Annotated in this window: 48 protein-coding genes and 1 rRNA gene (1 of these 49 running past the window's edge); 30 read left to right on the forward strand and 19 right to left on the reverse strand. The window is 50.4% G+C overall.

Features of this window, described 5'->3' with window-relative positions; genetic code table 11:
* Positions 1–743 carry the 5' portion of an aminotransferase class V-fold PLP-dependent enzyme gene (locus WN56_RS06040; protein ID WP_046074157.1) on the reverse strand. Its footprint begins 469 nt before the window's first position, so 743 of the gene's 1,212 nt are visible here — the first part of the coding sequence; the start codon lies at positions 741–743; its stop codon lies beyond the left edge, outside the window.
* A gap of 356 nt (positions 744–1,099) precedes the next feature.
* Here WN56_RS06040 and WN56_RS06045 point away from each other — a divergent pair, with 356 nt between their 5' ends.
* From WN56_RS06045 to rlmM, 4 genes are all read left to right on the forward strand, one after another.
* The gene (locus WN56_RS06045; RefSeq protein WP_046074158.1) at positions 1,100–2,005 is read left to right on the forward strand and encodes a transcriptional regulator GcvA; all 906 of its coding nucleotides are present in this window, start codon (positions 1,100–1,102) and stop codon (positions 2,003–2,005) included.
* Entirely contained in the window at positions 2,002–2,640 is a 639-nt protein-coding gene (locus WN56_RS06050) for an alpha/beta family hydrolase (protein WP_046074159.1), read from the forward strand. Before WN56_RS06045 ends, WN56_RS06050 begins: the two co-directional genes overlap by 4 nt.
* Positions 2,637–3,017 carry a DUF423 domain-containing protein gene (locus WN56_RS06055; RefSeq protein WP_046074160.1) on the forward strand — a complete coding sequence of 127 codons (381 nt, stop codon included), beginning with the start codon at positions 2,637–2,639 and terminating at the stop codon, positions 3,015–3,017. The genes WN56_RS06050 and WN56_RS06055 overlap by 4 nt, the downstream gene beginning before the upstream one ends.
* Positions 3,018–3,136: 119 nt before the next feature.
* Positions 3,137–4,213, forward strand: coding sequence for a 23S rRNA (cytidine(2498)-2'-O)-methyltransferase RlmM (gene rlmM / locus WN56_RS06060; RefSeq protein ID WP_046074221.1), 1,077 nt, complete (start codon positions 3,137–3,139; stop codon positions 4,211–4,213).
* Positions 4,214–4,298: 85 nt separating this feature from the next.
* Here the strand turns inward: rlmM and xni are convergent, their stop codons facing one another.
* The 5 genes from xni to queF all read right to left on the reverse strand — a co-directional run bounded on the left by xni (position 4,299) and on the right by queF (position 11,567).
* Entirely contained in the window at positions 4,299–5,090 is a 792-nt protein-coding gene (xni, locus tag WN56_RS06065) for a flap endonuclease Xni (protein WP_152797192.1), read from the reverse strand.
* A 116-nt stretch (positions 5,091–5,206) separates the two neighbouring features.
* Complete coding sequence (gene ppnN, locus WN56_RS06070; protein ID WP_046074162.1) at positions 5,207–6,562, reverse strand: nucleotide 5'-monophosphate nucleosidase PpnN; 1,356 nt, start codon at positions 6,560–6,562, stop codon at positions 5,207–5,209.
* Positions 6,563–6,681: 119 nt separating this feature from the next.
* Positions 6,682–8,238, reverse strand: a complete 1,557-nt coding sequence (locus WN56_RS06075) for a diguanylate cyclase (protein ID WP_052708027.1) — start codon at positions 8,236–8,238, stop codon at positions 6,682–6,684.
* 77 nt (positions 8,239–8,315) lie between these two features.
* Complete coding sequence (locus tag WN56_RS06080; protein ID WP_046074163.1) at positions 8,316–10,661, reverse strand: hypothetical protein; 2,346 nt, start codon at positions 10,659–10,661, stop codon at positions 8,316–8,318.
* Between the two features lie 57 nt (positions 10,662–10,718).
* Positions 10,719–11,567, reverse strand: a complete 849-nt coding sequence (gene queF / locus WN56_RS06085; protein WP_046074164.1) for an NADPH-dependent 7-cyano-7-deazaguanine reductase QueF — start codon at positions 11,565–11,567, stop codon at positions 10,719–10,721.
* 63 nt (positions 11,568–11,630) lie between these two features.
* Here queF and syd point away from each other — a divergent pair, with 63 nt between their 5' ends.
* Positions 11,631–12,179, forward strand: coding sequence for a SecY-interacting protein (syd, locus tag WN56_RS06090; protein ID WP_046074165.1), 549 nt, complete (start codon positions 11,631–11,633; stop codon positions 12,177–12,179).
* The gene (locus WN56_RS06095) at positions 12,176–12,955 is read left to right on the forward strand and encodes a Zn-ribbon-containing protein (protein WP_046074166.1); all 780 of its coding nucleotides are present in this window, start codon (positions 12,176–12,178) and stop codon (positions 12,953–12,955) included. Before syd ends, WN56_RS06095 begins: the two co-directional genes overlap by 4 nt.
* Here the strand turns inward: WN56_RS06095 and WN56_RS06100 are convergent.
* The 4 genes from WN56_RS06100 to WN56_RS06115 form a co-directional block, all read right to left on the reverse strand.
* Entirely contained in the window at positions 12,952–13,230 is a 279-nt protein-coding gene (locus tag WN56_RS06100) for a hypothetical protein (protein WP_046074167.1), read from the reverse strand. The genes WN56_RS06095 and WN56_RS06100 overlap by 4 nt on opposite strands.
* A 36-nt stretch (positions 13,231–13,266) precedes the next feature.
* Entirely contained in the window at positions 13,267–13,500 is a 234-nt protein-coding gene (locus WN56_RS06105; protein ID WP_046074168.1) for a DUF2789 domain-containing protein, read from the reverse strand.
* Between the two features lie 875 nt (positions 13,501–14,375).
* On the reverse strand, positions 14,376–14,699 hold the full coding sequence (locus tag WN56_RS06110; protein WP_046074169.1) for a DUF3301 domain-containing protein: 324 nt from the start codon (positions 14,697–14,699) through the stop codon (positions 14,376–14,378).
* Complete coding sequence (locus tag WN56_RS06115; protein ID WP_046074170.1) at positions 14,689–15,741, reverse strand: DUF3549 family protein; 1,053 nt, start codon at positions 15,739–15,741, stop codon at positions 14,689–14,691. Before WN56_RS06115 ends, WN56_RS06110 begins: the two co-directional genes overlap by 11 nt.
* Before the next feature lie 139 nt (positions 15,742–15,880).
* Between WN56_RS06115 and WN56_RS06120 the strand changes: the two genes are divergently transcribed.
* Complete coding sequence (locus WN56_RS06120; RefSeq protein ID WP_046074171.1) at positions 15,881–16,198, forward strand: YqcC family protein; 318 nt, start codon at positions 15,881–15,883, stop codon at positions 16,196–16,198.
* Positions 16,195–16,947, forward strand: coding sequence for a tRNA pseudouridine(65) synthase TruC (gene truC, locus WN56_RS06125; RefSeq protein WP_227986324.1), 753 nt, complete (start codon positions 16,195–16,197; stop codon positions 16,945–16,947). The genes WN56_RS06120 and truC overlap by 4 nt, the downstream gene beginning before the upstream one ends.
* A 60-nt stretch (positions 16,948–17,007) precedes the next feature.
* Here truC and WN56_RS06130 read toward each other — a convergent pair whose 3' ends face one another.
* The 3 genes from WN56_RS06130 to map form a co-directional block, all read right to left on the reverse strand.
* Entirely contained in the window at positions 17,008–17,385 is a 378-nt protein-coding gene (locus tag WN56_RS06130; RefSeq protein ID WP_046074172.1) for a DUF3461 family protein, read from the reverse strand.
* Positions 17,386–17,463: 78 nt separating this feature from the next.
* Entirely contained in the window at positions 17,464–20,082 is a 2,619-nt protein-coding gene (gene glnD, locus WN56_RS06135; RefSeq protein ID WP_046074173.1) for a bifunctional uridylyltransferase/uridylyl-removing protein GlnD, read from the reverse strand.
* A gap of 54 nt (positions 20,083–20,136) precedes the next feature.
* Complete coding sequence (gene map, locus WN56_RS06140) at positions 20,137–20,931, reverse strand: type I methionyl aminopeptidase (protein WP_046074174.1); 795 nt, start codon at positions 20,929–20,931, stop codon at positions 20,137–20,139.
* Between the two features lie 446 nt (positions 20,932–21,377).
* Between map and rpsB the strand changes: the two genes are divergently transcribed.
* The 19 genes from rpsB (at position 21,378) to WN56_RS06235 (ending at position 43,379) form a co-directional block, all read left to right on the forward strand.
* Positions 21,378–22,106, forward strand: a complete 729-nt coding sequence (gene rpsB / locus WN56_RS06145) for a 30S ribosomal protein S2 (protein ID WP_046074175.1) — start codon at positions 21,378–21,380, stop codon at positions 22,104–22,106.
* 132 nt (positions 22,107–22,238) lie between these two features.
* Positions 22,239–23,081, forward strand: a complete 843-nt coding sequence (gene tsf / locus WN56_RS06150; protein WP_046074176.1) for a translation elongation factor Ts — start codon at positions 22,239–22,241, stop codon at positions 23,079–23,081.
* Positions 23,082–23,163: 82 nt separating this feature from the next.
* Complete coding sequence (gene pyrH / locus WN56_RS06155; protein WP_046074177.1) at positions 23,164–23,892, forward strand: UMP kinase; 729 nt, start codon at positions 23,164–23,166, stop codon at positions 23,890–23,892.
* Positions 23,893–23,945: 53 nt separating this feature from the next.
* Positions 23,946–24,503 (forward strand): ribosome recycling factor, encoded by a 558-nt coding sequence (gene frr, locus WN56_RS06160; protein ID WP_046074178.1) that lies wholly within the window; start codon positions 23,946–23,948, stop codon positions 24,501–24,503.
* 75 nt (positions 24,504–24,578) lie between these two features.
* Positions 24,579–25,349, forward strand: coding sequence for an isoprenyl transferase (locus WN56_RS06165; RefSeq protein WP_046074179.1), 771 nt, complete (start codon positions 24,579–24,581; stop codon positions 25,347–25,349).
* A 15-nt stretch (positions 25,350–25,364) separates the two neighbouring features.
* Complete coding sequence (locus tag WN56_RS06170) at positions 25,365–26,216, forward strand: phosphatidate cytidylyltransferase (RefSeq protein WP_046074180.1); 852 nt, start codon at positions 25,365–25,367, stop codon at positions 26,214–26,216.
* A gap of 18 nt (positions 26,217–26,234) precedes the next feature.
* Positions 26,235–27,431, forward strand: coding sequence for a 1-deoxy-D-xylulose-5-phosphate reductoisomerase (ispC, locus tag WN56_RS06175; protein WP_046074181.1), 1,197 nt, complete (start codon positions 26,235–26,237; stop codon positions 27,429–27,431).
* On the forward strand, positions 27,428–28,783 hold the full coding sequence (rseP, locus tag WN56_RS06180; RefSeq protein ID WP_046074182.1) for a sigma E protease regulator RseP: 1,356 nt from the start codon (positions 27,428–27,430) through the stop codon (positions 28,781–28,783). Before ispC ends, rseP begins: the two co-directional genes overlap by 4 nt.
* 33 nt (positions 28,784–28,816) lie before the next feature.
* Positions 28,817–31,249: an outer membrane protein assembly factor BamA gene (bamA, locus tag WN56_RS06185; protein ID WP_046074183.1), complete on the forward strand. Its 2,433-nt coding sequence runs from the start codon at positions 28,817–28,819 to the stop codon at positions 31,247–31,249.
* A gap of 20 nt (positions 31,250–31,269) precedes the next feature.
* Positions 31,270–31,779: an OmpH family outer membrane protein gene (locus WN56_RS06190; protein WP_046074184.1), complete on the forward strand. Its 510-nt coding sequence runs from the start codon at positions 31,270–31,272 to the stop codon at positions 31,777–31,779.
* Between the two features lie 14 nt (positions 31,780–31,793).
* On the forward strand, positions 31,794–32,819 hold the full coding sequence (gene lpxD, locus WN56_RS06195) for a UDP-3-O-(3-hydroxymyristoyl)glucosamine N-acyltransferase (RefSeq protein WP_046074185.1): 1,026 nt from the start codon (positions 31,794–31,796) through the stop codon (positions 32,817–32,819).
* A gap of 83 nt (positions 32,820–32,902) precedes the next feature.
* Complete coding sequence (gene fabZ, locus WN56_RS06200; RefSeq protein ID WP_046074224.1) at positions 32,903–33,355, forward strand: 3-hydroxyacyl-ACP dehydratase FabZ; 453 nt, start codon at positions 32,903–32,905, stop codon at positions 33,353–33,355.
* 2 nt (positions 33,356–33,357) lie between these two features.
* The gene (lpxA, locus tag WN56_RS06205) at positions 33,358–34,146 is read left to right on the forward strand and encodes an acyl-ACP--UDP-N-acetylglucosamine O-acyltransferase (protein WP_046074186.1); all 789 of its coding nucleotides are present in this window, start codon (positions 33,358–33,360) and stop codon (positions 34,144–34,146) included.
* Positions 34,146–35,300 (forward strand): lipid-A-disaccharide synthase, encoded by a 1,155-nt coding sequence (lpxB, locus tag WN56_RS06210; RefSeq protein ID WP_046074187.1) that lies wholly within the window; start codon positions 34,146–34,148, stop codon positions 35,298–35,300. The genes lpxA and lpxB overlap by 1 nt, the downstream gene beginning before the upstream one ends.
* Complete coding sequence (gene rnhB / locus WN56_RS06215; RefSeq protein WP_046074188.1) at positions 35,293–35,892, forward strand: ribonuclease HII; 600 nt, start codon at positions 35,293–35,295, stop codon at positions 35,890–35,892. The genes lpxB and rnhB overlap by 8 nt, the downstream gene beginning before the upstream one ends.
* Before the next feature lie 46 nt (positions 35,893–35,938).
* Entirely contained in the window at positions 35,939–39,418 is a 3,480-nt protein-coding gene (gene dnaE, locus WN56_RS06220) for a DNA polymerase III subunit alpha (protein WP_046074189.1), read from the forward strand.
* Positions 39,419–39,473: 55 nt separating this feature from the next.
* Positions 39,474–40,433, forward strand: a complete 960-nt coding sequence (gene accA / locus WN56_RS06225) for an acetyl-CoA carboxylase carboxyl transferase subunit alpha (RefSeq protein WP_046074190.1) — start codon at positions 39,474–39,476, stop codon at positions 40,431–40,433.
* Positions 40,434–40,528: 95 nt separating this feature from the next.
* Positions 40,529–41,839, forward strand: a complete 1,311-nt coding sequence (tilS, locus tag WN56_RS06230) for a tRNA lysidine(34) synthetase TilS (RefSeq protein WP_046074191.1) — start codon at positions 40,529–40,531, stop codon at positions 41,837–41,839.
* A gap of 190 nt (positions 41,840–42,029) precedes the next feature.
* Positions 42,030–43,379, forward strand: coding sequence for a sodium-dependent transporter (locus tag WN56_RS06235; protein WP_046074192.1), 1,350 nt, complete (start codon positions 42,030–42,032; stop codon positions 43,377–43,379).
* Between the two features lie 69 nt (positions 43,380–43,448).
* Here WN56_RS06235 and WN56_RS06240 read toward each other — a convergent pair whose 3' ends face one another.
* The 4 genes from WN56_RS06240 to WN56_RS06255 all read right to left on the reverse strand — a co-directional run bounded on the left by WN56_RS06240 (position 43,449) and on the right by WN56_RS06255 (position 46,010).
* Positions 43,449–43,637 carry a DUF4250 domain-containing protein gene (locus WN56_RS06240; RefSeq protein ID WP_046074193.1) on the reverse strand — a complete coding sequence of 63 codons (189 nt, stop codon included), beginning with the start codon at positions 43,635–43,637 and terminating at the stop codon, positions 43,449–43,451.
* Between the two features lies 1 nt (position 43,638).
* Positions 43,639–43,842, reverse strand: coding sequence for a YaeP family protein (locus WN56_RS06245; RefSeq protein ID WP_046074194.1), 204 nt, complete (start codon positions 43,840–43,842; stop codon positions 43,639–43,641).
* A gap of 62 nt (positions 43,843–43,904) precedes the next feature.
* Positions 43,905–44,759 (reverse strand): GGDEF domain-containing protein, encoded by an 855-nt coding sequence (locus WN56_RS06250; protein WP_046074195.1) that lies wholly within the window; start codon positions 44,757–44,759, stop codon positions 43,905–43,907.
* 120 nt (positions 44,760–44,879) lie between these two features.
* A complete protein-coding gene (locus WN56_RS06255; RefSeq protein WP_046074196.1) occupies positions 44,880–46,010 on the reverse strand; it encodes a patatin-like phospholipase family protein in 1,131 nt (376 codons plus the stop codon).
* A 165-nt stretch (positions 46,011–46,175) separates the two neighbouring features.
* Between WN56_RS06255 and WN56_RS06260 the strand changes: the two genes are divergently transcribed.
* Positions 46,176–46,796 (forward strand): superoxide dismutase, encoded by a 621-nt coding sequence (locus WN56_RS06260; RefSeq protein WP_046074197.1) that lies wholly within the window; start codon positions 46,176–46,178, stop codon positions 46,794–46,796.
* Positions 46,797–46,847: 51 nt separating this feature from the next.
* Here the strand turns inward: WN56_RS06260 and WN56_RS06265 are convergent, their stop codons facing one another.
* A complete protein-coding gene (locus tag WN56_RS06265) occupies positions 46,848–48,563 on the reverse strand; it encodes a proline--tRNA ligase (RefSeq protein ID WP_046074198.1) in 1,716 nt (571 codons plus the stop codon).
* A 44-nt stretch (positions 48,564–48,607) separates the two neighbouring features.
* Entirely contained in the window at positions 48,608–49,333 is a 726-nt protein-coding gene (gene tsaA / locus WN56_RS06270) for a tRNA (N6-threonylcarbamoyladenosine(37)-N6)-methyltransferase TrmO (RefSeq protein ID WP_046074199.1), read from the reverse strand.
* A gap of 121 nt (positions 49,334–49,454) precedes the next feature.
* Between tsaA and gmhB the strand changes: the two genes are divergently transcribed.
* Both gmhB and WN56_RS06280 read left to right on the forward strand, forming a co-directional pair.
* Positions 49,455–50,009, forward strand: a complete 555-nt coding sequence (gmhB, locus tag WN56_RS06275; RefSeq protein ID WP_046074200.1) for a D-glycero-beta-D-manno-heptose 1,7-bisphosphate 7-phosphatase — start codon at positions 49,455–49,457, stop codon at positions 50,007–50,009.
* A 401-nt stretch (positions 50,010–50,410) separates the two neighbouring features.
* Positions 50,411–50,809: ribosomal RNA gene (locus tag WN56_RS06280) — 16S ribosomal RNA — on the forward strand; the annotation flags it as partial.

Below are 50,809 nucleotides of genomic sequence, written 5' to 3' on the forward strand. Positions count from 1 at the left end.
CCGTGGAAAGGCGAGAGCGCGCTCAGCGCTTCTGATTTTCCATACAAGACGCCAATTCCTGTGGGACCATAAAGTTTATGGCCAGAAAAAACATAATAGTCAGTGTCCAGTGTTTGCATACTGACAGGCTCATGGACGATACCTTGTGCGCCATCAATGATCACGGTTGCACCAACTTTGTGCGCCAGCTGGGTCATTTCCTCGATAGGATGGCGGGTGCCGGTGACATTGCTGACATGACTGATCGCAACAATGCGTGTCCGTACGGTTAAGTGTTGCTGATATACCTTCATATCTAAGTGCCCCGTGCGAGGGCAGCAGGGGATTTTTACCAATTGAGCGCCCGTGCGTTGTGCCATCAATTGCCAAGGGATCAGGTTGGCATGGTGCTCCATTTCGCTGACCAGGATCTCGTCTTGTGGGGTAAGCGAGTGGCTTAGGCCATAGGCGATCAGATTAATGGCTTCTGTCGCGCCACGGGTCCAGACGATATTGTGTGGGTTGGCACCGATAAAATGTGCTACATCTCGTCGCGCTTGTTCAAACTGTTCGGTTGCGGAGAGGGACGCTTGGTGCTGGCCTCGATGGACGTTTGCAACCGGCATCATATAGCTGCGACTGATCGCATCAATCACTGACTGCGGCTTTTGGGCAGTAGCAGCACTGTCTAGATATACCCAGCCTGGCGCATTAAAAGCGGGAAACTGGGCGCGTAGAAAATGGGGATCAAAACCGTCGGTCATAGTTATCGTCCGAAATAAAATCCCGTCTATGATCGCTATCTCGTGGATGTAACTCAAGTCTGTTGTTGGTTCGCGCCTTATTACAGACAAAAAAAAGCACTGAGCGACGCTCAGTGCCAACAAATATGTAATGACAGACAATGTCAAAATACAGGAAGTTAAAAGTGGTAGATACGACTACCTGTCTAACCAGTGTTAGACAAATGCAAACACAACATCGCAACCACGGAAACAGTCTAAATAGAGAGACGTCACAAGTGGATGCGGGGAGCACTATAGGAGTTTGCTGGTATATCAGCAATCGACAATTTATAATGCCAACGATTAGAAAAATTAATGCATAGAGGTGTCAGCATATGGCGAGGCGTCTTCCCCCACTCAACGCGCTGCGTGTGTTTGAAGCAGCCGCACGACATTTGAGCTTTACGCGAGCGGCAGAAGAGCTGTTTGTGACTCAAGCGGCAGTCAGTCATCAAATCAAGGCATTAGAGGAGTTTCTTGGTTTGAAGCTTTTCCGCCGGCGTAACCGTTCGTTACTATTGACCGAAGAAGGACAAGGGTACTTTCTTGATATAAAAGATATTTTCTCTGAGCTTTCCTATGCGACGGATAAAGTGCTGGAACGCAGTGCTAAAGGGGCGCTGACGATTAGTTTGCCGCCCAGTTTTGCGATTCAATGGCTAGTACCTCGATTAGCTGATTTTAATACAGCGCATCCTGATATTGATGTTCGGATAAAGGCGGTTGATTTGGAAGAGGGGTCTCTGACCGATGATGTCGATGTTGCCATTTACTATGGCCGGGGACACTGGACGGGATTGCGCTGCGATCTTTTGTATCAAGAATGCTTGCTGCCTGTGTGTTCGCCACTGCTACTGGAGTCAGGGCAGCCTCTACAAACCCCAGATGATTTGGTTCATCATGTTTTATTGCATGACCGCTCGCGTAAAGAATGGAAAGCATTTGCGAAAGCCCATCAACTTAGTGAGGTGAATGTTGAGCATGGGCCGATTTTTAGTCACTCATCCATGGTGTTGCAGGCGGCGGCACATGGGCAAGGTGTCGCGCTAGGAAACAATGTGCTTTCTCAACCAGAGTTAGCATCTGGGCGCTTGGTTCAGCCTTTCGAGCAAGTACTAAAGAGCGATAATGGCTTCTACTTGGTCAGCCAGCAACGCGATGCTGATACCGGACGTATTACCGCATTCCGAGAATGGATGTTGGCGACGGCAGCGAAAGAACAAGAGAAAATGAATTTATGACAGGTTTAGAGGTTGACGGGCCGGAAACGGCAACAGACTGGGTGATTTTTGCCCATGGTGCGGGCGCTGGAAAGGATCACGAGTTCATGGCTGATATGGCCGCGCGGATAGGGAAACACTGCAAAGTGGTGCGATTTAACTTTCCCTATATGGAAAAGCGCGAGCAAGAGGGAAAAAAGCGCCCGCCCGATCGCGCTCCAAAATTGCTTGCCCATTTTGAGTCTGTGATTGAGCACGTGGATGGTTTGCGCCCTGCTGGGAGCCGATTATGGTTAGCCGGTAAGTCGATGGGTGGGCGTATGGCGAGTCATTTGACTGATCATGCCTCTGTCAGTGGGGGGATTTGTTTGGGCTTTCCATTCCATCCCCCAGGGAAGCCGGAAAAGTATAAAGGGGCGCATCTGGCGACCGTTGAGCGTCCACTGCTGATTATACAAGGTGCACGCGATACGTTCGGCCGTGAAGACGAAGTGATGCATTATCCGCTGTCTCCCTCGGTTCAAGTGATTGTTGTCCCGGATGGCGATCATAGCTTTAAGCCTCGTAAAGCCTCAGGGTATACAGAGTCAGGCAATCGCCAGTGGGCGGTGGATAGCCTACATCGGTTTATTGAACAACAAGGTCAGCAAGGATGAAATTACATCATTGGGTGTGTGTAGCGGCGATCGGCGCAGGGTTAGCCGTGGGGCTAGGCGCTTTTGCCGCGCATGGATTAAAAGCGGTGCTGTCAGATTATCAGTTAGCCATTTTTAAAACGGGCGTAGACTACCAAATGTGGCACAGTCTCGCCTTATTGGGGATTTGCGGTGTCGCCTCCCAGGTTTCTTCTCGCTGTTTTGCCATTGTGGCTTGGGCTTGGCTTATCGGTGTTGTGGCGTTTAGTGGTAGTTTATACCTCCTGGCGCTGACATCTTGGCATTGGCTTGGGCCCATTACACCCATGGGCGGTGTGAGCTTTCTGATCGGTTGGGTGGGGCTAGCCATAGGAGCCTGGCGTTCTTATCAGCGCTGAGTCCGCTGACATGAATAAAAGCCTCGCGGGCATTTCTTTCTGGTCTGGATGGCAGATATAATGCGCAGCTTATTTTTACCGCCACACAGCGTGGTGATATGTTCGAGCCAGAGGGTGTTATGAATCAGGTTCTGCTTTATTGTCGTGCGGGGTTTGAGAAAGACTGTGCCGCAGAGATCCAACAAAAAACCACCGACATGGGGGTATATGGGTTCCCGCGCGTGGTCAATAACAGTGCGTATGTCCTGTTTGAGTGTTACCAAGAGGGCGATGCCGAGCGTGTTGTTCGTGATCTCCCGCTAGACTCACTGATTTTTGCCCGGCAAATGATCGCTATCACCGCGTCTCTTTCTGAGCTTGACCCTGACGATCGTATTTCACCGATTTTGGCAGTGGGCGAGCGCTTACCCAAAGGCGGCGACTTACGGGTGGAAACCCCAGATAATGATGAAGCGAAAGCCCTGTTGAAATTCTGTCGTAAGTTCACCGTGCCATTGCGTCAGGCGCTACGTAAGCAAGGCGTGATGCTGGCAAAGGATAACCCAAAAAAACCGGTGATCCACGTGTGCTTTACCGCCCCAGGCACCTGTTTGATCGGCTATTCACTGACAACCAATAACTCCCCGCATTATATGGGGTTACCACGCATGAAGTTTCCGGCTGATGCGCCGAGTCGCTCCACCTTAAAATTGGAAGAGGCATTTCATCACTTTATTCCCAAGCAAGAATGGGAGACGCGTTTAGCGCCCGGCATGTGGGCGGTCGATTTAGGTGCGTGTCCGGGAGGTTGGACCTATCAATTGGTCAAGCGCTCGATGTTTGTCCACGCGGTGGATAACGGGGCGATGGATGAACAGCTCATGGATACAGGGCAAGTGTTTCATCACGCCGAAGATGGATTTAAATTTGAGCCTACGCGAAAAAATGTCACTTGGCTGGTGTGCGATATGATTGAAAAGCCTTCTCGTGTGGCCCAATTGATGGGTGAGTGGCTGATTGAAGGGTGGGCAAAAGAGGCAATATTTAATTTGAAATTGCCCATGAGCCGCCGCTATGAGCAGGTGACGGAGAACCTCGACACCTTAGGTGCATTTCTTGATGACTACAAGGTGGCGTATGAAATGCGCGCGAAGCATCTGTACCATGATCGCGAGGAAATCACGGTGCACTTACGGCGGGTAAAACGTCAGCGCTAGGTGCAGCAGTGTGGGCCTATCTTAGCACTACATACCGGCTTTATACTTATTCATCACCACTGAACTTCATCACCACTGAATACGGTTACGAGGGTTGGCCCTCAGCGGCAGGTTCAAAACGGATATCTTGTAGGTTAAAGCCGAGTGGGATATCCGTTTTTAGTTGCGCGACCTTTTTGCAACGTTGAGCTAGCTCATAATGACCGTTGAGTTTTTTTTGCCACTTAGGTGCCAGATCCTCAGCAGCGAACACTGCATCGATAGTGGCATAGTCGCTCAGCAAGCTGGCGGCCGTTTTGGGACCGATCCCTGGCACGCCACTGATCTCACTACTGCTGATCCCTGCGAGCCCCCAAAAATCGCAAAGCTGCTCTGGGCGAACGCCGAATTGTGCTTGGACGAAGGCGAGATCTAACCAGCGCTGCTGAAAGTAATCGCGGATCCTGACTGTCGGTTGCAATAGCTGACAGTAGCCTTTGTCAGTCGATACGATTGTGACATCTTGCCGGCGCTCGGCCACTTTTAAAGCCAGGGTGGCAATCATGTCGTCAGCTTCATCGCCTTGAGAAAGCAACGAGTCGACGCCGTGCTGCCAAAATGCATCTTGAATCGCATCTAACCCTTGCTCGAGTACTGCAGGCATTGGTTTACGGTGTTGTTTGTATGCCGGCAAGATCTCTGCGCGCCAGCCACGATCATTACCCAGGTGATCAAAGACAGCAATAATATGGCTCGGCTGGCTATGATTGATGATTTTATTGAGGGTTTTGAGGCAGGCATTCACCGTGGTGTCGATGGCATCGCCCTCAGGCTGAGCCGCGTGGACGCGGCGAATGAGGTTCATTGCATCGATAATGACAACATGGAGGTTAGACATAATAAAAACCAGTAATAACGCGCAGCATGAGCCGCGCATTATACCTGTGTTAGTGGCATAACGCAGTGTGCGAGATGCAGGTTATCGACAGCTCGCCGGCTCAGTGCGCGTTCAGGCTAGGAAACAATCTCATAGCACGGCACATAGGCGGTGCCTGGCAGCTTCATCCGTTGTTGGTCGACGAAGCTTTGTAACAGTTTGTCCATTTTTGCCATCAAATACTTGTCCCCATCAATTTTAAATGGGCCGTGTTGCTCGATATTGCGCATCCCCTCATCTTTAACATTCCCTGCCACAATGCCCGAGAATGCCTGACGTAACGCTGAAGCGAGTAACTCTGGGCGCTGATTCATGTGCAAGTTGAGGTTAGCCATGTTTTCGTGTGTTGGCGCAAAGGGATGTTGGAAATCCTGCTCGATTTTCAATGACCAATTGTACGAGTAGGCATCGCCGGTGGCTTTGCGATGCTCTTTGACGGCAGGCATGGCATTTTTCATTAATCGTGCGGCTTTGGCTGGATCGTCAATCACGATTTCATAATATTGGGTGGCTTCCTCGCCCAATACATCACGAATAAAGGCATCGATATCGCGAAAGTAATCTTCACTTTCTTTCGGGCCGGTTAACACGATAGGCAAAGGCTGTGAGCGGTTATCAGGGTGCATCATGATGCCAAGAATATACAGCAGCTCTTCCGCTGTCCCTGCGCCACCTGGGAAAATGACAATCCCATGCGCGATACGGACAAATGCCTCTAGGCGCTTTTCAATATCGGGCATGATCACCAGCTCGTTAACCATGGGGTTCGGCGGCTCAGCAGCGATAATAGAGGGCTCGGTTAAGCCAATAAAGCGGCTGTCATACGTGCGCTGCTTGGCATGGCCGATGGCTGCGCCTTTCATTGGCCCCTCCATCGCACCAGGGCCACACCCCGTACAAATATCTAGTTCACGCAGACCAAGTTCATGACCCACTTCACGCGTGTATTGATATTCGATGTCGTTGATTGAATGCCCCCCCCAGCAAACCACTAAATTAGGATCGACTCGCGGGCGGAGCGTTTTCGCATTACGCAATATACCGAATATTAAGTTAGTGATATGCGGTGAGCTATCGAGGTTGAGGGCAGGACTATGCTCGAGCTGCACATTGACGTGAATAATGTCGCGTAGTACCGAGAACATATGCTCTTGAATGCCGCGAATGATCTTACCGTCGACAAAGGCATGGTCCGGTGGATTAACCAGCTCGAGTTTGATGCCCCGCTCTCGGCGCAACACGCGAATTTCAAAGTTGGCGTGTTTTTCAAGAAGTGCTTTGGAGCTGTCTGTATGGCTGCCTGAATTTAAAACGGCCAATGAGCAGTTGCGGTATAAGCGGTACAGATCACTGCTGGCGCTGGCTTTTAAACGATCGACCTCGATTTGAGAAAGCAGATCCATCGTTCCAATCGGACTAATGTGTGTGATCATAGCGACAACCTCTTACACGCCGACATCCTGTTTAACGCAAGCCAGGCTGCCGAGCGGTGCTATAAAAATCAGTGTGTTAATTAAAAATACACACGCTAGCCACAATTGACCAGTAAAAATTAACACCAGATGATTTGGTTGCGACCACTGTTTTTCGCTTGATAGAGCGCTTGGTCAGCACGCTCTAGCACCGGCGTGGGGGTGTCCTCACCTTGGAAGAGGGTGGCACCAATTGAGACGCTAATTGAAACGCGCTCGTTTTTAAACTTCAGCGGGAGTTTGCGAATGGTGTGGCTAATATTGGCCAAAATATCGGTCCGCGTTTCATCGTCCGCATCAGGCAGTAAAATGACAAACTCTTCGCCACCAAAGCGGGCAATAAAGTCGGTGTCGCGCAGACACTGGTAGATGCTGCGCGCGATAATTTTCAACGCTTTATCACCGACTTCGTAGCCAAATTGTTGATTCACTTGTTTAAAGTGGTCAAGATCAATGACGGCAAGGCAAAACTCGCGCTGGTACTTTTTCCATAACCGGTACTCATGCTCCAAACGATCGTTAAGGGCGGCACGGTTGTAGACGCGGGTCAGCGGGTCTAACAGGCGTTTACGTTCTTGGTCGCCGACGCGACGATGTTGATCGAGGGTTTGCTCTGCTAAGGCGCTAAGTTGGTTCTGATTGTGTGCCAACTGCTCTTCCAAGGCTTGTTCGCGATTTTTGAGCGCTTTGTTTTCTTGCGCGATCACTTTCAGCTCTGCAAGCGCTTGGGTTAATGCGGCTTCTGGGTTGGCTTTTGCCGCGCCTTTCCGTTTGAGTTCGTGTTCAATATCGTTAATGGTGCGGTCGAGGCGCTGATCGACACCTTGATGTGCCAGCCGTAGTTGTGTCGCATGATCATGCGCACGGGTATTTTGTTGGCTTATTGAGACGAGGTCATCATTGACTTGACTGAGAAATTGCTGCGAAGCCCGCCGCTCAGATTGGGTGGCTTCCAGAATCAGCTTGAGTGCCGCCAACGTCAAAGACACCACGGTAGCCGGTGATATATCGGTCAGCAGTTCACGGCGGATTTCAAGCAACTTATCGCCTGCTTGACCGTTGATATCGAGCTCTGTAATCAGGTTTTGTAGTTCATCAGCGACGCGACGTATCTGATCGTTGTCGATGTCTGGTGTTTGTTGGGTGCGGGGCCTAGCAACTTGCAAGGTCACGGCGCGTTCGTAAAGCTGAAGTAACTTAATGAGGTGTTGTGTGCGTTCGGTATCACCGTTCGCCGGTTGCGCTAATAGATCTCGCAAGTCACGTTTCAATTGAGCGGGGAGACCTGTCACTCGCTGTAGTGTTTCACCACTGGTGTGAAATTGCTCATCGAGGTGTGACTGTGCTTTTGCTTGTGTCATGTTTTGATGACCCACCATGCGTTCAATAACGGCTAAACGCGGAAGCAACGCGCTAACATCCTGCGTTGAATACAATACGTCACGGAACTCGGCCAGTTTTTGGTCGACCAAGTTATTTTTACCCGAGCACGTGGCGATAAAGCGCGAAACCAGCCGTTTAAGGCTATGGATTTCTCGACGCGACTTAAGCGCCAGCTCCCGATACGTTGAGGGCGACGCATTATTACCCGCCTGAGCGGGCTGGGCCGACAACGGTGATGGGGTGGACTTAGTCATTTTATCGAGGAAATACCTGATTATATTCGCGTTTTGGCGCCATTGGTAGCGAAAACAGTTTCACTAACTACCTGTAGCTATACCGACTTATTGCTCTGATCATCAATAACTGACGATGGCTTTTTATCAGATTCGTGATCCTTCTGCCAGTTCAATAAGTCGTTCGCTGAAGATTTAACCTTTACCAATCCAGAGTCAATCCCTTTCAAGCAAGCATGACGTAAGTTGGTGTTCACGAAGCTCGCGGCGGGCGCTGTGTTAATCGCGCTAAAGTGTACCCAATGACTTTCTCCGGTCTGTTGCGCGAGATCACTGGCTTGATGAGTAGCCGTTAATAAAATCTCGATTAACTCTTGGTCATTAATCGATGTGTACGCGCGCGGTAAAAAAGGGTATTCCGCGAGACCAATGGCGACTTGCGGCGTGAGCGCTGGAGGTTGGTCACCTGCATTCACCGTTTGTGCCTGACAGCTTTGGTAGTGGCTGACAAAGTCTGCGATCAAAGACTGCACAAAATGAGCAAGCGCATCAGGCTGGGTATCTTGATCCCAATTGGTCTCGATATAAATAAACAAGGTATCGGCGAAATGATATAAGCGGCCAGATTGAGTGACACGCTCGGACAAATAGTCGCCAAGCTGACGCTCGATATCTTGCGCCCTTTGATAGCCGAGACGCAAAAATAGCGCTTTTAGAAAGGCGACATCGAACATGGCAAAGCGTAGCCGATCACTGAGTGGCTGGTGGATCATGTCGTTCAGATACCATTGCTCAAAGTTGGCGTTACTTTTTTCCAACGAACGCGGTAACTTGGCATTCAGCATGCGTAAGTTCCTCAGCCCGGTGCGTGGGTGCGTATAAAAGTCATCACGCAGCTCTTCGAGTTCTCCCTGACGCATCACCGCGGCACGATGACGAAGGTAAACAATGGCCACTAACACCCCAAGGCTGCCTAGTAGGAAATAGTTGACCTTTTGTAGGTGGAGCTGCTCTTGGTGTGCGCTATCTAGCTGGCGCTGCAATTCATCCATCTGTAGCTGTCGCTCGACCACACGCTGTTGTTGTTTAAAGGTATCGGCTTGTTGCTGTTGCTCTGATTGTGTTTGCTGTGCGCGCAGCTTTTCATAATCACGTTGCATCATCAGAGCCGCTTGATACTTGCCTTGCGATTCCAAGGCTTTGGAGAGGGCGTGATGCGCCATCGTCAGGGTTTTGCGGTCTTTTTCTACCTCTGCTCGCTCCAGTGCGGTGCGAATTTCTTTCTCTGCTTGCTTTGGTTGAGACAGTGCAAGATGAATACGTCCTTGTAACAACATTGCCTGTGTGGTCAGCGGCGAGTTGGGTAGGCTACCGACCAGTCTTAACGCATCTTGAATGTATCTGTCACTGAGCGGGAAATGCTCTAGCTGATAATAAGTGCGAGCGATGGCTAAGTGGACTTGCGCAAGCGGTTGGAGGCGACCGAGTGCTTGCTCAATTTCAAGCGCATTAAAATAATGCACCAAGGCAAAATTATAACGGGCTTGCTGCTCATAAATGGTGGCTAATAGGCGCTGTGACGCTGATAAACGTCGGCTTAATGAGAAGTGCTCAAAAAAGGCAGCGGCTTGGTTCGCGTGCTCAAGGGCTTGATTGAGCACGCCTTGCTGGTTATACAGCTTGGCCAGCTTCATATTGGCATCCGCAATCAATGCCGTGTATTCGTTCTCGCTTGCTATCCAGAAAGCACTGAGTAACTCGGTAAGGGCACTTTCATGTTGCTTTTGGTCGAGTAAAAAGCCGCCCAACGAGAGCTGAAACTCGACTTTATCCCGCAAGTCTTGGGGATCATTGCTAAGCTGGATTCGCGCATTCTCATAGGCGACAAGCGCGGTTTCACTGTCTGCGGTCGCCGCGAGAATATTGGCACGCAGTAAAGCGCTTTTAAAGCGGCTTGCTTGGCCGTTTAAGCTGTTTTCCGGCAAGGTTTCAATCGCTTTTTGGGCGGCATCGAGTGTCGCTAAGGCGCGCGTCGAGTCGCGATCAAGGTGCCAGATAAGAGAGGCCTCGGTCAGTAAAACTTGCACTTGTACGTGTTTTAAGTCGTATTCATCGACCACTTGATACGCTTTTTGTAGCGCGGCTTTAGCCTCTATGGGTTGATCGAGATACGCATAGGCTCGGGCACTGATCAAATAGGCATACACGGTATGCAATGGCGTGCGAATCGAGCGATCCGTGTCGTTATTGACGTGTGAGCGGTTGGCACCTGTGGTTAGGCGGCGTTGGGCTAAAAACCGATTGCTGATTTCCAACGATTGCGCTGGAGAGGTCTCGAGAAGCTTTTCGGCATTGGTTAGCACAGGTGAGGAGTGGATAGCGGCAAACGCCGTTATCGACGTTAACCAAAAAAGCAGGCCTACGAGTAGTCGGCTGATGCGCATGCGCCATCCTCTAAATAAAGCGATGAGAGAAAGGCTGCCCGCAGGCAGCCTGTGGTGTTATTGTCTTGCCAAACGGTTGTTTTCGCTTGGTGTTTTACCCATGTTCGTACGGTATGGATTAATATCTAAACCACCGCGACGCGTGTAACGGGCATAAACGGTGAGCTTTTCTGGCTGGCAAAAACGCATGATATCCATAAAAATGCGCTCCACACATTGCTCATGAAACTCATTGTGCTCACGAAATGACACCAAGTAGCGAAGCAGCTTCTCACGGTTTATCTTGTTGCCTTTATAGGCGATTCTCACCGAGCCCCAGTCTGGCTGATTGGTAATCAGGCAATTTGATTTGAGTAAATGGCTGTGAAGGGTCTCAGACACAACCGCGCCTTGAGCGGCACCGTCGAGCCAGTCTGGGTTAAATGTGTAGTCATCGATGCTGATATCTTGGTGATCGATGCATTCACCCGCTAGGCCAGCGATGGTTTCTCCCTCTAACTCACTGAGCGGTGATAAGGTGACATCCACCTCTTCGCCCGCACAGGCGGATAAATCGGTTTGCAATGCGTTAGCTACCTGTTGCCAGTTATCAAAGCGGGTTTGATTAAAGCTATTGAGGTAAAGCTTAAATGATTTTGACTCGATCAAGTTGGGGCTAGAGGCCGGTAGACGGACTTCGCCAATCGCGACCTGGGGCAAACCATTTTTGTTGAGCCATGACAGCTCATACAAGGTCCAGGTGTCGTAACCGGTAAAGGGCATCGGCGCATTATCTAGTCCGATGGCCTGACGATTTAGCGCGCGAGGGACGGCACGTAGTTGTGACGGATCGTACTGGGTTGGATAATCTGTTTTTTCGCCAAGTGATAAATTGGCGAGGGCATCGGCATCTTGATAATTGCTCATACGGATCTGCTATTGATTCAAGTAGAATGGGTAAAGTTTACTGAATCTTGCTATAGGTTGCGAATGGAGAACACAGTACATCGTGCCCTTTGGGCGCTAACACAGAATTATATGGCGGTATGGCAGAGTCATTATCAACATTTACCCTGTACAGATGCCTACATTGGCTTGCCATCTCCCTGTGTTGTGAGCGAAAACGATCACCAACTACAATGGCAACCGGTCAAGCGCGACGCTTTGGCCGACTTTGCCAATGTAGAACAAGCAATCGCGTTGCGTTTGCATAGCGATATTAAAGATTTTTACAACGCATTTTATTGTGCAGATTTATCGGTTCGTTATCAGGGGGAGTCGATAAGCTTGCTTCAGGTATGGAGTGATGATGACTTGGCGCGCTTACAAGAAAATATCTTGGGGCATCTGATGATGCAGCGTCAGCGCAAGCTTACGCCGAGTGTCTTTATTGCGACCACAGCCGATGAAATGGTGATCATTGCAATTGATAACATGAGCGGAGAAGTGATCAGAGAAACCCTCAATAAAGGGACGCGTGATGTGATTGCCCCCAACCTGGAAACATTTCTCGCGGCATTAGAGGTTGATGTGGCATGATTCTCACGGAACTGACCTTTGAGTGCTTTGATAATACCACCGTTAGTGCGGTCGACCGTACTATCAACGGCCTCATGGATGCATTACGTTATAATGGCCAGGTGCTTGGACGCGAGTTTCCGATCTTGATGCAAGAGGGCCAGTTTCAGCTTCGTGTTGTCTGCCCAGATGAAGACGCCTTGCACCCACGCTTTCACAGCCCACAAGTGAAACGGGCCTTACAGCAGCTAGCCGATGCGTGCTTAACCCAACCGAAAGTGCGTGTGCTGGGGCGCGATTTGAACTCAGAACAAGCCGCTCCAAGTGTCTCACCGACCTGGCAAGTGCTTTACACCACCTTTGTTCACACGTGTTCGCCGCTGCGTTGTGGTGATACCCTGCTACCCATCCCGCTTTATCGCTTACCCGCCACCTTTAACGGTGATCACAAAGCGGTCATCAAATGGCAAACAGAATGGCAAGCCTGTGATGAGTTACAAATGGCCGGTGCCAGCGATGCCGAATTTGCAGGCTTGAATGAAATTGGGTGTCCCAATACGCGCCTATTTCAACGCGGTTGGGATTTACGTGGGCGGATAGAGTACTTAACAGGCACGCCGACTTACTACTATCAATATCGTGTTGGCGGTAAAGATAAAGAGAGTGAGCTTCATCGTCCATGCCCTCAGTGTGGCGAGCCTTGGCGGCTTGAGGCCCCGTTACACGATATTTTTCTGTTTAAATGCGACCGTTGCCGGCTAGTATCCAACCTTTCTTGGGACTTTAAACTGGCTTAGCGGCTTGAATACTGGGCTTCTAGCGTCGCTAATCGCTCGCTCAACTCGGCCACGAGTTGTTCGAGCTGGCTGATACGCTCAGCATCAGATAGCTTGGTGTCATCGACGGGTATCTCGGGTAGCGGTGTATTGGTCTTCGCGCTCTTCACCGCTTGAATAATCAAGGGGAGGGGGACTTGCGTTGTCAATTGGGCTTTCACCTTTGCCACGGTGACGATTTGCCCTTTTGCGTCGAGCACCTTGAGTGCTCGCGCCAGCTCAGCTTGATAGCTCATCAGTTAATCCTAGCGACATAACAGGAGAGAGAAAGATTAGGGCTTTCTCAGCAGCGCATCAAGCATATCAACCTGTTCCGCCCAATCCGCGTCTTCCTTTATGGCTTCATCAATAAACGCCCGTTGTGCCGCGTTCCAAAATGGGGCATCGACCAGTGTTTGCCCTTCAACCAAACAGTGGCTGGATAGGAAGTGCTCAATTGAGGCCTTATCGGTTGCTAAGCCCAGCTGTTCAAAAAGGTGCTGTAAGTCGTGTTGAAAGGTTTCCATTGTCCCTCCCGGCTGCTCGATACGCGTCTATACTCACTATAGTAGCAGCCTCCACCCCATGTTGTGATGAAGCGGTGCCTGTGAGCATAGGACAATGCATAGAAAAGGTCCCTGCTCCGTGTGAGATATCTCTTACAAGAGCGTGGGATAAAAGCAGAATCTTGCTACGAAAATTGACCCCCTTTCTTTTATTTTTTCTTCTATTACATGCGCTTACTGTTTGTTCTTTGGTTTAAGATAAAAAATGAGAGATTGAGCAGGTGAGAATGGCTTGTACCAAACGCTCAGTCGCGTAATCTTATCGGTGTCGGAAGGGAACTGACACAGGGAACAGGAATCACCAAGGACTTGGTACCTCAGGATGAGGCAGTACTTCAGGAAGAAGCGCTGGCATGGATTGCAAAAAGGACAACGGATGGAGCCGTTCTCTACAAGCAGGAAGCTTGTACGTCAGGAAGACTTAGGACAACCCAGGATGGGGGCTTAAGGACTACTTCAGGACGAAGTCATGGACACCTCCAGGATGGAGAGCTTATCGAAAACGGGAATTTCGGTTTGTCAGGATGACGAAAGGACACCTCCAAGACGGAGAGACATGGAACGACGCTGAAGGATTCGGCGACTGATCAAGGAATGATGCAGGGAGCACCTTTTAGTAGCAGGATGGCTGCAAGTAAAACTCTAGGGCGCGGCGCAAGCTGCGCCCTTTCCTTTTTTCTGGCCGGTTAAACCGACACCGGTGACTCCCTGTCACGCACCGTTAGCACTAACCTTGCGTGTGCACCATACTTCTAATCTAGTACAGCTTTTCACGTCGCGCGAATAATTATCCCCGCCTTTTTAGTATCAACATGGTTGGCGTTGTCGGGTGACATCTAACCGTCGGTTTGGCTTGCTCTTGGCATCGCATGAACCGGTGTGTCTATAGCCTTTAATCTTAATCCTCGAAGATGAGCGTGACCGATATAATGATCATCCCCGGTGGCAGAAAACTCGAACCAGTATTGAGTGAGCCATTGCCACCCTTGCTCGGTTCTCCGTATGGTGTGACGGCCTCGTGCGATAGACAATAATTGCAACTCCATCCGCTGGCAGTATTGGCGAATGTACTGGTGCGCTTGCTCGGATTGTCGCCGCTGTTGCCAGAACAGTAAAGCGGCGACAACAACCAAGAGAATGGTGAATAGATCAGTGATCATGGTGGGTTTGCTTCACCGCTTGCTGCATGCGTGCCATTGCTTGAGTCAGGGCGGGTGATGTATGGCCATGTAAACGACCCAATAGCGCGCCACGAAGGGGAGGTAACATCACCAGATCCGCATAAACCTGTTGAAATAACGTCGCATCGTGCTGATCGGCGAGAGCAATCAAAAAGCGATCCAGAGCAGCATCATCGGTCAAGTGATGCCAGCAGCGACCGGCTATCGCGACAAAAATCTCGCGATGGTGTAATTCAGCGCGATCAAGTACCGCATCAATCAGCTGATGCCGAGTGGCTGATGGGGCGCCCGCATGTGCGCGGATTAATGCGCTGACCAAAAAAATATCAACCTCTTGCGTCTGACACATTTGCTGAAACATATCGCGCAAGCTTGCCGCGAGTTTGTCATTGATTTGGCAGTGCTCCAAGCACCCGAGAAGGGCGTACAATGGTGTGGTCGGTAGATGATTGAGCGCTTTGCGGACGCGAGTGGCATTGTTTTGCTCGGCCATGCGTACACAGGTATCAGCGAGCCCTTGTAGGCCCACCCCTTGCCAATTATCCCAGCCAAGCTCGCCATTTAAATAATGCTGTGCATGATCATAATACTGGCTAGCTGGCCGGCCCAGTTGATAGGTCAATGTGGCATGAAACATCGCCATTTTGTCGTCGGTGGGCGTAAACGTATAGGGGTTATTGGCCAGTTTCTCACGCTGCTCTTTATTCGGTGTGGCGGTTAAGCGCTCTCCCATGGCCGCGCTGACATACTGTAAAAAGTCTCCCATCGCGGTGTGATTGAGGAGGCCGCGTTCATCGAGAGGCATTTTTAAGAACCATACCCAAGGAGCGCCGCCTGGCGGCCAAAAGGCGATAGCCATATGCGCGTGTTGACGCAAGGGGTAAGGGTAAGGTTGTTGATTGGCCTCAACCGCACGAAAGGCCGTTTCATCCAGTTGACAAACACGACGGCCTAGGTCGTAAATACTGAATTGACAACCGGCGTGGTCGAATAGGGCGCTGAGGGCGTGAACCGTTTCCATGATGTCCGCTCTTAGTTATCGCTTGATGCGCGCGAGTATATCAGTTTTTCCCGGCTAGATGCTTGTCTTGTTGATGTTGTCTTTGTCGGGATCATGCTATGCTTCGCGGTTTCTAATTTGAGTAATGATGGGATTGTCAATGACACTTTACCAACAGTGTGAGCAACTTCTGGATGAGCTTGAGCAAGTGTTAGATGCGTGTGACCTGCTCCAGTCCGAGCCACCATCACCTAAACGACTGGCCAGCCGCGAGCCGTTTGCGGTGGATACGCTTGATTGCCATGAGTGGTTACAGTGGATATTTATACCCAAAATGCGTGCCTTGGTGGTTGCTCGCCAGCCGTTGCCAAGAAATTTTGAAATCGCCCCCTATGTGGAAGAAGCGATGAAAGAGCAGCAAGGGGCGACGGCGGTGGTCAAAGTGACTTATCGTATTGATGCGCTTTTAACCCAATGATGAGTGAACAACCATTATCCATTTTATACCGCGATGAGTCATTGGTTGTGGTGAACAAGCCTGCAGGGATGCTGGTCCATCGTTCGTGGCTGGATAAAGGGGAAACGCGTTTTGTTATGCAGACACTAAGGGATCAGATTGGTCAGCATGTTTACCCTTTACACCGACTCGATAAACCGACGTCTGGTGTGTTGGTGTTTGCGCTGTCGAGCGAGGTGGCGTCCTTGATGATGCCTCAGTTTGCGCAAGGGCAGATTAAAAAAGCCTACTATGCGGTGGTCAGAGGCTGGATCACAGAAGCCAGTCGACTCGATTACCCACTGGTGGAAGAACAAGACAAAATAGCAGATAAAAAGGCGAGCCAGCCGCCCACGGCCAAACCGGCCGTGACGGATTATCAACCGCTGGCATCGGTGGAGCTGCCTATCGCAACAGGACGGTATGCGACCAGCCGCTATAGCCTCGTGGCGATGCAGCCGCAAACGGGAAGAAAACACCAATTGCGTCGCCACATGCATCACCTCAGTCATCCGATTATTGGCGATACTACGCATGGCGACGGAAGGCACAATCGTGTTTTCCGCGAGCATTTTCACTGCCATCAGCTTTTACTTCATGCAAATGAGATGCAGTTTATCCATCCCGTTAGCGCTGAGACGGTCAAGGTACAGGCGCCGCTCGATACCACGTGGCAGCGTGTCCTGTCGGCATTGGAGTGGGATGTGCCTTGCACAACCTCCTTGGCGTAAACAGCCCGCTGCAGGCCGCACCTTGCAGGCCGCACCTTGCAGGCCGCACCAATATACGTGTTAGAGCTTATCTAGCTCGGCTTCGATTTCGGCAATCTTACTGGCGACCACTTTTTCCAGATGACGGAGATCGGTGAGTACTTTTTGCTTCACGTCTTGTTCGGTGTGCTCGTGCTGAACGATACGATCCAGTTCATCGATCACCAGAGACAAGCTGCGGTTGATCTCAGTGACCTCTCGAGAGCGTCCGGTGCCACTGTCGACAACCACATTTTTCCGCTGGCGTGGATACTTAAATTTCATGCTTCGCGCAAAAAGGTCGCCCTTTTGCTTGCTGAAGTACACTTTGAGCGTGTCATAACTGGCTTCTTGACGCAGAGAATAACGCTCAATCTTTTCCGGATGTTCAATACCGATATTTTTCAACTGCTGATACATAGCCACCTCATGGTTGAATGTTTTCTCTATTAAGCGACGAACTCACCGTCGCTTAGCATAGTTGATGGGGGTTGCTTGTTACTTGGCGCGAGCGAGCGCTTTCTCCAGTGCCGCTTTTAACTGTTCCTGATGCTCGGAAGTTAATGCTTGGTTCTCTGCGTCGGTGACGATAAAAAAGTCTTCGGCGCGCTCGCCAATGGTGGTGATTTTAGCGGCATGGACACTGACATTTTGGCGCGCAAAGACGGCCCCGACCCGAGCCAGTAGTCCAGGTGTGTCGAGTGCTACTAGCTCCATCAATGTGCGACGACCGTTTTTCGTGGGTAAGAAAAGTACCTGGGTTTTAACCGAAAAATGCTGAAGTTTTTGCGGTGCTCGCCGTTTGGGGATAGTCATTGTCCCGGTTTCTCCCAGCGCCTTGCTGACCCCTTTGATAATGCTCGGGTGACGGTCAAGAGGAATGGCATCGTCATTTTGGTCTAGCACCATAAAGGTATCGAGGGCGTGACCATCTTTACTGGTCATCACTTGTGCATCATGGACGCTCAGGTTTTTCTTATCGAGAGCCGCTACCACGCGCGCAAACAAACTGGGCCGGTCTTGGCAGTAAACAAAAATCTCGGTCCCGCCACGGGTTGCTTTTTTACTTACCAGCACCAGTGGGGCGTCGCCGGTGTGATGAAGGAGATGCTCACTGTGCCAAGCAATTTGTTTATGGGTATGGCGCAGAAAGTAGTCCGCCTTGAAACGCTGCCATAACACTTCTATATCCCTCGGGCTATGGCCTTGTTTACGTAACATGGCTGCCGCTAAATGTTTGTTATGACGAATGCGTTCACGCACATCTGGCGGGTTTTCTAAGCCTCGGCGGAGCGCTTTTTGTGTAGAGTAATACAGCTCTGCGATCAGTGTGCGCTTCCAACTGTTCCATAAGTCTGGGTTGGTGGCATTAATGTCTGCGACGGTGAGACAAAGGAGGAGATCCAGTCGTTCTTCGTCGCGCACTTCTTTGGCAAAATCGGTGATAACATCAGGATCGTATATATCGCGGCGCTGTGCGGTGACGGACATCAATAAGTGATTACGGACGAGCCAGCTAACAATATTCGCTTCTGGTTTTGACAAGCCATGCTCTAAACAAAAATCATGCGATTCAATGGCGCCAATTTCGCTATGATCCCCGCCACGTCCCTTGCCAATGTCATGGAAAATGGCTGCAATCAATAAAAGCTCGCGGCGTGCTAAACGGGGGAAGACATCACAACAGATCGGATGGCGGTCTCGGTTGGCCTCGTCATCAAATAAGCGCATATGTTTGAGCAGTCGGATCGTGTGCTCATCAACCGTGTAGACATGGAATAAGTCAAACTGCATCTGCCCAACAATTTGACTCCACTGTGGTAAGTAGGCCGACATCACCCCGTGGCGATGCATTAAGCCAAAGGCCTTGTGCAGCGCATTGGGGTGACGAACCAAGGCCATGAATTTTTCGCGTGCGTCTTCTTGCTGACACAAAAAGTGATTGAGTCGACGTCTTGCTGTACGCAACTGCCGCAGGGTAGGCGCTGCAATCGCTTCAATCGACGTGTCATTGGCAATATGCAGCATCATGTCGAGAATGGTTTCCGGTCGCGCTTGAAATAGCGCGGGTTTGCGCGCTTCGATGGTGCGTCCGCAGCGCTGAAAATCATCACTTAAGACGTCGATTTCTCCGGCGCGACCATTATCGATGATCACTTGATCAAAGATTTGTAGCAGCATTTTGTTGAGCTCACCGACCCGCCCAAGTGTGCGGAAGAAGTCTTTCATCATGGTTTCGACCGCACGATTCCCTTCACCGCGGTAACCGAGTAGTTCCGCGACCGATGTTTGATGCGCGAAGGTGAGGCGATTGTCGTAACGGCGCAGCTCAAGGTGAAGCGCAAAGCGAATTCGCCACAATACATTTTGACACTCATTGAGCTCGCGATATTCCGCGTCGGTTAAAAAGCCAAAATCACTCATCTCTCGTAAGCTGGTGGCACCAAAGTGACGGCGCGCAATCCACGATAAGGTGTGAATATCGCGCAGGCTGCCAGGACTGAGTTTCAAATCAGGCTCAAGCTTGTAGGCGGTGTCATGATAGCGGCGGTGGCGGGCTTTTTGTTCTTCAACTTTGGCTTGATAAAACCGTTCGCTGGGCCAAAAGCTGTCATCATGCACGCGCGTTTCAAGCGCATCAAAAAGCTGCGCGTCACCACATAATAAGCGAGATTCTTGTAAGTTGGTGGCGACAGTCAAATCGTCCAGCCCAACCCGGATGCACTCGTCGACGGTGCGTACACTGTGGCCGACTTCGAGCTTTAAATCCCATAAAAGGGTAAGCAGATCGCTTAAACTTTGTTGCTGGTGAGCATCTAATGGGGCCTGGCAGAGCAGGAGTAAATCGATATCCGACAGAGGGTGCAGTTCGCGCCGACCATATCCCCCCACCGCGACTAAGGCAAGTGAGGTGTGTGCGAACCCAAAGTGATGCCACAAGCGTGCCAGTAAGGCATCCATATAATCGGTGCGCTGGTACACCAATTCCGCCACAGGAACATTGGCCAAAAAGTCCTGTTTTTGCTGTTCAAGCAATTGCTGAAATTGGGCTTTGAGGGTGATGGGGTCGAGCTGATCATCCTCAAGGTGTTGTGGCGTAATCACTGTGTCTGTCATGGCGATCCTTTGCGCAAAAAAAAGCCGGAGCGAAGCCGGCTTTTAAGGGTTGGATTAGTGGTTGATGTAACGCGGGAGGTTTTCTTCCTCTCTCAACGTTAATACCTCGACGCCCGTCTCGGTGACCAGCAGGGTGTGCTCCCACTGGGCCGATTTCTTACCGTCGATGGTGTATACCGTCCAGCCGTCGTCTTCATCAAGCACGGTACCGTATTTACCTGCATTAATCATAGGCTCAATGGTGAAGCACATGCCAGGTTTGAGTACAGTGCGATCATTATTTTTGTAGTGCACCACTTGAGGGTCTTCATGGAAGCTCGCACCAATGCCATGCCCACAGTACTCTTTCACGATAGAGTAGCGTGTATTGCTATTTTTAATGAATTTTTGAATGGCGGTCCCGAGCTCACCCACGGTAGCCCCCGGTTTTACCTTTTTGATCGCGTGATAGAGACTTTCTTGTGTCACACGACAAAGACGTTTGTCTTCCAAAGAGACCTCTCCGACTAAAAACATCTTTGAGGTATCGCCATGGTAGCCATCTTTAATCACGGTCACATCGATATTGACAATATCGCCATCCTGCAACACATCATTATCATTCGGAATGCCGTGACAAACCACGTGGTTAATCGAGGTGCACATTGACTTTGGAAAACCGTGGTAGTCCAAGGTAGCCGGCGTGGTGCCTTGCACTTCAGTCATGTATTGGTGGGCAATGTCATCCAGCTCACGCGTAGTGATACCGGGTTTTACATGGTCGCCAAGCATGACGAGCACGTCGGACGCCAAGCGGCCAGCGACGCGCATTTTTTCAATTTCTTCTTCTGTTTTAATCGGGATTGTCATTTTGCTTTCTCACTTTAATTTGGGTCGCTCAATGATGACGATAAGAACGAGAGCCGGATCTTTTCACGCTCGGTATCATCGAGCACAGCCGCCCAGACCTGCTACGCTTGTCGCAGTGACTGAGGTGATCAGCCGTATGATGTGGCGCTATGGTACCAAGCCATCTGCATTCTGGAAACCAAAAGGGGCAGGATCCCGATGAGATGCAGTGGCAACCACGCTTGACCGAATGCGCAATATTGCTGGATTTTGCTGGTGTTTTTGTGGTATAAAGCGCGCCGAAAACCGTCATTGTGATCAATCTAGCCGAGCTGGGTTTCAGTTTGATGGTCTTCACTCAATACTTTTTATTTTAAATCACACACATATCGACACATTAACCGGGGTGCCCTCAAGCGGGTCGGTGAATGGGATATGTGGAGGCCTAACCCCAAGAGGAAATTATCATGGCTACTGTTTCAATGCGCGACATGCTCAAGGCGGGCGTACACTTCGGTCACCAAACTCGTTACTGGAACCCAAAAATGAAGCCTTTCATCTTTGGTTCACGTAACAAGGTGCACATCATCAACCTTGAGAAAACTGTACCAATGTTTAACGATGCTTTGGCTGAACTGTCAAAAATCGGTGAGCGTAAAGGTAAAGTCCTGTTCGTTGGTACTAAGCGCGCAGCAAGCGAAGCGGTAAAAGCGGCAGCAGAAAACTGCGAGCAGTTTTATGTAAGCAACCGTTGGTTGGGCGGCATGCTCACTAACTGGAAAACCGTTCGTACATCTATCAAGCGTCTGAAAGACCTGGAAACTCAGTCTACTGACGGTACGTTTGAGAAGCTGACCAAGAAAGAAGCACTGATGTACACCCGTGAGATGGAAAAGCTCGACAAATCACTGGGTGGTATCAAGAACATGAACGGCCTGCCTGATGCAATGTTCGTTATCGATGCGGATCACGAGCACATTGCCATCAAAGAAGCGAACAACCTGGGTATCCCAGTATTTGCAGTGGTAGATACTAACTCTAACCCAGACGGCGTTGACCACGTCATTCCAGGTAACGATGACGCAATCCGCGCTATCCAGCTTTACCTGAATGCCGCGTCTGACGCTTACAAAGAAGGCCGTAGCCAAGACATCGTTGCGCAAGCAGAAGACGAGCTGGTTGAAGTCGCTGAATAAGACGACAGCTCCTTGTGAGCGTTCTTAGCCATCAGCGTGTCATCTTTCATGCTGTAAGCTAAGTATGGTTAGCAGGGGCCGATTTCGGGCCCCTGTTTTTTACCCAAATAGTTTCGAATCGAGGATTGAACAATGGCAACTGTTACCGCTGCCCTGGTTAAAGAACTTCGCGAGCGCACTGGCGCTGGCATGATGGAATGTAAAAAAGCACTGGTTGAAGCGAACGCAGATATCGAAGTGGCAATCGAGAACATGCGTAAGAGCGGTGCGGCAAAAGCAGCGAAAAAAGCTGGCCGTGTTGCTGCTGAAGGTGTGATCCTAGTGAAAGAAAACGAAGGCAAAGCAGCGATCGTTGAGATCAACTGTGAAACTGACTTCGTTGCAAAAGACGCAAACTTCGCGGAATTTGCTGATCAAGTTGCTGAAACTGCACTGGCTGAAGGCCTTGAAATCGACGCGCTGAAAGAAAAATTTGAACAGCAGCGTGCTGATCTCGTCGCGAAAATCGGTGAAAACATGGATATTCGTCGTGTTTCATTCATCGAAGGCGAGAAAGTGGGTTCTTACCGTCACGGCGGTCGCATCGGTGTTATCGTTGCGGCAAAAGCGGACGAAGAAACCATCAAGCACGTGGCTATGCACATTGCAGCGTCTAAGCCTGACTATGTTAACCCTGAAGATGTACCTGCCGACGTGGTAGAGAAAGAGAAGCAAATTCAGGTTGATATCGCAATGGAATCAGGCAAGCCTGCTGACATCGCAGAGAAAATGGTTGCTGGCCGCATGAAGAAATTCACCGGTGAAATTTCTCTGACGGGTCAAGCATTCGTCATGGACCCATCACAAACTGTGGGCCAAATGCTGAAAGAGAAAGGTGCCGAAGTGACCGACTTCATCCGCTTTGAAGTGGGCGAAGGCATCGAGAAAGAAGAAGTAGACTTTGCTGCAGAAGTTGCTGCGGCACAACAAAGCTAATTTTTCTGACTCAGACCGCGGTGCTCGCCGCGGTCTTCCATAACCTTCTTCCCTAACTAGTGCCTAATAGAAAGGTAGTGAAATGACTACAAATCCTAAGCCAGCTTATCAACGAATTTTACTTAAACTTAGTGGTGAAGCCCTGCAGGGCGATGATGGATTCGGGATTGATCCCGCCGTGCTAGATCGCATGGCACAAGAAATCAAAGAACTGGTCGAGCTGGGTGTTCAAGTGGGTTTGGTTATCGGCGGCGGTAATCTATTCCGTGGTGCTGGTCTTGCTGAGGCGGGAATGAACCGTGTTGTGGGCGATCACATGGGTATGTTAGCCACCGTGATGAACGGATTGGCAATGCGTGACGCACTTCATCGTGCCTATGTGAACGCGCGAGTGATGTCAGCCATTCCCTTGAATGGTGTGTGTGATAGCTACAATTGGGCAGAAGCGATTAGCCAGCTTCGCAATGGTCGCGTGGTGATATTCTCCGCCGGGACAGGTAACCCTTTCTTCACCACGGATTCGGCGGCGTGCTTACGCGGTATCGAAATTGAATCTGATATCGTGATTAAGGCAACCAAGGTTGATGGTGTTTACAGTGATGACCCAACCAAAAACCCGGATGCAACGCTTTATGACTCGCTGACATATCAAGATGTTTTAGAAAAAGAGTTGAAAGTGATGGATTTGGCCGCATTTACGTTAGCACGCGATCATAAGTTGCCACTTCGTGTCTTTAATATGAACAAGCCAGGTGCATTGCGCCGTGTCGTGATGGGCGAGGCAGAAGGCACTTTGATCACTAACAGCTAAGCCGGTATTGGTGGCATAATCTTACAAACTAATTCAATCGCAAGGATACTCCCGTGATTAATGACATAAAAGACGACGCGAAAGCGCGTATGGATAAAAGTGTAGAGGCGCTAAAACACACGCTAGGTAAATTGCGCACAGGCCGTGCTCACCCCAGTTTACTGGAGGGGATCACTGTCGAGTATTATGGGGCTCCAACGCCACTTAATCAGCTAGCCTCTATCGTGGCTGAAGATGCGCGTACGTTGGCGATCAGCGTATACGACAAGCAAGTGACTCAAGCGGTTGAAAAAGCAATCATGACCTCAGACTTGGGTCTCAATCCAGCCTCAGCCGGCACCGTGATCCGTGTCCCTTTGCCGCCGCTGACCGAAGAGCGTCGTAAAGACATGGTGAAAGTAGTGCGTGCCGAAGGCGAGCAAGGCCGTGTGGCCATTCGTAACATTCGCCGTGACGCTAACAATGAGCTTAAAGCGCTGCTTAAAGACAAAGAAATCTCTGAAGATGACGAACGTCGTGCGCAAGATGATATTCAAAAGTTGACTGACGAAGCGGTCAAGAATGTTGATGCACTTCTTGATGCAAAAGAAAAAGAGTTGATGGAAGTCTAAATCTCATTAGACTTTACCGCCGATGCTAAAGCGCTGTGCGTGCAGTACAGCGCTTTTTATTTGCCAAGGAGAAACATGAGTTCCCAGTCTCTTGATGCGCAGCTCGAATCTGCCGCTTTACCGCAGCACATTGCCGTAATCATGGACGGTAATGGACGCTGGGCCAAGGCACGAGGCAAAGCCCGTGTGTTTGGACATAAAGCGGGTGTGAAAGCGGTGCGTAAAACGGTGAAAGCAGCGTCTGAAATCGGGGTCAAAGCCCTCACCTTGTTTGCATTTAGCAGCGAGAACTGGCGTCGCCCTGAAGACGAAGTGAGTGTATTGATGGAGCTGTTTATCAATGTGCTTTCTCGTGAAGTCAAACGACTCGACAGTCATGGGGTGCAACTACGCATCATCGGTGATACCTCTCGCTTTAGCCCGTCACTGCAAGCCAAAATAGCCGAAGCCGAAGCCCTAACGGCCGACAATGACCGTTTAGTGCTCAATATTGCTGCCAATTATGGTGGGCAGTGGGACATCACTCAGGCAACACGCCGTGTGGCTGAAGAAGTCGCGGCAGGACAGTTGCAGCCCAATGATATTGGCGAACAAGATATTGCGCGCCATCTCATGTTGGCCGACTTGCCGGATGTGGACTTGATGATCCGCACCAGCGGGGAGTGTCGCATTAGTAACTTTATTTTATGGCAAGCCGCTTATGCCGAGCTGTGTTTCACCGAGCAATATTGGCCCGACTTCAACGAACAGAGTTTGTATGATGCTGTGGCTTGGTACGTCAACCGGGAGCGACGGTTTGGTTGCACGGGCGAGCAAATCAAAGCCATGATAACAACGGATAAGTAACCACGAGGAATCAGTTTGCTCAAACAACGAGTTTTAACCGCGGCTTTATTAGTCCCGTTAGTGGTCGCGGGCGTCTTCTACTTACCCTTTCCTGCCTTTGTGGCAGCGATAGCGGTCGTCACGCTTATTGGGCTATGGGAGTGGACGCAATTTGTTTCAGCGTCTTCACGCCTGCTGACTTTTATCATTCCCGCTGCTGCGTTGGCATTGTCTCTGTTTGCTCTCCCTTTTGATGCCATGGCATTGGGGCACGTACGTTTTCCGCCTTTTGCGGTTGCTGCTGCGGGGGCGGCGTGGTGGCTGTTTGCCACCGTTTTAGTGCTCGCGTTCCCGCGCTCGGGTAACTATTGGACTCACAGCAAGCTACTCCGTCTTGTCTTTGGCCTGCTTACTATGCTGCCGTTTATGTGGAGTGTGTTGTTATTGCGGGCGGCGGACTATCAGTTTTCGACCTATTACGGTGCGAAGCTAGTCTTACTGGTCTTTGTATTGGTGTGGTGCGCCGATAGTGGCGCTTACTTTGCCGGAAAGAAATTTGGCAAACACAAAATGGCGCCGGCGGTAAGCCCCAATAAAACCCTCGAAGGGTTGCTGGGTGGACTTTCCGCAGCGGTCGGTGTGACCTGGCTTGGCGCCCATGTCCTCGAGCTTCATTTTGCCAACCTCGGTATCTTGTTGGCGATTGCAATGGTGACGGCCCTTGCGTCGGTATTGGGGGATCTCGCGGAAAGCATGTTTAAGCGTGTGGCAGGGATTAAAGACAGCGGGAACCTGCTGCCCGGTCACGGCGGCATTCTCGATCGTATTGATAGTCTGACGGCGGCATTCCCTGTTTTTACCGTGTTGTACTTCGCGTTTGCGAATTAAGTGAAACGAGTCGTTGAAATGCAAAAAATCACCGTGTTAGGCGCGACAGGTTCGATTGGTTCAAGCACATTGAAAGTGGTTGAAGCGAACCCTGAGCAGTATGAGGTAGTGGCACTGGCTGCCCATACCAATGTGGAAAAAATGACCGCTTTGTGTCTTTGTTGGCAGCCCGCTTATGCGGCGATGGCCGACCACGATGCGGCTCAGCAGCTCAGGAAAAGACTCGCGAGCAAAGGCCTAGCTACCGAGGTGCTTGCTGGAGAGGAGGGGCTGTGTCAACTGGCTTCGCTACCTGAGGTAGATATGGTGATGGCTGCCGTGGTCGGGGCGGCAGGGTTATCCTCGACCATGGCGGCGGTGAAGGCGGGCAAACGTGTTCTGCTTGCCAATAAAGAAGCCTTAGTGATGTCTGGACAGTTCTTTATTGATGCCGTTTATCAATATGGCGCCGAGCTGCTCCCTATCGACAGTGAACACAATGCCATTTTTCAATGCTTGCCGCAGGCGGTTCAACACACACCTGGGCGTTGCGATCTTCATGCCGCGGGGGTCAGCAAAATCCTGTTAACCGGCTCTGGTGGCCCGTTCCGTTATCGCGATCCGCAAAGTCTTGCCAGTGTGAGCGTCGAAGAGGCAGTCGCACATCCGAACTGGTCGATGGGCCCTAAAATCTCAGTCGACTCAGCCACCATGATGAATAAAGGCTTGGAATACATAGAAGCGCGTTGGTTATTCAACGCCAAGCCTGAACAGCTGGAGGTGGTGATCCATCCTCAGTCAGTGATCCACTCCATGGTGCAAATGTGTGACGGCTCGGTGTTAGCACAATTAGGGACGCCAGATATGTGTACCCCTATTGCTCATGCGATGGGGTACCCTGAGCGTGTTCATGCCTCCGTTGCGCCGCTGGATTTTACCCAAATTGGCGAATTTACCTTTATGGCACCGGATGCTCGACGTTATCCCTGCTTATCGCTCGCGATCGCGGCCTGCGAGCAAGGACAAGCGGCGACGACGAGCTTGAATGCGGCCAACGAACAGGCGGTAGCAGCCTTTTTGGCAGGAAAAATCGGGTTTATGGATATTGCGCGTATCAATGAACAGGTTTTGACCCAGTCCTCGCTTCCTACGCCAACAAGCTTGGATTGCTTATTTGAGCTGGATAGAATAGCGCGCATCACTGCAAATGAGCAGATTGCTAAGGTGACACCATGAGCGGGTTTCTATGGAATGCAGCGGCGTTTATCGTCGCGTTGGGCATACTGGTTGCGATTCACGAGTTCGGCCATTTTTGGGTGGCTCGCCGTTGTGGCGTGAAAGTGGAGCGCTTTTCCATTGGTTTTGGTCGCGCATTGTGGCGAAAATTTGGTAAGGATGGCACCGAATATGTGATTGCCGCCATCCCCCTTGGCGGCTATGTCAAAATGCTGGACGAGCGCATCGAAGCGGTGCCGGATGCCGATAAACCACGCGCATTTAACAACCAGCCTTTGTGGCAGCGCAGTGCTATTGTTGCCGCTGGCCCCATCGCTAATTTCGTATTTGCCGTTTTTGCATACTGGCTGGTGATGATGATAGGTGTTCCTGCCGTCAAACCTGTGATTGGTGAAATTGCACCCAATTCGATCGCGGCAGAAGCGGGAATTGAACCAGGTATGGAACTAACCCAGGTTTCAGGCGTCGAAACCGCTGATTGGCAAGCTGTTAATTTTGCGTTGATTGGTCACATTGGTGATGAGAGCATGACCCTCACCGCCAAACCGAGCCCAACGTCTAGTTATGGCAGAGACTATCAACTGGATTTACGCCAATGGCAGTTTGACCCAGAGCACCAATCACCTCTGACGACGCTGGGGATCACCCCCTATCGCCCTGCGATTACTTTATCGATCGCGCAAGTGGTAGAAGGAAGCGCGGCAGAGCAAGCGGGTCTCAAGCAAGGCGACAAAATTATTGCAGTGGCTGATACCGAGCTGTCGTCATGGCAGCGCTTGGTCGAGGTGATTAAAGCGAGCCCAGACCAAGCCCTGTCGCTGACAATATTGCGACAGGGGCAGCGTCAATCTGTGGTATTAACGCCGGATGCGCGTCGCAGTCATGGTGAGGTCACAGGCTATGCTGGCATTGCGCCACAAATGGACGAGTGGCCCGAGTCATATCGATTCACCCAACAGTATGGACCATTCGCAGCGATACCGGAGGCAGTGGGGAAAACAGGCCAAGTGATCAGTATGACGGTCAATATGATCAAAAAACTGATTACCGGCGATGTTGGGGTGAATAATTTGAGTGGCCCAATATCGATAGCAAAAGGCGCGGGGATGACCGCGGAGATCGGGCTGATCTCATTTTTAGGGTTTATGGCACTGATTAGTGTGAACCTAGGCATTATCAATTTACTCCCTCTGCCCGTATTGGATGGCGGCCATTTGCTGTTCTTTGGGATTGAGGCTGTCACACGGCGACCGGTATCGGAGCGTGTGCAGGACTTTGGGTATCGAATCGGCGCTGCCGTGTTGATGATGGTAATGGCAGTGGCATTGTTTAACGACTTCGCCCGACTTTAAACGGTTAGTATTCAAGGATAAGTCAGATAGCAGATGGCGATGAAAAAACTATTAATAGCGTCTCTTTTAGTAAGCAGTAGTATGGCGCATGCTGACACATTTCAAGTCAGCGATATCCGCTTTGAGGGACTGCAACGAGTCAGTCTAGGGGCCGCTTTGTTGTCAATGCCAGTGCGTGTCGGCGACAAAGTGGACGACGACGATGTGGCTGACATTATCAATGCACTTTTTGCCTCTGGTAACTTTGAGGATGTGCGAGTTTACCGCGATGACGAAGCACTGCTGGTCAAAGTGGTAGAGCGCCCGACCATTGCCAGTATTTCCTTTTCAGGGAATAAGGCGATTAAGGAAGAGCAGCTAAAAGAGAACCTGACATCGTCAGGCCTTCGTGTCGGTGAAGCGCTCGATCGCACCCAACTGAGCAAAATCGAAAAAGGTCTTGAAGACTTTTACTACAGCGTCGGTAAGTACAGTGCGTCGGTGAAAGCGGTGGTCACCCCCTTGCCGCGTAATCGTGCCGATTTGAAATTTGTTTTCACTGAGGGCGTATCGGCCAAAATTGAGCAAATTAACTTTGTCGGCAATGATGTGTTCAGTGATGAGCAGCTGCGTGATAATTTTGATTTGCGTGCCGACGTGCCGTGGTGGAATTTCCTCGCCAACGAAAAGTACCAAAAACAGGTTCTTGCAGGCGATCTTGAAAAACTACGCAGTTTTTATCTCAATCGCGGTTACCTTAAGTTCCGTGTTGAGTCGACACAAGTGGCTATTTCACCTGACAAAAAAGGGGTCTACATCACCTTGAATGTCAACGAGGGCAAGCCTTATCAGGTCGCTGATTTGGACTTTCGTGGTGATCCACAGAATGAAGAGATTTACCGTTCATTAGTCACCTTCACCCGTGGTGATACCTATAACGGTGATAAAGTGACTGCACTTGAAGAGGCGATCAAACGCCACTTAGGCGAGACAGGCTTTGCCTACCCCAAAGTGAACACCTTACCCAGCTTTGATGATGACAATCAGCAAGTGTCGTTAACGGTCAATGTCGAGCCAGGTAAGCGTATTTACGTGCGCAATGTCCGTTTTTCAGGCAACACCACCACCAAAGATGAAGTGTTGCGCCGTGAAATGCGACAGCTTGAAGGCACTTGGCTTAACTCAAAAGCGGTCACCCGCGGTAAAGAGCGTCTCAGTCGAACCGGCTTTTTCCAGAATGTTGAAGTGGACACTCAGCGCGTACCAGGCACTGATGATCAAGTCGACGTTAACTACAAAGTTAAAGAAGCTAACTCAGGTAGTATCAACTTTGGTATCGGTTATGGCACCGAGTCAGGCGCAAGCTTACAGCTCGGCTTACAGCAAGATAACTTTGCGGGCACTGGGAACCGGTTTGGTATCAACGCCATGGTCAACGACTATCGCAAAAACCTGACGCTTGAGTACCGTGATCCTTACTTTACGCTCGACGGTGTGAGCCTGGGCGGTAAGGTATTCTATAACGAGTTTGAAGCGCGTGACGCTAACATCGTTGAGTATACCAACCAAAGTTACGGTACCAACCTCACCTGGGGTTTTTGGACTGATGAGCTGAACTCGATTGATTTCTCGCTAGGGTACACACATAACAAGATTGAGAACCTCGGCCGTTATTATCAAATTGATAAGTTTTTGGAGCGTCATCAGGATAACCTGAATCACAATGAAGGCCTGGAAGTTGACGACTTTGATATTTCAGTATCCTGGACGCGCAATAACCTCAACCGCGGCTATTTCCCAACCGCAGGTAACTACCAACGTGCCTCGTATCGGATGACGGTACCCGGCTCGGATGTACAGTACTTTAAAATGCAGTATGACATCCGCCAATACGTGCCGCTGACACAAGAGCACGAGTTTACGCTGTTGATGCGTGGCCGACTTGCGTATGGTAACGGTTATGGGCAAACCAATGGCCAAGATCACATGCTGCCGTTTTATGAGAACTATTACGCGGGGGGCTTCTCGTCACTGCGTGGCTTCCGTTCGAACTCGGTGGGACCGAAAGCGGTGTATGAGAACGGTGGTTCCACGCAGCCTGGTAGTGACGATGTTGAGAAAAATGAAGGAGATTACGGCTCTTCAGACTCCGTCGGTGGTAACGCTATGGCACGCGCCAGTGCTGAGCTGATTGTGCCAACGCCGTTCGCCTCAGAGGAAGCGCGCGAACAAATCCGTACCAGTGTGTTTATTGATGCCGCCTCAGTGTGGGATACCGAGTATGACGTATCCGCTGCTGCTAATTACAGTGGCCGAGATAACATTAAGGATTATTCAGATCCATCCAATATCAGTGCCTCTTATGGTATGGCACTGCAGTGGATGTCCCCGATGGCACCTTTGGTATTTTCCATCGCAAAACCTATTACAAGCCAGCCTGGCGACGATGAAGAGTTCTTTACCTTCACGATCGGGCGCACATTCTGATGATCAGAAAGGAGACTATTGTGAAATCATTTTTGAAAGCAGCGGGACTGAGTGTCGCGGTATTGACGACGTCCATGTACGCATCAGCGGCTGATGCTGCACAGAAGGTGGGCTATGTATCAACCGGGGCCGTGATGTCGCAATTGGCGAAGAAAAACAACCTCAATGAGAAGCTACGCGGTGAGTTTAAAGACCGAGTGGCCGAAATTGAGCGCTTGAAAGAGAAGCTCTCTGAAGGCGTGGAAAAGCTCAAGCGTAATGGTGAGTTGATGAGTGAAGACGAGCGCGTAACGCTTCAGCGTAAACTCCAATCAATGGAGTCCGATTACAAGCTGAAAGTGAAAGCGTTACAAGAAGATCAACGCAAGCGTGGTGGTCAAGAAGAGTCTAAACTGGTCAAAAAGCTGAAGACAGCGGTCGATCAAGTGGCTGAGCAAGAAGGCTACGACATGGTGATTGACGCCAATGCCGTTTTATACGCCAACCCAAGTGATGACTTGTCTGAAAAAGTGATCAACGCAGTTAAATAACAGTCGAGGAGCCCATGGTTTCGATTACTCTCGCTGAATTAGCGGATAAACTGGATGCACAGCTCCACGGAGATGGCGCTGTAACGATAACCTCGCTTGCAGGGATGAATTCAGCGGGAGAAGGGCAAATCACCTTCTTATCCAGCCCTAAATACCGTAAAAATTTGGCACTCTGCCGCGCCAGCGCTGTGATGCTAAAAGAGGGCGATCTATCGTACTGCCAAGGCAACGCCTTGGTGGTGTCAGACCCCTACTTGGCTTATGCCCACGTCGCGCAAATTCTCGACTCGACGCCAGCTTGCGCCACCGACATTGCCCCATCCGCGGTGGTGGCCGATGATGCAGTGTTGGGAGAAGGTGTGGCGATTGGACCGAATGCGGTGATTGAATCCGGCGCGCTCATTGGTGATGGTGTGCAAATCGGTGCGGGTTGCTTTGTCGGCAAAGGGACAAAGGTGGGCGCTCGGACCAAGCTTTGGGCGAATGTCACCCTTTATCATGAGGTAGTGATAGGGCAAGACTGCTTGATTCAAGCGGGTACCGTGATCGGTGCGGACGGCTTCGGCTATGCCAATGACAAAGGCAAGTGGGTGAAAATCCCTCAGCTTGGCCGCGTTGTGATTGGGGATAGGGTCGAAATTGGTGCGTGCACCACCATTGACCGGGGCGCACTGGATGATACCGAAATTGCCGATGGGGTGATTATCGACAACCAGTGTCAGATTGCGCATAATGTGTCGATCGGTGAGAACACGGCAATCGCCGGCGCAACTGTCATGGCAGGCAGCCTCAAGGTAGGTAAACACTGCATCATTGGTGGCGCCAGCGTGTTTAATGGCCATATGGAAATCACAGATAACGTGACCATCACGGGAATGGCGATGGTGATGCGGCCAATCACTGAGCCGGGCATGTATTCGTCCGGCATTCCGTTGCAGCCCAACCGCGAGTGGCGGAAGACTGCCGCGCGTGTACTCAAGATTGATGAGATGCACAAGCGGCTCAAAGAGCTGGAAAATCAGCTCGAAAAACAAGATTAACGCCGAGATGACAGGCCCGCCTTAGTAACGCGGGCCGTTTTGCGTTAATGAAGTCAGTATTGGATTTGAACGGGAATACTACCTTGACTCGCGAAAACAAAGTTCTACATATCAACGAAATCAAAGAGCTGTTACCACACCGCTATCCTTTTTTGTTGATTGATCGCGTTATCGATTTTGAAGAAGGGCAATACCTTCACGCGATTAAAAACATCACTGTCAATGAGCCTCAATTTACGGGTCATTTCCCGCAATTGCCTGTTTTCCCAGGCGTACTCATTTTAGAGGCCATGGCGCAAGCAACAGGCTTGTTGGCGTTTAAGACCTTCGGTAAGCCGAAAGACAACGAGCTATACTACTTTGCAAGCATTGATAATGCGAAATTCCGCCGTCCGGTCTCACCGGGTGACCAATTGGTGCTTGAGGTGGAATTTATTAAAGAGCGTCGAGGTATTGCGGCCTTTAATGGGGTGGCGAAAGTAGACGGCGAGGTTGTCTGCTCGGCGGAACTGAAGTGCGCAAGAAGAGAGATCTAATTGTGATCCACGAAACGGCTTACATTCACCCCACTGCGGTTGTCGAAGATGGCGTCGTATTGGGCGAAAACGTAAAAATCGGCGCTTTTTCTTATATTGGCGAAGGGGTTGAAATCGGTACAGGTACCGAGGTGATGACACATGTTGTGATCAAAGGCCCGACCCGTATCGGCGCAGACAATCGCATTTATCAATTCGCTTCCATTGGTGAAGCGTGCCAAGATCTTAAATATGCTGGGGAGCCAACCACGCTAGAAATCGGTGATCGTAACACCATTCGTGAAAGCGTGACGATGCACCGTGGTACGGTCCAAGATAAAGGCGAAACCAAAGTTGGCAGCGACAACCTGTTTATGATTAATGCCCACGTCGCCCATGATTGTGTGGTCGGTAATCATTGTATTTTTGCCAACAACGCTACCTTAGCGGGCCACGTTCATGTCGATGATTATGCGATTGTCGGTGGCATGTCAGCCATTCACCAGTTCTGTGTAATTGGCAGCCATGCCATGCTCGGCGGTGGTTCGATTGTGGTTCAAGACGTCCCCCCTTATGTGATGGCACAGGGCAATCATTGCGCGCCATTTGGTATTAATGTGGAAGGCCTGAAGCGACGCGGGTTTGAAAAATCAGCGATTCGCGCCATTCGGGCGGTATATAAAAATATGTACCGCTCCGGTAAAACCTTAGAAGAAGTGAAAAAAGAGCTTGCAGAGCAAGCCGAGAGCGAGCCGGCGCTGGCTCTTTTCATTGACTTCTTTGAGCGTTCGACGCGAGGCGTTATTCGTTAATGTTACCGAGTGAACGTCCATTACGCGTTGGAATCGTCGCCGGAGAAATCTCCGGCGATGTTTTAGGTGAAGGCCTGATCAAAGCGATGCGAGCTCAACACCCTAATGTTGAGTTTGTCGGTGTGGGTGGCCCAAGAATGATGGCTCAAGGCTGTCACAGCTTGTTCGATATGGAAGAGCTTTCTGTGATGGGGCTGGTAGAAGTGCTAGGACGACTGCCACGTTTGCTGAAAGTAAAAACGGCGTTGGTCAAGCATTTTACCGTCAATCCGCCGGATGTGTTCATTGGTATCGATGCCCCAGATTTTAATTTACGTCTCGAGGCATCATTAAAAAAAGCGGGGATCAAAACCGTTCACTATGTCAGCCCATCAGTGTGGGCATGGCGGCAAAAGCGGATTTTTAAGATTGCTGCAGCCACTGATCTGGTTCTGGCTTTTTTGCCCTTCGAGAAAGCGTTTTACGATAGGTTTAATGTGCCTTGTGCGTTTGTTGGCCATACCATGGCCGATAGCATTCCGATGCAGGTGGACAAACTCGCCGCGCAGCGTGCTCTTGGGTTAGATAGCCAAAAACGTTGGTTAGCAGTGCTGCCTGGCAGCCGTGGCAGTGAAATGTCGATGTTAGCTCCGCCGTTTTTACAAGCGTGTCAGCAACTGGCGGCGCGATATCCGGACTTAGGGTTTGTGGTCGCGCTCGTTAATGAAACCCGGCGACAGCAATTTGAGCAGGCTTGGCAAGCGATCGCGCCAGAGCTTTCATTTACCCTGGTTGATGATACGGCGCGCCAAGTGATTAGCGCCGCCGACTCGGTGCTGCTCGCTTCTGGCACCGTAGCGTTAGAGTGCATGTTACTTAAACGCCCGATGGTGGTGGGATACAAGGTCAAGCCGGTCACGGCATGGCTTGCCAAACGCCTGCTTAAAACGCAGTATGTTTCCTTACCCAATATTCTCGCTGACGCGCCTTTAGTGCCGGAACTGCTGCAAGAAGAGTGTGAGCCAGGCGCACTGGCTGACGCGGTCAGTGCGCAATTAGACAGTGATAACCAGGCATTGTTGACCACCTTTACTGAGTTGCATCACACCATCCGCAAAGATGCGGATACGTCTGCAGCCAATGCCGTATTAAATTTATTAGATAGCCATGACTGAACACCCTTTTCACTACCCTGACGCACAGCTTATCGCGGGGGTCGACGAAGTCGGACGTGGGCCCTTGGTCGGTGCCGTGGTCACTGCCGCGGTGATTCTCGATCCGGCTCAGCCTATTGCGGGTCTAACGGACTCGAAAAAGTTGAGCGAGAAAAAACGGCTCGCGCTTTATGATCAAATCAAACAAAAAGCATTGGCTTGGTCAGTGGGGCGCGCAGAGCCTGATGAAATCGATTCGCTGAATATCTTAAATGCGACCATGCTGGCGATGCAGCGTGCGATTGATGGCTTATCGGTCACCCCTGATTACGCATTAATTGATGGCAACCGGGTACCATCCTTGCCGATGCCGGCACAGGCCGTGGTAAAAGGTGACCTGCGGGTAGCAGAAATTAGTGCCGCCTCGATCTTGGCGAAAGTCGATCGCGATCATGAAATGGCCATGTTGGATGCCGCTTACCCGAACTATGGGTTTGCTCAACACAAAGGCTATCCCACCAAGGTCCACATGGCGGCGTTGGCCGAGCATGGCGCTCTGCCAATGCATCGCAAAAGTTTTAAACCTGTTAAGCGCGCACTGGGCATTGACTAGTGCGTGTGGTGAATTCCAGCCCTATTACCGTTAAGTAACGAGCCGTATGTCTGAGCCACGTTTTGTCCATTTACGCATCCACAGTGACTTTTCCATGGTAGATGGGTTGTCCAAAGTGCCGCCACTGGTAAAAAAAGTGGCGGAAATGGGCATGCCCGCCATGGCGCTGACCGATTTCAGTAACCTTTGTGGGTTGGTCAAATTCTACAACACGGCCAATAACGTTGGTGTTAAGCCGATTATCGGCGCTGACTTTCTGGTCCAGTCTGACGCCTTTGGCGAGGAGCTTTGCCAGCTTACCCTGTTGGCGACCGATAAAGCCGGCTACAAGAACTTGACCTTGCTGATCTCCAAGGCCTACCTCCGAGGCCATATTCAGCACCGCCCAGTGATCGATCAGCAGTGGTTGGTTGAGCATGCACAAGGATTGATTGTGTTGTCTGGCGGCTGCCGCGGCGACTTGGGGAAAGCCTTACTCAAAGGCAATCAAACACTGGCTAAGGAATGCGCCCGTTTCTATCAAACCTATTTTCCCAATGCCTACTACATGGAGCTGGTGCGGACTGGGCGGCAAGATGAAGAAGTGTATCTCCATTTTGCGGTTGATTTCGCGACCGAGCATGACTTGCCTGTGGTGGCGACCAATGAAGTCTGCTTCATTTCATCTGAGGAGTTTGATGCGCATGAGATCCGGGTTGCGATTCATGATGGTTTCACTCTCGATGATCCTCGCCGTCCCAAGAAATACAGCGCCGAACAGTATTTGCGTACCGAGCAAGAGATGTGTGAGCTCTTCGCGGATATTCCCGAGGCTCTGACCAATAGCGTAGAAATCGCCAAGCGATGTAACGTCCCGGTGCGGCTGAATGAGTACTTTTTGCCTAACTTCCCGACTGAGGGAATGGAAATTGATCAATATTTGGTTAAGCGCTCACAAGAAGGCTTGGAAGAGCGTCTCGCCTTTCTCTTTCCTGACGAAGCGGAAAGAACGCGCCGACGCCCCGACTATGATGCTCGGCTAGAGCGCGAGCTTGGGGTCATCAACCAAATGGGGTTTCCCGGCTACTTTTTGATCGTCATGGAGTTTATCCAATGGTCAAAAGATAATGATATCCCCGTGGGCCCAGGACGCGGCTCAGGGGCTGGTTCTTTGGTGGCGTACGCCCTAAAAATCACCGATCTCGACCCGCTACAGTTTGATCTCCTGTTCGAGCGCTTTTTGAACCCCGAACGTGTCTCTATGCCTGACTTCGACGTCGACTTCTGCATGGACAAGCGGGATCTGGTGATTGATCACGTCGCTGAAATGTATGGCCGTGATGCGGTCTCTCAGATCATTACTTTCGGTACCATGGCTGCGAAAGCCGTGATCCGCGATGTGGGCCGTGTGTTGGGCCATCCTTATGGTTTTGTGGACAGGATTTCCAAGCTGGTGCCACCAGACCCAGGTATGACCCTCGAGAAAGCCTTCGACGCCGAACCTCAGCTGGTCGAGGTTTATAACAACGATGAGGAAGTCAAAGCGCTGATTGACATGGCGCGGATGCTTGAAGGGGTAACCCGAAATGCGGGTAAGCACGCGGGCGGGGTGGTGATATCACCCACCACGATCACCGATTTCGCCCCTCTTTATTGCGACAGTGAAGGGCATCATCCGGTCACGCAGTTTGATAAAAACGATGTTGAAACCGCCGGTCTCGTGAAGTTTGACTTCTTGGGTCTGCGGACGCTGACCATCATCGACTGGGCGTTGGGGATGATAAATCCGCGCTTACAGCGTCAAGGGAAAGATCCTATTGATATCGCCGCGATTCCCATGGCGGACCAAGCGTCATTCGAGATGCTGCGTAAGGCAGAGACGACTGCGGTATTCCAGCTTGAATCACGTGGGATGAAAGAGCTGATTAAGCGCCTTCAGCCGGACTGCTTTGAAGACATGATCGCATTGGTGGCCTTGTTCCGGCCTGGGCCATTGCAATCTGGGATGGTGGATAACTTTATCGACCGCAAGCATGGCCGTGAAGTCGTGTCTTACCCGGATGAAAAATGGCAACACGACTCGTTGAAAGAAACGCTTGAGCCGACCTATGGCATCATTCTCTATCAAGAGCAGGTGATGCAGATTGCTCAGACACTCGCAGGCTACACCTTGGGTGGGGCGGACTTGTTGCGCCGGGCAATGGGTAAGAAAAAGCCAGAAGAAATGGCCAAGCAGCGAGACATCTTTGAAAAAGGGGCTATTGCCAACGGCATTGATGGCGAGCTGGCAATGCGGATCTTTGACTTGGTAGAAAAGTTCGCCGGCTATGGCTTTAACAAGTCGCACTCAGCCGCATACGCGCTGGTCTCTTACCAAACCTTGTGGTTAAAAGCTCACTACCCGGCGGAGTTCATGGCGGCGGTAATGACCGCGGATATGGATAACACCGACAAAGTGGTTGGCTTGGTCGAGGAGTGTCGGCGAATGAAGTTGACGGTGTTACCGCCGGATGTGAATGCGGGACTGCACCATTTTACCGTCAATGAGCAAGGGGAAATTGTTTACGGTATTGGGGCGATAAAAGGGGTCGGTGAAGGCCCTATCGACACCATTGTCGCCGCGCGAGAGCAAGACGGTTATTTCCGCGACTTGTTTGATTTTTGCGCCCGCATTGATACCAAAAAAGTCAATAAGCGCGTGATAGAGCGCCTGATCCGCGCTGGTGCCATGGACAAACTCGGCCCTCATCGTGCGGCGATGATGGCCTCGGTCGATGAAGCTATTCGTGCTGCGAGCCAACATCACCAAGCGGAAGCCTACGGGCAAACCGATATGTTTGGGGTGTTGACCGATGCCCCCGAAGAAGTCGAGCATGCCTATGCGCATGCCAACCCGTGGCCAGATAAAGTATGGTTAGAAGGGGAGCGGGAAACACTGGGCTTGTATCTGACCGGTCATCCGATCAACAGTTATCGCAAAGAGCTAAAAAACTATATCACGTGGCGGCTCGAGGATGCTCATGCAACGAAACGCGATGTGGTGTCGACGGTGGCAGGATTAGTGATCGCAGCTCGGGTGATGACCACTAAACGAGGGTCTCGATTAGGGATCCTCACACTAGACGATCGCTCAGGGCGTATGGAAGTGATGCTTTTCTCTGATGTGCTCGACAAATATCTCGATTTAGTGGAGAAAGATCGAATTTTAGTGGTCTCAGGACAGGTCAGCTTTGATGACTTCAACGGGGGGCTTAAAATGACCGCCCGTGAAGTGATGGACATTAGTCAGGCGCGGGAAAAATATGCGCGTTGTTTAGGGATATCGATGACATCTGAGCAGGTCGATGCGCCCTTTTTTGAACGGTTTCATGATGCACTGGCACCCTACCGATCCGGTACCGTTCCTGTGAATCTTTACTATCAGCGCGACGACGCGCGCGCGCGGTTACGCTTAGGCGCAGAGTGGCGCGTAACGCCAACCGATGAATTAATCGACACCTTGAAAGGCTTGCTCGGTAACGAGCAGGTCGAATTAGAGTTTAACTAAGCCAGGCTGGTGACGTAACGCGTACACTGGCGGTGACCAATAGGATTCTCTTGGTATGAGTCTTAATTTTTTAGAGTTTGAACAACCTATCGCAGAACTAGAAGCCAAAATTGAGGCCCTTCGCGCTGTCTCTAAGCGGGGTGGAGAAGACGCGGTTAACTTAGATAAAGAAATTGAGCAACTGGAAACAAAAAGCCTTGAGCTGACGCGAAAGATTTTTGGTGATTTAGGCGCATGGCAGGTGGCACAACTGGCGCGTCATCCTCAACGTCCTTATACCTACGACTATCTGGATCGCATTTTCCATGAATTTGATGAATTGGCTGGCGACCGCGCCTATGCTGACGATAAAGCATTGGTGGGAGGAATGGCGCGATTAGAAGGGCGTCCAGTGATGGTGATTGGTCATCAAAAAGGACGAGACACCAATGAAAAGGTTAAGCGTAACTTTGGTATGCCCAAGCCTGAGGGCTATCGAAAAGCGCTGCGTCTGATGAAAATGGCCGAGCGTTTTAATATGCCGGTGATTACCTTTATCGATACCGCAGGCGCTTACCCAGGTGTCGGTGCCGAGGAGCGAGGCCAATCAGAGGCGATTGCACGTAACCTCAAAGAAATGGCGGGCCTAACCGTGCCGGTAATTTGTAATGTGGTCGGTGAAGGTGGTTCAGGTGGCGCGTTGGCGATTGGCGTGGGTGACTATGTCAATATGCTGCAGTACTCCACCTACTCGGTGATCTCCCCCGAGGGTTGTGCATCTATTTTGTGGCGTGATGCTGCAAAAGCGCCGCAAGCGGCTGATGCGATGGGGATAACCGCCCCACGCCTCAAAGAGCTTGGCCTGATTGACAGTGTGATCACTGAGCCACTGGGGGGCGCACACCGCGACATTAACGCGATGGCTGAGAGCATTAAGCAAACACTGCTTACCCAGCTAAGCGATTTAGACAGTCTTGATACCGAAAGCTTGCGAGATCGCCGCTATCAGCGCTTGCTCAATTACGGTTACTGCTAATCGTGATGGAATGAACTGCGATAAAGGGCCTGCGGGCCCTTTTCTTTTACGTAAAGGGCAGTAACAATGACACATTATATCAATGATGAATGGCTATGCTTTACCATCAACTGAGTGACACATTAGCCCCGCTGACATCGGCACCGCGACAGGTGGTGCTGGCGCTCAGTGGCGGTTTAGACTCTCGCGTGTTGCTTGAATTATTGACGCAGTATCGCGACCAGCACCCCCAACATGATTACCTTGTGGTTCATGTTCATCACGGTTTGCATCCCGACGCAGATAGATGGGCGGAACAGTGCCAAATGTGGGCGGACAACGCCGGATTTCGCTGTTGCGTGGAAAGGGTAAGATTGGATACGTCGCTCAGTGTGGAACATGCGGCAAGACAAGCAAGGTATCAGGCCATCGCGCACCTGCTTGAGCCCAATGGACTGGTGTTAACCGCTCAGCATAGCGATGATCAGGTTGAAACCTTTTTCCTCGCGCTAAAACGCGGCAGTGGTTTGGAAGGTTTAGCAGGGATGCCAGCGGTGCGAGCTCTCGGGCAAGGCTATCTAGTGCGTCCTTTTTTGACGCAATCACGGGCGAGCCTCGAGGCGTATGCGCGCCAACATCAACTCGATTGGGTAGACGATCCGAGCAACCAAGACACGCGATTTGATCGCAATTTTTTGCGTCAGCACTGGTTACCGCAAGCGGATACGCGCTGGCCAGGTTTTCGTAAAGCGGTACAACGGACCCAACTTCTGTGTGCCGAACAAGCTTCGTTATTGGCACGTTTGATTGAGCCTATGGTGACACAGGCGGAGACAGAAGCAGGTAGCCTGCCTATTACCGCATTACCACAAGACGATTTAGCACTCACGCAGGCCATGCTGCGCCATTGGCTAAAGCGTCACAGTATTACCTTAACGCAAGCACAGTTACAGGCATTGCTCTCAGATGTCATCAACGCTAAATCGGATGCCAACCCAAGCTTGAGCGTGGGAACGGTGAGCATTCGCCGCTTCCAGCAACAGCTTTATATCGTGATGCCTTATGCAGATTTATCTCAATGGCAGGGCACATTGACGTCAGAATCGCCGTTAGTGCTGCCAGATGGACTGGGTACCTTATACTTACTGCCTTATTCGTCGACAGCGAAAGGACTCGCGCTGGGAGATCTCGCGTCGCGGGCACTGCATGTACACTTTAACCCTCGTGGCTTATCGATTCATCCTGCTGGCCGACAAGGGCGTCGAAAGCTGAAAAAACTTTACCAAGAAGCGGGGATCCCCAGCTGGTTGCGCCGACGCCAACCGATTATTTGCGATGGCGAGACAGTGGTGGCCATTGCCGATAGGTATGTTAGCCAGACCGCGAGCGGTAAACAATGGCGGCTTATTTGGCAGCATGAGTCTTAGTCTCCTTGTCACCTGTGCGATTTGCTCACTGAACATCGCTCACAAGGTGCCAGAGCAAACGTCGGGCGAGCTGGATGAGATCAGAACACTGAGCTGGTGATGATTAATTGAGCAGTTAGGCTATCTTGTCTTGCTTAATCGTGACGAATTACTTAATGTACTAGTCTAATGATACATAAGGTAAGCAGTAATGGCATCAAGTCGCGAATTATTTGGTACTAGGATTGGCTTTGTTCTTGCTGCAGCAGGTGCTGCAGTTGGACTGGGTAATATTTGGGGATTTCCCACTCAAGCGGCCAGTAATGGCGGAGGCGCCTTTTTACTCGTCTACTTGTTGATGATTTTGCTGGTTGCATTTCCCATGCTGGTGGTGGAAATGGCGATTGGCCGTCATGGGCGTGCGAATCCACTGGATAGCATGCGTGCACTGAGTGATAATCCTTTGATGAAGCGCTTGGGAAGCGGTGTGGGTTTAGTAGGACTGGCCGTTCCTTGTATGGTGCTAGCGTTCTATAGCATTGTTGGAGGCTGGTTAGTGTCATTCCTCCTCGCGGCGGTTGCAGAGATCTTGCACTTTACCGACGTGGCAGCATGGTTAAAAGGCTTCTCGGCTTCACGTAACTTGTTTGGCGCCATCCTCTTTTATGTGTTGACTATCTTTATTGTGCAAGCAGGTGTGAAACAAGGTATTGAGCGTTGGTCAACCCGTTTGATGCCAGCGTTATTCGTGCTGTTTGCCGCGATGTTCCTCTACATCATGACGTTACCTGGGGCGACAGAGGGTTTAAAGCACTACCTTATTCCTGACTTCTCCAAGATCATGGACAGAGATCTGCTCTTGGCAGCGATGGGGCAAGGCTTCTTCTCGTTGACCATTGGTGGATGTTCGATGCTGATCTACGGCTCTTACCTGAGTCAGAAAGAAAACCTGCCTAAGATGGCATTGAGTGTCACGCTGGTAGATACCGCGGTGGCAGTCATCGCCGGTCTAGTGGTTCTGCCCGCGATGTTCGTGGCGATGAATCAGGGCGTCGAAATCTATGCTCAAGATGGCAGCTTGCTGAGTGCCGATACACTGGTATTTACCGTGTTACCTTTGTTGTTTGAAAGCTTGGGCGCTGCAGGGCCTTATGTCTCTTTGGTCTTTTTCTTGTTGATGACCATTGCGGCGCTGACTTCTTCTATCTCGATGCTCGAGTGCCCGGTCGCGCTCGCCAGTGAACGGTTAGGCTCAAGCCGTAAAATCACCAGTTGGGTACTGGGTGGACTGATTGCTGCATTCAGTGCCGTTATCGTGTTTCATTTTGGCACTTTATTTGGACTTGTAGCGAAAGTGGCAACACAGTACTTCCAGCCTTTTGCTGCCTTGCTATTTTGCTTGTTTGGTGGGTGGATTTGGTCGCGTGACCGCAAACTGTCAGCCTTGCGTGAAGGATACGAGGATATTGAGCAGGGGATGTTTTGGAAAGTATGGCCTGTCTACGTCAAGTTCGTTTGTCCTGTCTTAGTGGCAACCGTCCTTTGGGTTTCGTTGGGTTAACAAGCGTACTGGGAAAGTCAACGCAGACAAAAAGCGGACCATGTGTCCGCTTTTTCCGTAGGTATGGGCTTAGCGAAATTGGTTGGCGTCTTCGATATACGTAAAGCCTGCTTCTTCGAGCCGCGTGCACAACACGGCTTTGTCGATATCATAATAACGAACCAGATCCTCTAAGCTGTCAAACTCGTCACGTAGCTTCATATTGACGATGCTCATCAGCATGACAGGATCCATGGTGGCGTAATTGTTTAAATCCATCTTAGTCCTCGTGATCGCTGATCAACAAGTTGGCCGCGGCAAATGCGGCTTGCTCTCGACGCGCTTGCTGGATCTCAGTGTCTTGTGCAATATCGTTGAGGGCTTTTAATGCGCAATGGATCGCCGCCGGTATATAGCCTTGTTCGCCACTGCCAATTTCTGCATAGCGTTGGCGAATTAAGTCACAGCAGTCTGCTATTTTCATGGTGTTCTCCTCAAGTAATGATGAGGATCACTATACCCAATCTCGTTGGGGAGAGGAAAGCGCTAACGTGCGCGTTTTTGCCGGTACATACTTTGGTCGGCGCGCTCATAGAGCGACAAGTTATTATCACCTTGTCGATAGACAGAGAAACCCACTGACGCGCTGATCTGGTGACTTGATAACAAATGATCTTGGCTAACTAAGCTCTTCACTCGTGAGGTCACGTGTTTCACTGAGCTCTTACTGGCAGGTTGCAAGATAACGGCAAACTCATCGCCACCGAGTCGATAACAACGATCGCTGCCACGCACGGCTTCTTTGACCAGCAATGAAAAACGACGTAGTACCTTATCACCATCCAAATGGCCATAGCTATCATTGACTTGTTTGAAGTTGTCCATATCGAACATCACCATGACCAGACCAATATTTTCCCGTTCACAGACTGCGACGGCATGCTGAAGGTCTTGTTCAAAGCTGGTGCGGTTATGTAGGCCAGTGAGGCCATCGAGCAATGCCATGTTTTTCACTCGCGTATATTCAACGGCATTATTCAGCGGGCCGGCGAGCAGCTTGTGATAGGTATGGAGCAAGCTGATTTCATCTGGGTCGAGCTTGTAAGGGGTAGAGTATTGCAACACACCCAATGGCTGCTTATTGAACTTGATGGAAAACGTCTGACGAAATGTGTGTTGTGCGCCACGACGAATGATGTTGGAGATATCATCATGCTCCCAAATAATTCGCCCAATATCGATCTGCTTTTCTAGTTCACGCGCATACACTTCAAACAACACTTTGATATCAAGGTGGCCTTGCAGCTTTTGTAACAACAACAAACGTTGATCGGCACCGAGCGGGACAATCCGCGGGGCGCGATCAGAGTTTGTATATTGTTTGATGTGCGAGGCATTCATGCGTGATCAACTACTCAGTAACAACGTCGGTTTCAATCTATGAAGCAGGTATCGTGCCAGTCTATATATTTTTGCGAATGGCGATGGGTGGATGCGAGTGAGGATACTGTTTTAAAGTAACTAATCTGTCAATAAAGAAAGGATCTCAGACTGATGATTGTGTGCATCACGGTAACCAATGTCAATCAACTGGCGAAGGTATGCCGGCTCAAATAATAGATAACTGGCAAAGGTGGCATCTTGACTGGCATTAATCCCCAAAAGTTTAAGCAAGCTGCGCAATGCGAGTGGCATATGGCTGTAGTAGCGGTTCGCCATGGGTTCAAATGGCTCTGAAGGCCGAAGGTGGAGAACATCAATGTGGCGCAGCCCTAGACGCTCTTTTTGGTCGGGAGATAAAGCGCTGGCAACATGATTAAGCCGTTGTAAATGCTCTAAGTCCGCCGAGAGCGTATCGGCAAAGATCGCATTCATTAAATGACCGCCGAGCATCGCTAAACCTGGCGCGGTGTGTTTAATTTGTTCAGGCCGCCGTATCCCTGTGGTCAGATCCAGAATTAAAATCCGCTCCGCGTCCATTTTGACAGCGGGACGCAACGGGGAAATTTGGTGAATGGCGCCATCACCATAAAATTCGTGACCAATCCTGGAGGCGGGAAAAACGAAAGGAATGGCAGAAGAGGCCAGTAAGTGTTCGGTGGAAATTTGACTTCGTTTTCCCACTGCACGGGCTCTTTCCCATGGTTTGATATGTGATGCGCCTTGAAAGAAGCTCACCGATTGCCCCGTTTGGTAGTTTGAGGCCGTGACAGACAAGCCATTCAAATGACCAGCCAGTAATTGATAGTTAAGCTTGTTAAAGCTGATCGTTTGATTCAGTAACTCTCTTAATGGCCGGTTATTGAGCAACCCGAAAGGCTGAGTGGGCTGGTAGTGAGATTGAAAGCGTTGCCCGGTTTGCGACAAAAGATGGCCGATAAGTGCACTGGGCTGACTGGCGAGCACCCGAGAGGTGTTCAACCGATGCCATAGCCAAGACAATTTTTTGACGCCTAGTCGAAAACATGACGCATAGCTTGCCAAAGATACCGCGTTGATAGCACCGGCGGATGTGCCGCAATAAATGGTAAATGGACTCGTGTGCACACGCGGATACCAGTGAGCGATGGCCGATAAGACACCCACTTGATAAGCCGCTCGTGCGCCGCCGCCGGTGAGTACCAAGGCAATTTTAGGTTTGTTTTTTGACATAGGGCTACCATTATTACCGCGCTAACAGTTTGATTATAGATGCTCTTTTATCTCACGCGCGGCGGTATATCACAGACCCTAAATATCATTAATGATAATGAGGTTGAAAATTGTTATCAATTCGATCTAGGCTGGTGGTGTCTTAATCATCAATGGAGTGACACTATGACTTATCCTTTTCCGGATCTTCCTTATGCCTACGATGCGCTAGCGCCCCACATTGATGAGGCGACGATGCGCATTCATCATCAGCGTCACCACAAAACCTATTACGATAAATTTGTTGCGGCGATCGAAGAGACGGCGCGTAATGGTGAATCGCTTGAGGCTTTGTTTGCTGAGATTTCAACGCTGCCTGCTGCCATCCGTAATAATGGCGGTGGTTATTACAATCATTTGGTGTACTGGCAATCAATGACACCTAACCCTAAGGGGGCACCAGAAGGGCCGCTCTACGATGCCATTGTAGCGACGTACGGCTCACTTGATGCGTTTAAAGAGGCCTTTAGTCAGGCGGCCATTGGTCAGTTTGGTTCAGGCTTTGCGTGGCTGGTAGTGAAAGAAGATGGACAGCTTGCGATTACATCGACACCTAATCAAGACAATCCATTGATGGATGTTGCTGAGGTGAAAGGGGTGCCTCTGCTAGGTTGCGATGTGTGGGAGCATGCTTATTATCTTAGTTATCAGAATAAGCGCCCAGATTATGTCAATGCTTGGTGGCAAGTGGTCAATTGGGACTTTGCTGAAAAGGCATACCAAAAAGCACGCGAGACGATGAGCTGATACAAAAATGCCCCGCAGAGCGGGGCATGACATGCTTGCTTTTGGCGCTATTTAGTCAAGCTTTGACTGAATAAACGTCAGTGCATCGTCAATGGAGAAAGGCACTTTCTCGCCGTCTCGACGATGCTTATACTCGAACACGCCGTTATCCATACTACGCTCACCAATGACGATAGTGTGAGGCACGCCGACAAGTTCAATATCAGAGAACATTACACCTGGACGCTCTTTACGGTCGTCAAAAAGTACCTCAATACCGGCTGCGGTAAGATCGGTGTATAACTTTTCAGCCGCTTCACGGACACGTTCAGATTTGTGCATATTCATCGGGACAATGGCCACCTTGAAAGGCGCGATAGCGTCAGGCCATATAATTCCGTTTTGGTCATGGTTTTGCTCAATGGCTGCAGCCACAACACGCGTAATACCAATACCGTAACAGCCCATTTCTAACAAGGCGTTCTTACCGTCTTGGCCTAGCACGCCTGCATTCATCTTTTGTGAGTAATTATTGCCCAGCTGGAAGATATGGCCCACTTCGATGCCACGCTTAAACATCAATGTGCCGTTACCACAAGGGCTAGGATCGCCTTCAATGACATTGCGCAGGTCGGCGACTTGACCCAGCTGTACATCGCGTTCCCAATTTATTCCGAAGTAGTGTTTGTCGTCGGTATTTGCACCGGCACCAAAGTCACTCATCACTGCAACACTGCGATCAACGATGAAAGGTGCGGGTAGGTTTACCGGGCCCAAAGAGCCAGGACCGGCACCGACAAGTGCACGTATCTCTTCTTCGGTGGCGAAAGTCAGCGGGGCGGCAACCTCTGGTAGGTTTTCTGCTTTCACTTCGTTGAGTTCATGATCACCACGGATGATTAGCGCGATAAGATCAGACTCGACCTGTTCAGACGCTTTGACGAAAAGCGTCTTCACCGTTTTTTCAATGGGAAGATCAAACTGCTCAACCAGTTCAGCGATGGTTTTTGCATTTGGCGTATCGACCAATTCCATCGCTTGGGTTGGCGCATCAGCCTGATCTTTGGGCGCGAGCGCTTCAGCTTTTTCGAGATTCGCTGCGTATTCAGACTCAGTCGAGAAAGCAATCAGGTCTTCACCACTGTCTGCCAAAACATGGAACTCGTGTGAGGCGGAACCACCAATTGCGCCGGTATCAGCCAGCACCGCGCGATAGTCTAATCCCATACGGTCAAAGATGGCGCAGTAAGCGGCACGCATCTTTTCGTAGCTCTGCTCCATGCCTGCTTTATCAATATCGAAACTGTAGGCATCCTTCATGGTAAATTCGCGAGAGCGCATGACGCCAAAACGTGGGCGTACTTCGTCACGGAATTTGGTTTGGATTTGATACAGGTTGAGCGGCAGTTGCTTGTAAGAATTAATTTCGTTACGCGCCAAGTGCGTAATCACTTCTTCATGCGTAGGACCCAAGACAAAATCGCGTTGATGGCGGTCAGCGATACGCAGTAACTCAGGGCCAAATTTTTCCCAACGTCCCGTTTCTTGCCATAAATCTGCTGGTTGCACGACAGGCATCATGGTTTCGACGGCACCGGCACGGTTCATCTCTTCGCGGACAATACGCTCAACATGTTGAAGGACGCGAACACCTGTGGGGAGCCAAGTATAAAGGCCTGAAGCGAGTTTTCGAATCATACCCGCGCGCAGCATCAGCTGATGGCTGACAATTTCTGCGTCGCTAGGGGTTTCTTTCAAAGTAGAAAGCAGATATTGACTGGTACGCATGTAAAGTTATCCGTTGATATTGGCGATCAATAAGTCCAAGCATATTAACAGCGTGGGGGAGTTTCGACAAAAGCTTCTATGGAAGCCACTTCGATTTGCTCGTTTTGAACGTAAAACGTGACGTTAAAGTCGAACAGGTGAACCGCATAGCGGCGATTATCCGGTTGACCTTTTCTGTAAGCCGGGCGTGGATCTTGCGCTAAGACTTCAGCAATCACGCTTTGATAGTATGCTTGCTGAGGATATGGAGATAATGCCAATAAGGCGCGGTCAGAGAAATGAACATCGAGCGGAGTAGGTTTGGTTTGAGCAAATCCGCCCTGGGCGTCGGCAATACTGTCAGAGTAAGGAATATATGGCTTAATATCGACAATTGGAGTTTGGTCAACAAGATCACACCCTCGTAATACCAAGATGACTTGCCCGCTATCTTGAGTGACATCAACCAGCTCTACGGCTGACATACCAATGCCATTAGGACGAAATGTAGCTCGGCTAGCAAACACACCCATTCTCTCATTCCCCCCCAGTCGAGGTGGACGGACGGTAGGGCGCCATCCCCTATCTAGGTTCTGATCAAAAAGAAAAAGTAACCAAAGGTGGGAGTATTGTTCAATGCCTCGCACGGCGTCGATCTGATTGGCATCCCCCTGCAAGTAAAGATAAGCGAGTGCGTTAGGCGCTAACCCAGGTTGACGAGGTACCGCAAATTTCTCTTTAAAAGGAGAATGAAGTGTGCCAATCGGCGTGATAGAAAACTGGGAACACATAACCAAATAAACCGAAAATAAAGTGGGTATACTTTAGCATGTGATAGAAGACGGGAGTATGGATGCAAGTCAGTCTTGGGCGTGACATAATCCCAACATTATTTACCGAGGGGAACAACGCGTGAGTCTTCCAGCCGTTTTTATCGATCGTGATGGTGTTGTTAATGTCGATCACGGTTATGTGTCTAGTATCGATAGCTTTGAATATATTGAGGGCGTGTTCGACGCATGTAGGGCGCTGAAAGAAAGAGGCTATTTACTCGTCCTCGTGACCAACCAAGCCGGTATCGCGAGAGGTTACTACACTGAGCAAGATTTTTTGCAATTGACTGAATGGATGGACTGGAACTTTGCTGACAAAGGTGTCGATTTTGATGGGATATACTACTGCCCCCATCATCCCAGCGAAGGAAGCGGGGAATACCGCATCGAGTGTGAGTGTCGCAAGCCTAAGCCTGGAATGCTTCTAGATGCAGCGAAAGAGCTCAATATCGACCTCTTCCACTCTGTCATGGTGGGAGATAAAGCGGATGACATGATAGCGGCAGAGGCTGCGGGCATTACTACGCGTTTTCTTGTTCGCTCTGGTAAACCTATCACCGAGCAGGGCGTCGCATTAGCCACTGAGGTGGTTAATTCGATCGCGGATATACCCACGTTACTCGCTCGCCGCTAAAAAGCTGTCTTTATAGAGTGAGTTGGCGATTATTTGCTCGGTTAGATTTTTTTGAACAAAAACGCTTGCATCCAAAAATCTACCCTCTATAATTCGCTTCTCGTTGGCACGGCAAGCCGCGCTAACAACGGCAAAACAAACAAGCAAAACAAAACGCTTGACTTGTTGCCAAAGTGGCGTAAGATGCCACTCCCGTTCAAGATTGAGCGGCGCTCTTTAACAATTTGACCTATGCAATCTGTGTGGGCACTCGTTGAGAATAGACAAAAAGATTTATTCGATGAACTGAGTGACCAAACGACAACTTTTACAGTTGTTCGGCACAGTCAATTCGTTTTTCTCTTCGGAGAGAAACAGTAATCAGTATTCATTGAGCTGAAACTTCGGTTTCGAAAAAACTTAAATTGAAGAGTTTGATCATGGCTCAGATTGAACGCTGGCGGCAGGCCTAACACATGCAAGTCGAGCGGAAACGGCAGTATTGAAGCTTCGGTGGATTTACTGGACGTCGAGCGGCGGACGGGTGAGTAACGGCTGGGAACCTGCCCTGACGAGGGGGATAACCGTTGGAAACGACGGCTAATACCGCATAATGTCTACGGACCAAAGGTGGCCTCTACATGTAAGCTATCGCGTTGGGATGGGCCCAGTTAGGATTAGCTAGTTGGTAAGGTAAAGGCTTACCAAGGCGACGATCCTTAGCTGGTTTGAGAGGATGATCAGCCACACTGGGACTGAGACACGGCCCAGACTCCTACGGGAGGCAGCAGTGGGGAATATTGCACAATGGGGGAGACCCT

Origin of the sequence: Salinivibrio sp. KP-1, assembly GCF_000968645.1 — a bacterium.
Lineage (GTDB): Bacteria > Pseudomonadota > Gammaproteobacteria > Enterobacterales > Vibrionaceae > Salinivibrio > Salinivibrio siamensis.

Coding starts and splice junctions, on each gene's coding strand:
- WN56_RS06045 (WP_046074158.1), top strand. CDS start 1,100: ATGGCGAGGCGTCTTCCCCCACTCAACGCGCTGCGTGTGTTTGAAGCA.
- WN56_RS06050 (WP_046074159.1), top strand. CDS start 2,002: ATGACAGGTTTAGAGGTTGACGGGCCGGAAACGGCAACAGACTGGGTG.
- WN56_RS06055 (WP_046074160.1), top strand. CDS start 2,637: ATGAAATTACATCATTGGGTGTGTGTAGCGGCGATCGGCGCAGGGTTA.
- rlmM (WP_046074221.1), top strand. CDS start 3,137: ATGAATCAGGTTCTGCTTTATTGTCGTGCGGGGTTTGAGAAAGACTGT.
- xni (WP_152797192.1), bottom strand. CDS start 5,090: ATGTCTAACCTCCATGTTGTCATTATCGATGCAATGAACCTCATTCGC.
- ppnN (WP_046074162.1), bottom strand. CDS start 6,562: ATGATCACACACATTAGTCCGATTGGAACGATGGATCTGCTTTCTCAA.
- WN56_RS06075 (WP_052708027.1), bottom strand. CDS start 8,238: ATGACTAAGTCCACCCCATCACCGTTGTCGGCCCAGCCCGCTCAGGCG.
- WN56_RS06080 (WP_046074163.1), bottom strand. CDS start 10,661: ATGCGCATCAGCCGACTACTCGTAGGCCTGCTTTTTTGGTTAACGTCG.
- queF (WP_046074164.1), bottom strand. CDS start 11,567: ATGAGCAATTATCAAGATGCCGATGCCCTCGCCAATTTATCACTTGGC.
- syd (WP_046074165.1), top strand. CDS start 11,631: ATGGAGAACACAGTACATCGTGCCCTTTGGGCGCTAACACAGAATTAT.
- WN56_RS06095 (WP_046074166.1), top strand. CDS start 12,176: ATGATTCTCACGGAACTGACCTTTGAGTGCTTTGATAATACCACCGTT.
- WN56_RS06100 (WP_046074167.1), bottom strand. CDS start 13,230: ATGAGCTATCAAGCTGAGCTGGCGCGAGCACTCAAGGTGCTCGACGCA.
- WN56_RS06105 (WP_046074168.1), bottom strand. CDS start 13,500: ATGGAAACCTTTCAACACGACTTACAGCACCTTTTTGAACAGCTGGGC.
- WN56_RS06110 (WP_046074169.1), bottom strand. CDS start 14,699: ATGATCACTGATCTATTCACCATTCTCTTGGTTGTTGTCGCCGCTTTA.
- WN56_RS06115 (WP_046074170.1), bottom strand. CDS start 15,741: ATGGAAACGGTTCACGCCCTCAGCGCCCTATTCGACCACGCCGGTTGT.
- WN56_RS06120 (WP_046074171.1), top strand. CDS start 15,881: ATGACACTTTACCAACAGTGTGAGCAACTTCTGGATGAGCTTGAGCAA.
- truC (WP_227986324.1), top strand. CDS start 16,195: ATGATGAGTGAACAACCATTATCCATTTTATACCGCGATGAGTCATTG.
- WN56_RS06130 (WP_046074172.1), bottom strand. CDS start 17,385: ATGTATCAGCAGTTGAAAAATATCGGTATTGAACATCCGGAAAAGATT.
- glnD (WP_046074173.1), bottom strand. CDS start 20,082: ATGACAGACACAGTGATTACGCCACAACACCTTGAGGATGATCAGCTC.
- map (WP_046074174.1), bottom strand. CDS start 20,931: ATGACAATCCCGATTAAAACAGAAGAAGAAATTGAAAAAATGCGCGTC.
- rpsB (WP_046074175.1), top strand. CDS start 21,378: ATGGCTACTGTTTCAATGCGCGACATGCTCAAGGCGGGCGTACACTTC.
- tsf (WP_046074176.1), top strand. CDS start 22,239: ATGGCAACTGTTACCGCTGCCCTGGTTAAAGAACTTCGCGAGCGCACT.
- pyrH (WP_046074177.1), top strand. CDS start 23,164: ATGACTACAAATCCTAAGCCAGCTTATCAACGAATTTTACTTAAACTT.
- WN56_RS06165 (WP_046074179.1), top strand. CDS start 24,579: ATGAGTTCCCAGTCTCTTGATGCGCAGCTCGAATCTGCCGCTTTACCG.
- ispC (WP_046074181.1), top strand. CDS start 26,235: ATGCAAAAAATCACCGTGTTAGGCGCGACAGGTTCGATTGGTTCAAGC.
- rseP (WP_046074182.1), top strand. CDS start 27,428: ATGAGCGGGTTTCTATGGAATGCAGCGGCGTTTATCGTCGCGTTGGGC.
- bamA (WP_046074183.1), top strand. CDS start 28,817: ATGGCGATGAAAAAACTATTAATAGCGTCTCTTTTAGTAAGCAGTAGT.
- lpxD (WP_046074185.1), top strand. CDS start 31,794: ATGGTTTCGATTACTCTCGCTGAATTAGCGGATAAACTGGATGCACAG.
- lpxB (WP_046074187.1), top strand. CDS start 34,146: ATGTTACCGAGTGAACGTCCATTACGCGTTGGAATCGTCGCCGGAGAA.
- rnhB (WP_046074188.1), top strand. CDS start 35,293: ATGACTGAACACCCTTTTCACTACCCTGACGCACAGCTTATCGCGGGG.
- dnaE (WP_046074189.1), top strand. CDS start 35,939: ATGTCTGAGCCACGTTTTGTCCATTTACGCATCCACAGTGACTTTTCC.
- accA (WP_046074190.1), top strand. CDS start 39,474: ATGAGTCTTAATTTTTTAGAGTTTGAACAACCTATCGCAGAACTAGAA.
- tilS (WP_046074191.1), top strand. CDS start 40,529: ATGCTTTACCATCAACTGAGTGACACATTAGCCCCGCTGACATCGGCA.
- WN56_RS06235 (WP_046074192.1), top strand. CDS start 42,030: ATGGCATCAAGTCGCGAATTATTTGGTACTAGGATTGGCTTTGTTCTT.
- WN56_RS06240 (WP_046074193.1), bottom strand. CDS start 43,637: ATGGATTTAAACAATTACGCCACCATGGATCCTGTCATGCTGATGAGC.
- WN56_RS06245 (WP_046074194.1), bottom strand. CDS start 43,842: ATGAAAATAGCAGACTGCTGTGACTTAATTCGCCAACGCTATGCAGAA.
- WN56_RS06250 (WP_046074195.1), bottom strand. CDS start 44,759: ATGAATGCCTCGCACATCAAACAATATACAAACTCTGATCGCGCCCCG.
- WN56_RS06255 (WP_046074196.1), bottom strand. CDS start 46,010: ATGTCAAAAAACAAACCTAAAATTGCCTTGGTACTCACCGGCGGCGGC.
- WN56_RS06260 (WP_046074197.1), top strand. CDS start 46,176: ATGACTTATCCTTTTCCGGATCTTCCTTATGCCTACGATGCGCTAGCG.
- WN56_RS06265 (WP_046074198.1), bottom strand. CDS start 48,563: ATGCGTACCAGTCAATATCTGCTTTCTACTTTGAAAGAAACCCCTAGC.
- tsaA (WP_046074199.1), bottom strand. CDS start 49,333: ATGTGTTCCCAGTTTTCTATCACGCCGATTGGCACACTTCATTCTCCT.